Annotated in this window: 50 protein-coding genes and 1 riboswitch (2 of these 51 cut by a window edge); of the genes, 32 read left to right on the top strand and 18 right to left on the bottom strand. The window is 63.4% G+C overall.

Annotated elements, in window-relative coordinates; genetic code table 11:
* On the top strand, window positions 1–1,281 hold the 3' portion of the coding sequence (locus X760_RS42350) for a PLP-dependent aminotransferase family protein (protein ID WP_023716779.1). Its footprint begins 57 nt before the window's first position; the window shows 1,281 of its 1,338 coding nt (coding positions 58–1,338); its start codon lies off the left edge, out of view; the stop codon is at window positions 1,279–1,281.
* Window positions 1,282–1,308: 27 nt separating this feature from the next.
* Here the strand turns inward: X760_RS42350 and X760_RS42345 are convergent, their stop codons facing one another.
* The gene (locus tag X760_RS42345) at window positions 1,309–2,667 is read right to left on the bottom strand and encodes an NAD(P)/FAD-dependent oxidoreductase (RefSeq protein WP_023716778.1); all 1,359 of its coding nucleotides are present in this window, start codon (window positions 2,665–2,667) and stop codon (window positions 1,309–1,311) included.
* A 260-nt stretch (window positions 2,668–2,927) separates the two neighbouring features.
* Here X760_RS42345 and X760_RS42340 point away from each other — a divergent pair, with 260 nt between their 5' ends.
* Both X760_RS42340 and X760_RS42335 read left to right on the top strand, forming a co-directional pair.
* Window positions 2,928–3,644, top strand: coding sequence for an XRE family transcriptional regulator (locus X760_RS42340; protein ID WP_023716777.1), 717 nt, complete (start codon window positions 2,928–2,930; stop codon window positions 3,642–3,644).
* 156 nt (window positions 3,645–3,800) lie between these two features.
* On the top strand, window positions 3,801–4,172 hold the full coding sequence (locus tag X760_RS42335; protein ID WP_023716776.1) for a DUF559 domain-containing protein: 372 nt from the start codon (window positions 3,801–3,803) through the stop codon (window positions 4,170–4,172).
* A gap of 135 nt (window positions 4,173–4,307) precedes the next feature.
* On the opposite strand, the gene X760_RS42330 is transcribed toward X760_RS42335, so the two are convergent.
* The 4 genes from X760_RS42330 to X760_RS42315 are packed head-to-tail and all read right to left on the bottom strand — an operon-like array spanning window position 4,308 to window position 8,064.
* Entirely contained in the window at window positions 4,308–5,348 is a 1,041-nt protein-coding gene (locus tag X760_RS42330) for a DUF3445 domain-containing protein (protein WP_023716775.1), read from the bottom strand.
* Window positions 5,349–5,357: 9 nt separating this feature from the next.
* Window positions 5,358–6,323 (bottom strand): PDR/VanB family oxidoreductase, encoded by a 966-nt coding sequence (locus X760_RS42325; RefSeq protein ID WP_023716774.1) that lies wholly within the window; start codon window positions 6,321–6,323, stop codon window positions 5,358–5,360.
* The gene (locus X760_RS42320) at window positions 6,320–6,916 is read right to left on the bottom strand and encodes a dimethylamine monooxygenase subunit DmmA family protein (RefSeq protein WP_023716773.1); all 597 of its coding nucleotides are present in this window, start codon (window positions 6,914–6,916) and stop codon (window positions 6,320–6,322) included. The genes X760_RS42325 and X760_RS42320 overlap by 4 nt, the downstream gene beginning before the upstream one ends.
* A 14-nt stretch (window positions 6,917–6,930) precedes the next feature.
* Window positions 6,931–8,064 (bottom strand): aminomethyltransferase family protein, encoded by a 1,134-nt coding sequence (locus X760_RS42315; RefSeq protein WP_023716772.1) that lies wholly within the window; start codon window positions 8,062–8,064, stop codon window positions 6,931–6,933.
* Window positions 8,065–8,312: 248 nt separating this feature from the next.
* Here X760_RS42315 and X760_RS42310 point away from each other — a divergent pair, with 248 nt between their 5' ends.
* The 16 genes from X760_RS42310 (at window position 8,313) to X760_RS42235 (ending at window position 26,002) form a co-directional block, all read left to right on the top strand.
* A complete protein-coding gene (locus tag X760_RS42310; RefSeq protein ID WP_023716771.1) occupies window positions 8,313–8,600 on the top strand; it encodes a hypothetical protein in 288 nt (95 codons plus the stop codon).
* 11 nt (window positions 8,601–8,611) lie between these two features.
* Window positions 8,612–8,989, top strand: coding sequence for a hypothetical protein (locus tag X760_RS42305; protein ID WP_023716770.1), 378 nt, complete (start codon window positions 8,612–8,614; stop codon window positions 8,987–8,989).
* A 16-nt stretch (window positions 8,990–9,005) separates the two neighbouring features.
* Complete coding sequence (locus tag X760_RS74210; RefSeq protein WP_023716769.1) at window positions 9,006–9,167, top strand: hypothetical protein; 162 nt, start codon at window positions 9,006–9,008, stop codon at window positions 9,165–9,167.
* 15 nt (window positions 9,168–9,182) lie between these two features.
* Entirely contained in the window at window positions 9,183–10,583 is a 1,401-nt protein-coding gene (locus tag X760_RS42295; protein WP_031193329.1) for an amino acid permease, read from the top strand.
* 51 nt (window positions 10,584–10,634) lie between these two features.
* Complete coding sequence (locus X760_RS42290; RefSeq protein ID WP_023716767.1) at window positions 10,635–11,315, top strand: hypothetical protein; 681 nt, start codon at window positions 10,635–10,637, stop codon at window positions 11,313–11,315.
* Window positions 11,312–11,632: a hypothetical protein gene (locus X760_RS42285; protein WP_031193328.1), complete on the top strand. Its 321-nt coding sequence runs from the start codon at window positions 11,312–11,314 to the stop codon at window positions 11,630–11,632. Before X760_RS42290 ends, X760_RS42285 begins: the two co-directional genes overlap by 4 nt.
* A gap of 95 nt (window positions 11,633–11,727) precedes the next feature.
* Entirely contained in the window at window positions 11,728–12,621 is an 894-nt protein-coding gene (locus X760_RS42280; RefSeq protein WP_023716765.1) for a glutamine amidotransferase family protein, read from the top strand.
* Between the two features lie 4 nt (window positions 12,622–12,625).
* Window positions 12,626–13,360 carry a GXGXG domain-containing protein gene (locus X760_RS42275; protein ID WP_023716764.1) on the top strand — a complete coding sequence of 245 codons (735 nt, stop codon included), beginning with the start codon at window positions 12,626–12,628 and terminating at the stop codon, window positions 13,358–13,360.
* A gap of 6 nt (window positions 13,361–13,366) precedes the next feature.
* The gene (locus X760_RS42270) at window positions 13,367–14,695 is read left to right on the top strand and encodes an FMN-binding glutamate synthase family protein (protein ID WP_023716763.1); all 1,329 of its coding nucleotides are present in this window, start codon (window positions 13,367–13,369) and stop codon (window positions 14,693–14,695) included.
* A 34-nt stretch (window positions 14,696–14,729) separates the two neighbouring features.
* Window positions 14,730–16,037, top strand: a complete 1,308-nt coding sequence (gene glnT / locus X760_RS42265) for a type III glutamate--ammonia ligase (protein ID WP_023716762.1) — start codon at window positions 14,730–14,732, stop codon at window positions 16,035–16,037.
* 36 nt (window positions 16,038–16,073) lie between these two features.
* Window positions 16,074–17,327 carry a sarcosine oxidase subunit beta family protein gene (locus tag X760_RS42260; protein ID WP_023716761.1) on the top strand — a complete coding sequence of 418 codons (1,254 nt, stop codon included), beginning with the start codon at window positions 16,074–16,076 and terminating at the stop codon, window positions 17,325–17,327.
* A 17-nt stretch (window positions 17,328–17,344) separates the two neighbouring features.
* Window positions 17,345–17,620 (top strand): sarcosine oxidase subunit delta, encoded by a 276-nt coding sequence (locus tag X760_RS42255; protein ID WP_023716760.1) that lies wholly within the window; start codon window positions 17,345–17,347, stop codon window positions 17,618–17,620.
* Window positions 17,620–20,604: a sarcosine oxidase subunit alpha gene (locus tag X760_RS42250; protein WP_023716759.1), complete on the top strand. Its 2,985-nt coding sequence runs from the start codon at window positions 17,620–17,622 to the stop codon at window positions 20,602–20,604. Before X760_RS42255 ends, X760_RS42250 begins: the two co-directional genes overlap by 1 nt.
* Window positions 20,597–21,226 carry a sarcosine oxidase subunit gamma family protein gene (locus tag X760_RS42245; protein ID WP_023716758.1) on the top strand — a complete coding sequence of 210 codons (630 nt, stop codon included), beginning with the start codon at window positions 20,597–20,599 and terminating at the stop codon, window positions 21,224–21,226. The genes X760_RS42250 and X760_RS42245 overlap by 8 nt, the downstream gene beginning before the upstream one ends.
* A 301-nt stretch (window positions 21,227–21,527) precedes the next feature.
* Entirely contained in the window at window positions 21,528–23,897 is a 2,370-nt protein-coding gene (locus tag X760_RS42240) for an aminomethyltransferase family protein (RefSeq protein WP_023716757.1), read from the top strand.
* A 395-nt stretch (window positions 23,898–24,292) separates the two neighbouring features.
* Window positions 24,293–26,002 (top strand): APC family permease, encoded by a 1,710-nt coding sequence (locus tag X760_RS42235; protein WP_023716756.1) that lies wholly within the window; start codon window positions 24,293–24,295, stop codon window positions 26,000–26,002.
* A gap of 258 nt (window positions 26,003–26,260) precedes the next feature.
* On the opposite strand, the gene X760_RS42230 is transcribed toward X760_RS42235, so the two are convergent.
* The 5 genes from X760_RS42230 to X760_RS42210 form a co-directional block, all read right to left on the bottom strand.
* Complete coding sequence (locus tag X760_RS42230) at window positions 26,261–27,748, bottom strand: aldehyde dehydrogenase family protein (protein WP_023716755.1); 1,488 nt, start codon at window positions 27,746–27,748, stop codon at window positions 26,261–26,263.
* A gap of 70 nt (window positions 27,749–27,818) precedes the next feature.
* Window positions 27,819–30,953, bottom strand: a complete 3,135-nt coding sequence (locus X760_RS42225; RefSeq protein ID WP_023716754.1) for an efflux RND transporter permease subunit — start codon at window positions 30,951–30,953, stop codon at window positions 27,819–27,821.
* A gap of 208 nt (window positions 30,954–31,161) precedes the next feature.
* Window positions 31,162–32,313 carry an efflux RND transporter periplasmic adaptor subunit gene (locus X760_RS42220; RefSeq protein ID WP_023716753.1) on the bottom strand — a complete coding sequence of 384 codons (1,152 nt, stop codon included), beginning with the start codon at window positions 32,311–32,313 and terminating at the stop codon, window positions 31,162–31,164.
* 62 nt (window positions 32,314–32,375) lie between these two features.
* Window positions 32,376–32,984 carry a TetR family transcriptional regulator gene (locus X760_RS42215; protein ID WP_023716752.1) on the bottom strand — a complete coding sequence of 203 codons (609 nt, stop codon included), beginning with the start codon at window positions 32,982–32,984 and terminating at the stop codon, window positions 32,376–32,378.
* Between the two features lie 250 nt (window positions 32,985–33,234).
* Window positions 33,235–34,875 (bottom strand): acyl-CoA synthetase, encoded by a 1,641-nt coding sequence (locus X760_RS42210; protein WP_023716751.1) that lies wholly within the window; start codon window positions 34,873–34,875, stop codon window positions 33,235–33,237.
* A gap of 191 nt (window positions 34,876–35,066) precedes the next feature.
* On the opposite strand from X760_RS42210, the gene X760_RS42205 reads away from it, so the two are divergent.
* Together X760_RS42205 and X760_RS42200 are read left to right on the top strand one after the other, a co-directional pair.
* Window positions 35,067–36,032, top strand: coding sequence for a sugar-binding transcriptional regulator (locus tag X760_RS42205; protein WP_023716750.1), 966 nt, complete (start codon window positions 35,067–35,069; stop codon window positions 36,030–36,032).
* 85 nt (window positions 36,033–36,117) lie between these two features.
* On the top strand, window positions 36,118–38,172 hold the full coding sequence (locus X760_RS42200) for a bifunctional aldolase/short-chain dehydrogenase (RefSeq protein ID WP_023716749.1): 2,055 nt from the start codon (window positions 36,118–36,120) through the stop codon (window positions 38,170–38,172).
* Window positions 38,173–38,245: 73 nt separating this feature from the next.
* Here X760_RS42200 and X760_RS42195 read toward each other — a convergent pair whose 3' ends face one another.
* From X760_RS42195 to X760_RS42180, 4 genes are all read right to left on the bottom strand, one after another.
* Window positions 38,246–39,091, bottom strand: a complete 846-nt coding sequence (locus tag X760_RS42195; protein WP_023716748.1) for an acyl-CoA thioester hydrolase/BAAT C-terminal domain-containing protein — start codon at window positions 39,089–39,091, stop codon at window positions 38,246–38,248.
* Window positions 39,092–39,247: 156 nt separating this feature from the next.
* Window positions 39,248–40,303, bottom strand: a complete 1,056-nt coding sequence (locus tag X760_RS42190; RefSeq protein ID WP_023716747.1) for a substrate-binding domain-containing protein — start codon at window positions 40,301–40,303, stop codon at window positions 39,248–39,250.
* A gap of 46 nt (window positions 40,304–40,349) precedes the next feature.
* Complete coding sequence (locus X760_RS42185; protein WP_023716746.1) at window positions 40,350–41,345, bottom strand: ABC transporter permease; 996 nt, start codon at window positions 41,343–41,345, stop codon at window positions 40,350–40,352.
* A gap of 83 nt (window positions 41,346–41,428) precedes the next feature.
* Window positions 41,429–42,940 carry a sugar ABC transporter ATP-binding protein gene (locus X760_RS42180; RefSeq protein WP_023716745.1) on the bottom strand — a complete coding sequence of 504 codons (1,512 nt, stop codon included), beginning with the start codon at window positions 42,938–42,940 and terminating at the stop codon, window positions 41,429–41,431.
* Between the two features lie 135 nt (window positions 42,941–43,075).
* On the opposite strand from X760_RS42180, the gene mtnK reads away from it, so the two are divergent.
* The 10 genes from mtnK (at window position 43,076) to dhaL (ending at window position 53,494) form a co-directional block, all read left to right on the top strand.
* Window positions 43,076–44,347, top strand: a complete 1,272-nt coding sequence (gene mtnK / locus X760_RS42175) for an S-methyl-5-thioribose kinase (RefSeq protein WP_023716744.1) — start codon at window positions 43,076–43,078, stop codon at window positions 44,345–44,347.
* Window positions 44,344–45,438, top strand: a complete 1,095-nt coding sequence (gene mtnA / locus X760_RS42170; RefSeq protein ID WP_023716743.1) for an S-methyl-5-thioribose-1-phosphate isomerase — start codon at window positions 44,344–44,346, stop codon at window positions 45,436–45,438. The genes mtnK and mtnA overlap by 4 nt, the downstream gene beginning before the upstream one ends.
* Before the next feature lie 183 nt (window positions 45,439–45,621).
* Window positions 45,622–46,506: an AraC family transcriptional regulator gene (locus X760_RS42165; protein WP_023716742.1), complete on the top strand. Its 885-nt coding sequence runs from the start codon at window positions 45,622–45,624 to the stop codon at window positions 46,504–46,506.
* A 131-nt stretch (window positions 46,507–46,637) separates the two neighbouring features.
* Window positions 46,638–47,297, top strand: a complete 660-nt coding sequence (locus X760_RS42160; protein ID WP_023716741.1) for a 2Fe-2S iron-sulfur cluster-binding protein — start codon at window positions 46,638–46,640, stop codon at window positions 47,295–47,297.
* A 3-nt stretch (window positions 47,298–47,300) separates the two neighbouring features.
* Window positions 47,301–48,287 carry a xanthine dehydrogenase family protein subunit M gene (locus X760_RS42155; RefSeq protein ID WP_023716740.1) on the top strand — a complete coding sequence of 329 codons (987 nt, stop codon included), beginning with the start codon at window positions 47,301–47,303 and terminating at the stop codon, window positions 48,285–48,287.
* Window positions 48,288–48,357: 70 nt separating this feature from the next.
* Window positions 48,358–48,828 (top strand): nuclear transport factor 2 family protein, encoded by a 471-nt coding sequence (locus tag X760_RS42150; protein WP_023716739.1) that lies wholly within the window; start codon window positions 48,358–48,360, stop codon window positions 48,826–48,828.
* Window positions 48,829–48,926: 98 nt separating this feature from the next.
* Entirely contained in the window at window positions 48,927–50,945 is a 2,019-nt protein-coding gene (locus tag X760_RS42145) for a xanthine dehydrogenase family protein molybdopterin-binding subunit (RefSeq protein ID WP_036244135.1), read from the top strand.
* A gap of 128 nt (window positions 50,946–51,073) precedes the next feature.
* Window positions 51,074–51,219: riboswitch (FMN riboswitch) on the top strand.
* A gap of 76 nt (window positions 51,220–51,295) precedes the next feature.
* A complete protein-coding gene (locus X760_RS42140; protein WP_023716737.1) occupies window positions 51,296–51,769 on the top strand; it encodes a 6,7-dimethyl-8-ribityllumazine synthase in 474 nt (157 codons plus the stop codon).
* A 69-nt stretch (window positions 51,770–51,838) separates the two neighbouring features.
* Window positions 51,839–52,846: a dihydroxyacetone kinase subunit DhaK gene (locus X760_RS42135; RefSeq protein WP_023716736.1), complete on the top strand. Its 1,008-nt coding sequence runs from the start codon at window positions 51,839–51,841 to the stop codon at window positions 52,844–52,846.
* A 9-nt stretch (window positions 52,847–52,855) separates the two neighbouring features.
* Window positions 52,856–53,494 (top strand): dihydroxyacetone kinase subunit DhaL, encoded by a 639-nt coding sequence (gene dhaL / locus X760_RS42130; protein WP_023716735.1) that lies wholly within the window; start codon window positions 52,856–52,858, stop codon window positions 53,492–53,494.
* On the opposite strand, the gene X760_RS42125 is transcribed toward dhaL, so the two are convergent.
* From X760_RS42125 to X760_RS0136880, 3 genes are read right to left on the bottom strand one after another with little or no spacing between them, the layout of a single operon-like run.
* The gene (locus X760_RS42125; protein WP_023716734.1) at window positions 53,491–53,934 is read right to left on the bottom strand and encodes an RpiB/LacA/LacB family sugar-phosphate isomerase; all 444 of its coding nucleotides are present in this window, start codon (window positions 53,932–53,934) and stop codon (window positions 53,491–53,493) included. The genes dhaL and X760_RS42125 overlap by 4 nt on opposite strands.
* Before the next feature lie 26 nt (window positions 53,935–53,960).
* Window positions 53,961–54,719, bottom strand: a complete 759-nt coding sequence (locus X760_RS42120; protein ID WP_023716733.1) for a triose-phosphate isomerase — start codon at window positions 54,717–54,719, stop codon at window positions 53,961–53,963.
* An 11-nt stretch (window positions 54,720–54,730) separates the two neighbouring features.
* Complete coding sequence (locus X760_RS0136880) at window positions 54,731–55,495, bottom strand: DeoR/GlpR family DNA-binding transcription regulator (protein ID WP_031193326.1); 765 nt, start codon at window positions 55,493–55,495, stop codon at window positions 54,731–54,733.
* Window positions 55,496–55,757: 262 nt separating this feature from the next.
* On the opposite strand from X760_RS0136880, the gene fba reads away from it, so the two are divergent.
* Window positions 55,758–56,822, top strand: a complete 1,065-nt coding sequence (fba, locus tag X760_RS42115) for a class II fructose-bisphosphate aldolase (protein WP_023716732.1) — start codon at window positions 55,758–55,760, stop codon at window positions 56,820–56,822.
* 46 nt (window positions 56,823–56,868) lie between these two features.
* On the opposite strand, the gene X760_RS42110 is transcribed toward fba, so the two are convergent.
* On the bottom strand, window positions 56,869–57,671 hold the 3' portion of the coding sequence (locus X760_RS42110) for a TIM barrel protein (protein ID WP_023716731.1). 136 nt of this gene lie beyond the right edge of the window; the window shows 803 of its 939 coding nt (coding positions 137–939); the start codon falls outside the window, past its right edge — the gene reads right to left on this strand; it ends in the stop codon at window positions 56,869–56,871.

Genomic DNA, 57,671 nt, shown 5'->3' with positions numbered 1-57,671 from the left:
ATCGCGCGCGAGACCAGCGCGCTGATCAGAAGCGGCGCGCTGCCTGTCGGCGCAAAGCTTCCGCCGGTGCGCGATCTTGCCTATGTGCTCGGCGTCAGCCCGGCGACGGTCTCGCAGGCGTGGAGCGAGCTGCGGCGCTACAAGATCATCGGCGGCCGCGGGCGCAACGGCACCTGGATCATGGGCAACCGCTTTGCCGCCCGGCCCGAGCGCCACATGAGCGGCGGCAATTACGGTGCGGACATTCTGAACCTGGCGATCGCGGAGCCCGATGTGAAGCTCTTGCCGCCGCTCGACATCGCGCTGGCGCATGGCGCGCGCGCCGAAAAGCTCAACAGCTACGACCGGGTGCGCATCCTGCCCGAGCTGGAGGCCGCGGTGCGCCCGTCATGGCCGTACGATCCCGGCGCGTTCCTGGCCACCAATGGCGGTTACAACGCCATCTACACCTTGCTGCATGCGCTGGTCCCGACGGGGGCGCCTGTGGCCATCGAGAATCCGACGGCGCTTCGCCTGCTCGACATCCTCGAAGATCTCGACGTGCCGATCATCCCGGTCGACTGCGACAGTGACGGCCCCTTGCCCGACGCGCTCGCCAACGCTCTGCGGCAGCGGCCGGTCGCGTTCCTATTCCAGCCGCGCGTCCATTCGGTGACCGGCGCCTGCATGTCGTCGGCGCGGCTGGAAGTCATCGGCGACCTGCTCGCCGGCACCGACGTGCTGATTGTCGAAGATGACGGCGTTGGCGATATTGCCGATGCGCCGGGCATTTCGCTTGGCCGGCGTTTTCCCGATCGCGTCGTCCACATCCTGTCCTATTCCAAGACCCATGGCCCGGACCTGCGGCTCGCCGTGCTGTCCGGATCGGCGACGATCGTCGAACAGATCCAGTCCTATCGCAGCTTCAGCTCGGGATGGACCAGCCGTATCCTGCAGGCGGCCACCGCCTGGCTGCTGCAAGACCCGGCCACGGCTGTCTTGGTCGAGCAGGCGAAGGAAGTGTACCGCCGCCGTCGCGAACGGCTCGCCGGCGAACTGGCGAAACGCAATGTCGGGATCGACGCCGGACACGGTCTCAGCGTCCTCATTCCGGTTGCTTCGGAACCTTACGCAATGGTCACGCTGGCTGCCCACGGCATCGCGGTCCATGCCGGGGCCAAGTTTTCGACCGGGAAGACCAGTGCCGTGCGCGTCGCGACCAGCATCTTGAGCGAGGAGCACCTCGAGCACGTCGCAAATTCCCTGGCGCTGGCGGCCGACCCGGCGCGGGACGTTGTCTGAGGCAAGGCAATCGTCGTTCGGACTTGCCTACTCCGCCGCCACGCCCTTCACCTCGAGATAGCTCTCCATCGAATCGTCCATCGCCTGCAGCCAGGGCGTGTGATGCAGCGGCGCCATCGTGCCGGTCATCAGCGAGCGATAGGAATGGTCGCGGAAGCCCATGATGTCTTCCGCCTTGTGGTGCTCCCACTCCATGAAGGTCTGATTGACAGCCTCGACATCGAAGCCGGGATAGTCGGTCTGCTCCATCAACTCCCTGGTGTAGTCGCCCTGGAACCAGATCATCTGCTCGGCGTCTTCCAGCGTTTCCTCGCGTGCCCGCCACTTTTTGCCGTGCTCGGCCATCGCATCGGCCGAGGGCAGTTTGATGCGGCCCATGATGACGTCGCGGGCGAACCAGGCCTGCGCGTCGAACATGTTGAAGGTGTAGAACTGGTCCTGCATGCCGATATAGGACAGCTTCAGGTTTTTCTCCCAGACGACGCCCTCGTAGAGCCCGTCCGGCCACATGCGGTTGGCGGTCTTCAGCTTCAGATCTTCGGTCAGGAACGGGAAGGAGTGGAGATAGCCGGTGCACAGGATGATGGCGTCAACGTCTTTGGTGCTGCCGTCCTTGAAATGCGCGGTCTTGCCGACGACCTTCTGCAGCAGCGGCACTTCCTTCCAGTTCTCCGGCCATCTGAAGCCCATCGGCTTCGAGCGGTAGCTGGAGGTGATCGATCTGGCGCCGTATTTGTAGCATTGCGAGCCGATGTCCTCGGCCGAATAGGAGCGGCCGATGATCAAAATGTCCTTGCCCTTGAATTCCATCGCGTCGCGGAAGTCATGGCTGTGCAGGATACGGCCGTTGAAGGTCGAAAAGCCCTCGAAATAAGGAACGTTGGGCACGGAGAAATGCCCCGAAGCGACGACGACATTGTCGAACTCTTCCGAGTAGGTGACGTCGTTGGTGCGGTCATGCGCGGTGACGGTGAACTTCTTCGTCGCATCGGAAAAGGTGACCATGCGCACCGGGCTGTTGAAGCGCACCCATTGGCGCACGCCGGATTTTTCGACACGGCCCTTGATGTAGTCCCACAGCACGGCGCGAGGCGGATAGGAGCCGATCGGCCGGCCGAAATGCTCCTCGAACGTATAGTCGGCGAATTCGAGGCATTCCTTCGGGCCGTTCGACCAGAGATAGCGGTACATCGAGCCGTGCACCGGGTCGCCGTGCTCGTCGAGGCCGGTGCGCCAGGTGTAGTTCCACAGGCCGCCCCAGTCGGACTGCTTTTCGAAGCAGACGATCTCGGGAATGTCGGCGCCGTTGTCGGCGGCCGACTTGAAGGCCCTGAGCTGGGCCATGCCGGACGGCCCGGCTCCGATGACGGCAACACGATCTTTCATTTCGGGCCTCCCGATCTCATTTCTCTAACGAAACAAATTTCACTGACAGGACAGTAATTACCCCTTCGATGCTGTCAACAGGCCTTGTCGCGAAACCCTCGTTTCACCACGCTGGATTTCCAAGCGACGCGGTAGCTCGGGCGAAATCCGGACATTGCGCAATTCGACACGGGTGGCTTGCCGTAAGAGTTGCGCTTCTGTATCGGCACCGAATATGTTCACCGTGAGTGAAATGAATCGGCAAGGTCCGGGGTGGCGAAATGGCGAAAAAAGCGACCAGTCTAAAGCCTGCGGCAGCCGCCGCGGGCAAAGCCAAGCCGTCGGTTGCTGTAATCGATCCGCGCAAGATGCGCGCGCCGCTCACCCAGAACCCGCACGCCATTCGCGACACTCGCGAAAAAGTGCTGGAGGTCGCGATCGGCCGCGAGGTGCGGGCATTCCGCAAGAAGCTCGGCATCACCGTCGCCGATCTGGCGGCCGCCACCGACATTTCGCTTGGCATGCTGTCGAAGATCGAGAACGGCATCACCTCGCCGTCGCTGACCACGTTGCAGGCGCTGTCGCGGGCACTCGGCGTTCCCGTCACCGCATTCTTCCGCCGCTTCGAGGAAGAGCGCAGCGCCGTCTTTGTCAAGGCCGGGGAAGGCCTTGACGTCGAGCGCCGCGGCACGCGCGCCGGCCACCAGTACAATCTGCTCGGCCATATCGGCTCCAACACCAGCGGCGTCGTCGTCGAACCCTATCTGATCACGCTGACCGAAGATTCCGACGTGTTTCCGACCTTCCAGCACGAAGGCATGGAGTTCCTGTATATGCTCGAAGGCGAAGTGGTTTACCGGCACGGCAGCAATCTCTACCCGATGAAGCCCGGCGACAGCCTATTCTTCGACGCCGACGCACCGCACGGACCGGAAGTGCTGACCGTTCTGCCGATGCGCTATTTGTCGATCATTTGCTACCCGCAGAGCGCGGGGTGAGCGGAGCTCGATCTCCCCTTGGTCGCCTCGTGAGGGAGATCGGCGGCTTCGCGACGGCTACTCTTTGCAGCATTGGGGATTGGCGAAGCCGAAGTGACATTCGATCTCCCCCCTTGAGGGGGAGATGTCCGGCAGGACAGAGGGGGGCGAACCGCGATGACGCATAATCTAGTATCCGCCAACAACCGCCGCAATGCGCGCAAGATGCGCAAGGTGATGACCGATGCCGAACTCAAGCTTTGGAATGAGATCAGGGCACACAGGTTGATGGGACTGGGATTTCGACGCCAGATGCCTATCGCCGGCCATGTCGTCGATTTTGCATGCCCGGACAAAAAGCTGATCGTCGAGCTTGATGGTTCCCAGCATGGCCAGGCCGAAACGTCGGAATCGGACGCTGCAAGAACCGCGAAGTTCGAAGCGCTGGGCTGGACGGTCCTGCGCTTCTGGAACGACGATGTCATTCGCGATATCGACAATGTCTGTCAGCATGTCGTGATCGTGGCTGGGCTGGGCGGCGCGTCGTGAGCTTCGCGGAGGCGCTGGGGTGGAGATTGGGCAAGGCCGGCGCTCCACGGCGCCCCCCTCTGCCCTGCCGGGCATCTCCCCCTCTAGGGGGGAGATTGGCTGCTTTAGGGCAGCGCCAACAGGGGCAAGAAAAACTCAATCCGGCCCAAACCCCGGCGACGTCGCACTGCCGTCATCCAACTTCGACAGCCATTCGACGAGCGTCGCGCGGTAGCGCGTCAGGCCCTTGTAGGTGGCGAGTTCCTCGGGCAGGTCGCGGATGACGCGGTGCAGGCGCCGTGCCCATTTCGGCTGCATCACCAGCTCGTCCATCTTGATCAGGTAACAGCGGATCGGGAACACGATCGCATTCGAGCGCGGCAGCCGCCAGAAGCTCTGCAGCTCGACGCGCAGATGAACCTTGTCGCCGACATTTTCCGGCGTCACCGTGGCGCGGTCCGGACCCCATTTGTGGTAATTTTCCGGGCTGGTATCGAGGCGCGGATTGATGGTCATCGTCCAGTTCAGCCGGCGCGCCGGCTTACCCTGCTGGATATTGGTGAGGAACTTCAGCGCCCGGACGAATATGCCCTTCTCATGCGCCAGCGGCACCGGCGCGTGCCATTCGAAGAAGTTCATGCCGATGTCGAAATCGAGCGACCAGTCGGCCTGGGTGGTGACCATGCCGGCATCCATCCACAGATTGCCGTCGCGCTGGTCGAGGATGCAGAAATCGCCCTGGCTCTGGCGGGTGATGTATTCCATCGGCCCATAGGGCAGCGTCGAGACGTCACCGAAGGTGAAGCTGTCGTCGATGCCGAGCGGCCGGTTGATCCAGCGCCAGCGGTCGCCGTCGCGGGCCAGGGTGAAATGCTCGGGATAGGCCAGCGCCTGCTGCTCCATCAAAAGCTCAAGCAGATCCCAGCCGGCCAGCGTCATGTGCGGCAGCGATTGGCAGCGCAGCGGATCCTCGGCCAGCACCAAAGCGCGGTCCTGCATCTCGGCGACATAGTGCTCGTCGACGTCGATCAAATTCTGCAGCACGCTGCCCTTCGGCCCGACGACATGCGGCTCGATGTTGACCGCATACATGTAGCTGTCTTCGTGGAACGGGAACGGGAACCGCCTGATGTGCTCGGGGCTGTTCCTGAAGGTGAAGTCGTCGCGAAAGGTTTCCTTGCGAAAGGTGATGCCCAAGCTCGCCTCCTATCTTTCCAGCACCAGCGACCGGCCCTCGAAGCGCGAGACGCAGGGCATGATCTTGCAGCCCGAACGGTGGTCTTCCTCGCTCAGCCAGTGGTCGTTGTGGATGAATTTACCGTCATGCGAAATGACGTTGGTCTCGCACTGGCCGCAGACGCCGCCGCGGCAGAGATAGGGCGGATCGACGCCGGCCGCCTCGATCGCCTCGAGCAGGCTCTGCTGCTCGTCGACACTGATGGTCTTGTCGCTGAGCGCCAGCGTCACGTCGAAGGGCGCGCCGGGCTGCGGGGCCGCGAAATGCTCGAAATGCACGGTCTCGGGAGGCCAGCCGAGGGCGGCGGCACGCTCGCGCACCCAGCCGATCATGCCGGACGGGCCGCAGACATAGAGGTGCGTGCCGAGTGGCTGCGACGACAACAGCCGGTCGAGATCGACGCGCTCGTCGCGGTCGTCGTGATAGAGCCTGACCCGGCGATCGTAGCGCTCCTTGAGCAGGTCGGCATAGGTGCCGAGCGAGGCGGTGCGGCAGGTGTAATGCAACTCGAAATTGCCGCCTTCCGCCGCCAGCTGCGCGGTCTGCGCCATGAACGGGGTGATGCCGATGCCGCCGGCCAGCATCAGATGCTTCCTGGCGCGCAGATCGAGCGAGAACAGGTTGACGGGATAGCTGACCACCATCTCGGTGCCGGGCCTGACCTGCCTGTGCATGAACAGCGAGCCGCCGCGGCCGGCGTCGTCGCGGCGAACCGAGATGGTGTATTCGCGGGTATCGAGCGGCGAGCCCATCAGCGAATAGGGATTGAGCCTGGTGCGTTCGCCATCGCGCATCTCGACGACGACATGGGCGCCGCCGGAAAAGGTCGGCAAGAGCTCGCCGTCGCGCCTGCGGAAGTGAAAGCGCGTCACCAACTCGTTGACCGGAACGACATCGCTGACGATGACGTCGAGCTTGGTGGTGCCGGTGCTCATCGAAAGACCTCCTCCGTCGGAGGAATTTCACTGCGGTCCTCGGCGTTGATGCAGACGCCCTGAAAGGCGGCGAGCCGCCGCGAATAGTGATCGCGCACCAGAAGCAGCAGGCCGCAATGCGAACAGGTCGCCGGCTGCGTCGTGACATTCTCGGTGATGCCCTTGCAGTGGACGCACTGCATGCGGCGCGCCAGCGAGCCGCGATGCTCGGTCTGGATCGAGGTGTGGTCGATGCCGGCTTCGAGCGCCGCCTGCATGGCCTGGCCGATCAGCCCTTCGGTGCCGGCAAGGTAGAGCCTGAGTCCCATATGCGCGTTTGCCAGCGTCTGCTTCAGCCGCGGCAAAGCGCTGGCAAAGGAATGGCCGAGGTAGAACTGCGCCGGCTTCAGCGCTTCGAGCACATCGGCATATTTGCTGTCGCGGCCGGGAATGAAAATGATGTGGGCGCCGCCGAAGAAATCCGCCGGTGCCTTGGCGGCCAGATCGGCAATGGCCAGCGCTCCCTCTGCATCCGCTATGAAAAGATGATGCTTGCCGGGCTGCGGAGACAGGGTCCCATAGACCGGCCGGCTGATGATGCTTTTCGCTGCCATACCCGCAGTATGCCTCAGCCTTTCGCCGTGCGCTTGGTCTTCTTCGGATCGTCGAACGGAAGCGGCTCGGCGGTTGCGCTGATGGCGCCGCTCTTGTTGCGGATCTCGAGCCTGGTGCCTTGTACCGCGCAGTCGACGTCGAGCCGGGCGATGCCCATCGATTTTTTGACCAGCGGCGAATACATGGCGCAGGTCACCACGCCGACTTTTTTGCCGTCGCGATAGACTGGCGCGCCCTCGTCGGCCGGCTCCTTGCCTTCGAGCAGCACGCCGAAGATCTTGAAGCGCTCCTTGCCCTTGAGGCGATAATGCTCCTCGGCGCCGCGAAAGCCTGTCTTGCCGGGGCTGACGGTGAAATCGAGGCCGAGCTCCCACAGCGTGTCGCCGGGGCCTTCGTTCTCGAACGGGTATTTCTGCGAATTGTCGTAGGGGTAAAACAGCAGGTAGCTCTCGACGCGCAGCATGTCGAGCGTGGTGAAGCGGCACGGGATGATGCCGGCGCTCTTGCCCTCGTCGAGGATCCTGTCCCAGATCGTGCCGGCGTCCTGGCCACGGCAGAAGATCTCGTAGCCGCGCTCGCCGGTGTAGCCAGTGCGCGAGATCATCACCGGCAAGCCGAACAGCTGCGTCTGCATGTGATGGAAATAGTTGAGGTCGCGAATGCCCGGCACATGCTTTGCCAGATAGTCGACGGCGGTCGGGCCTTGCAGCGAAAGGTCGTGCAGATTGTCATCGAAGCGCAGCGACACGTCACGACCGACCGAAGCGCGCTGCAGCTCTTCATGGCCGGTGCCCGAGCCATGCACCACCATCCAGGAATTCGGGCCGGTGCGGTAGAGGATGCAGTCGTCGGTGAACTTGCCGGCCTCGTTCAGCATGCAGGCATAGGCCGACTTGCCGGGATAGATCTTTTCGACGTCGCGCGTCGTCGCCAGGTCGATCAGGTGCGAGGCGTGCGGCCCGGTGATGTGGACCTTCTTCAAGCCGGACACGTCCATCAGGCCAGCCTTGGTGCGGATGGCGATATACTCTTCGTCGGCGTCCTTGTCGTAGGTCCACGCGGTGCCCATGCCGCTCCAGTCTTCGAGCTTCGAGCCGAGCGCGCGATGGCGGTCCGCAAGGGCCGAAAATCTCCAGGATGCCGTCATCCGCTGGTCCTCCGTTCGAAAAAACTTCTTGCTTTCCCCTGCTCCCTGGCGGGAGCGTTGCCCGAATATTGATCGCAAACGCCGAGAGCCTGCAATACCCGCAAGCAAATAATTTCATTGTCAGGCAAAATCCGGCTGGTCAAACAAACAGTTAACGTTGCGTAAAATCGTCTTGACAATTGCGGAGTTCGGCTTGAAGTTATGAAAAAAATTTCACTCTCTTGAAAGAGAGCGATGGAGGGGAACCGATGTCCGACATGCAGCAGCGCATTGAAGCCCTGTACCGTTCCGACCTTCGTGGATCGGTGCTCCTAATCGTCTGTCTGTGGGCGACGATCCTCTTCGTCCTCTTCATGACATGGCCGTACATCCCCGACGCAGGCATCAAGCTAGTCGTCGCGGTCGCTGCCGCCGCGGTGCTGATCTTCAACACGGCCGCCATCCTGGCGATGGTCAACCACTACAAGGAAGACAAGGACTTCATCTACGGCCTCGACATCAAGAATGCCGACGCTTACCGCAACCGCAAGTCCTGAGGGGGAGACGCATGGCCCGCTACACACCGCCCGAACAGAGCAAGGCCGGACAGGTTTTCGATATCGCCGTCGTCGTGGTCGCGATTTTTGTCGCGCTGTGGCTGCCGCTGAAACTGGGGCTGGCAGGGGCGGCAAAATCCATCGACGCGCTCGACGCCAAGACGTGGGAAGCGCTCGGCCAGAACCCGACCATGGCCTCGATCTGGGAAAAGCTCGGCTACACGCCGGAAACCGCGCACGACATCATCCAGAACCGGTTCCACTACATCATCGACTGGCCGACGCTGATCATCATGGCCGCAGTGCTGATCGGCTATTTCATCTTTCTGTTCCGCGCATCGGACCGCGAATACCGCGACGTCATCAACGAAAAATTCGACGACAAATAAACCGGGAAGCATCGTCATGTGGGTGGCACTATCTTACGCATGCTGGGGCATCTCGATCGTGCTCGCGCTGTGGATGCTCTACGACTGGTTCAAGATCGACACGACATTTTCCGAAGACGTGCTGACCTCGTCCAGGGAAGGCGAACTTGAAGCCGTGTCCGAAAAACACCGGATCTGAGTAGGGGATTGAACGATGACGGTCACGCTTGAACCGGCAGTGCAAGTGCAAGGCGACAGGGTTTCGCTGCTCAGGGTGCTCGGCCCCGCCCATGTCTGGGCACTCGGCGTCGGCATTGTTCTGGTCGGAGAATTCACCGGCTGGAATTTCGCGGCGGACAAGGGCGGCGCGCTGGCGGCGCTGATCGTCTGCTGGATCGTCGGCCTGCTCTACACCTCGGTCGCCATGATCGATTCCGAAGTCACCTCAACGGTTGCCGCCGCCGGCGGCCAATATGCGCAGGCAAAGCACATTGTCGGGCCGCTGATGGCCTTCAACGTCGCGCTGTTCCTGGTCTTTGCCTACACCATGCTCGAAGTGTCGGACGCTATCCTGCTCGGCGACACGATCGTCGCCAAGGCCGGCGTCGAAGGCCTCAACCACAATTCCTTCATCGCCGCGACCATCGTCGTGCTGGCATGGCTGAACTATCGCGGCGTGCTGATGACGCTCAACGTAAACTTCGTCATCACCGCCATCGCCTATGTCTCGATCGTCATCCTGTTCTTCTCGGTCAGCCCGTGGACGCAAGGCGCCGTGCTCAAGCTGAACGAGCTGGTCACCCCCGGCAACGCCCTGCCCTATGGCTGGATCGGCGTCATCGCCGCCTTCCAGTTCGGCATCTGGTACTATCTCGGCATCGAGGGCACCACGCAGGCCGCCGAGGAAGTTCGCTCGCCGGCGCGCTCGCTGCCTTACGGCACGATGGCCGGCATGATTACGCTTTTGATCGCCGCCGCCATGACCTGGTATGTCTGCGCCTCGCTGATGCCCTGGGAATATCTCGGCATCACCTATTATCCGCTCTGGGACGCAGGCAAGCTGACCGGCAGCCCGCTGCTGGAGAACCTGTTGTTCATCGCGACGCTGCTTGCTGCACTTGCTTCGGCCAATGGCTGCATCAACGACGCCGCGCGCGCCTGGTTCTCGCTTGGCCGCGACCGCTATCTGCCGACCTGGTTCTCGGCGGTGCATCCGAAATACCGCACGCCCTATCGCTCGATCCTGTTCCTGCTGCCGATCGCGCTGGCCTTTGCCTTCATCGCCGACCTCAACCAGGCGATCACCTTCTCGATCCTGTCGGGCGTGCTGCAATACACCTTCATGAGCATCAACATCATCATGTTCAGGAAGAAGTGGCCGCTCGGCTCGATCCGCCGCGGCTACACCCATCCCTTCCATCCGCTGCCGGCGATCGTGCTGTTCTGCCTTTGCGTGGTCACCTTCTTTGCGATCTTCCTCGGCTTCGGCTCGCAGCTGATCGCCATGGTCGCCTTCTACTTCCTGATCTCGCTATGGTTCCATTTCTACCGCTACAGATTCGTGCGCCGCGGTGCCCAGTTCACCATGCCGTGGCCGAAACCACAGGGGTACTGACAGGAGGGCGCGCCCTGTCTGGGCGGGCATTTGCGTGACGAGGTGCGTTAGGTGATCTCAGCATTGCTCGCCGGGGCGGTTGCCCTGGCTCTCGTCCTCCACATGACCTGGTTTGCGCGCGCCAACCGCAACAAGGCTTCGACCGCACTTGCCGCCGACGAAGCGGGACTTCGCGAAATCATTCCCGACGTGGCCAACGTCTCGGACGGCACCGCCGGCGTCGTCACCTTCGCCGGCTCGTGGAACGGCCGGCGGGTGCAGGTACGGACCATCGTTGACACGCTGGCGATCAGGAAGCTGCCAGCGCGCTGGCTGAGCGTTTCGATCAACGAAAAAGTCGCGGTGCCAGGCACTTTCGACATGATGATGCGGCCAGGATCGCCGACGACTTTTTCCAATTTCGATCATCTCGACCATACACTGCCGAAGGCGGCGGAATTTCCAGCCGAAGCGGTGCTGCGGAGCGACCGCAAGGGCGTGCGCTTCCCTGACGCCATTATCACCGACCACCTCGATGTCTTTGTCGAGGGGCGCGCCAAGGAATTGCTGATCACGCCGAACGGCGTGCGCATCGTCTGGCTGCTGGCCGAGGCCGAGCGGGCGCGCTATGGCGTGTTCCGGCAAGCCGAATTCGGCACGGTCAGGCTCGATCCGGCGCTGGTCGAGAGGCTGCTGTCGTCGGCGTCGGCACTGCGCGATGCCATCAATCAAAGCGAACGGCAAGCGGCATGAGCAGGCAGAGCACCACCTCCCCCGCGCCACCGAACCCGTATCTGGTTCTCGGCGCCGCGATCGTCTTGCCGGCGAGCGGGCATGTCGTGCTAGGTGTGCCGGTGCGCGGCCTGCAGTTCCTGTTTTTCATGGTGATCCTGGCCTGGGTCACCGCCAAGATCGCGCCGCCGGATGCCAGCTTCATCGGCCGGCATGCCGGCGGCTTCCTGATCTATGCCCTGTCGATCCTGGATGCCTACAAGATCGCCCGCGTCCGCCATGCCAAATGGGTTCACAATGGCGGCAAGCGCAGCGATAGTGCGGCCGGCAGCGCCTGAGCCGATATATAACGACAGGAAAATTTTTTTCATACTAATTGAATTCCCGGGACTCATTCGATACATCTCCAAGGGAACAAATCTCGGAGCCTGACATGTGCGGAATCGTCGGACTGTTTTTGAAGGACAAGTCGCTTGAGCCCCAGCTTGGCGCGATGCTGTCGGAGATGCTGATCTCGCTCAGCGATCGCGGTCCCGACAGCGCCGGCATCGCCATCTATGGCGCGTCTTCCAATGAAGCCAAGATCACCATCCAGTCGGCCAAGCCGGAGCGCGATTTCCGCGGCCTCGACGCCGACCTCGCCAAGGCGATCGGCGCGCCGGTGAGCTTGGCTGCGAAGTCGACGCATGCGGTGGTCAGGACGACGCCTGCCAAGATCGACGAAGCGCGCGAGGCGATCCAGGCGCTGCGCCCCGACATCCGCATCATGGGCGCCGGCGACGTCGTCGAGATCTACAAGGAAGTCGGCTTGCCGGAAGCGGTCGTCGATCGGTTCGGCGTCCGCGAGATGACCGGCACGCACGGCATCGGCCATACCCGCATGGCGACCGAATCGGCGGTGACGACGATGGGCGCGCATCCGTTCTCGACCGGCGCCGACCAGTGCCTGGTGCATAATGGCTCGCTGTCCAACCACAACAATGTCCGCCGCGAGCTGATCCGCGAAGGCATGACATTCGAGACCGAGAACGACACCGAAGTCGCGGCCGCCTATCTCTCCTCGCAGATGGCGCATGGCAAGAACCTCGGCGAGGCGCTGGAAGGCACGCTGAGCGACCTCGACGGCTTCTTCACCTTCGTCGTCGGCACCAAGAATGGCTTCGGCGTGGTGCGCGATCCGATCGCCTGCAAGCCCGCCGTGATGGCCGAAACCGACCAGTATGTCGCCTTCGGCTCGGAATATCGTGCGCTGACCAAACTGCCCGGCATAGACAATGCGAAGGTCTGGGAACCCGAGCCCGCAACCGTCTATTTCTGGGAGCATTGATCTTATGCCGGCAATTAACCTCTCCAAGGCCGCGCGCGAGCCGGGCCAGGCATCGAGGGTCTTCGACCTGGCCGAAATGTCGCTGCGCGAGCTCAACCAGGCGCTGCACGATCTGGCTCCCGGTTCGAACGAGACCGCCTGGGAGGTACTGCATCCGCGCGGCAGCCATTCGGTCGCCGTCGGCGTCGACCAGCCGGTCGCCATCGATGTCCGCGGCAGCGTCGGCTATTATTGCGGCGGCATGAACGACGGCGGCACCATCACCGTGCATGGTTCGGCCGGGCCCGGCGTTGGCGAAAACATGATGTCCGGCCAGATCGTCGTCAAAGGCGATGCCAGCCAGTATGCCGGCGCCACCGGCCGGGGCGGGCTGCTGGTCATCGAAGGCAATGCGTCGTCGCGCTGCGGAATCTCGATGAAAGGCATCGACATCGTCGTCCACGGCAATATCGGCCACATGTCGGCCTTCATGGCGCAATCCGGCAACCTCGTGGTGCTGGGCGATGCCGGCGATGCGCTCGGCGATTCCATCTACGAGGCGCGGCTCTTCGTGCGCGGCAAGGTCGAAAGCCTCGGCGCCGACTGCATCGCCAAGGAGATGCGGCCCGAACACCTGGAATTGCTGCAAAACCTGCTCGACCGTGCCGGCGTGACCGGCGTCAAGGCGGCGGAGTTCAAGCGCTACGGTTCGGCGCGCACGCTTTACAATTTCAATATCGACAACGCCGATGCGTATTGAGGCAGCATGACCTATCGCAACCCGCCGACGACGCCGCGCAAATCCGCGACCTTCGACGACTATACGCTTTCCGAGATCCGCCGCGCCGCGGCGACCGGCATCTATGATATCAGGGGCGCCGGCGCCAAGCGCAAGCTTCCGCATTTCGACGACCTTCTGTTCCTCGGCGCTTCGATCTCGCGCTATCCGCTCGAAGGCTATCGCGAGCGCTGCGACACCAGCGTCGTGCTCGGTTCGCGCTATGCGAAGAAACCGATCGAGCTGAAGATCCCGATCACCATTGCTGGCATGAGCTTCGGCTCGCTGTCCGGTCCGGCCAAGGAAGCGCTCGGCCGCGGGGCGACGCTGTCCGGCACCTCGACCACCACCGGCGACGGCGGCATGACCGAGGAAGAGCGCGGCCATTCGAAGACGCTGGTTTACCAGTACCTGCCGTCGCGCTACGGCATGAACCCCCGCGATCTGCGCCGCGCCGATGCGATCGAGGTGGTCGTCGGCCAGGGCGCCAAGCCCGGGGGCGGCGGCATGCTGCTCGGCCAGAAGATTTCCGACCGCGTTGCCGAAATGCGCACGCTGCCGAAAGGCATCGACCAGCGCTCGGCCTCGCGCCACCCCGACTGGACCGGGCCGGACGACCTCGAGATCAAGATCCTCGAACTGCGCGAAATCACCGATTGGGAAAAGCCGATCTACGTCAAGGTCGGCGGCGCGCGGCCCTATTATGATACCGCGCTTGCCGTGAAATCGGGCGCCGATGTCGTCGTCGTCGACGGCATGCAGGGCGGCACGGCGGCAACCCAGGAAGTGTTCATCGAAAATGTCGGCCAGCCGACGCTTGCCTGCATCAGGCCGGCTGTGCAGGCGCTGCAGGATCTCGGCATGCACCGCAAGGTGCAGCTGATCGTCTCCGGCGGCATACGCAACGGCGCCGACGTCGCCAAGGCGCTGGCGCTCGGCGTCGACGCGGTGTCGATCGGCACGGCAGCGCTTGTCGCGCTCGGCGACAATGACCCGCGCTGGGAAGCGGAATACAACGAGCTCGGCACCACCGCCGGCGCCTATGACGACTGGCATGAGGGACGCGACCCGGCCGGCATCACCACGCAGGATCCCGAGCTAATGAAACGGGTCGATCCGATTGCGGCCGGACGACGGCTGGCGAACTATCTTAAGGTAATGACACTTGAGGCTCAGACAATCGCCCGCGCTTGCGGCAAGAACAGCCTGCACAATCTCGAGCCCGAGGATCTTGTCGCCTTGACGATCGAAGCCGCCGCCATGGCCGGCGTGCCGCTGACCGGCACCAACTGGATACCGGGCAAGAACGGCTTCTAAGACAAACCAAAATGCCAGTAAGCGAGGAATTATAATGGGGAACGATCTCGCCGCCTTCGCCAAGGAGAAGGGCGTCAAATATTTCATGATATCCTACACCGACCTGTTCGGCGGGCAGCGTGCCAAGCTGGTGCCGTCGCAGGCGATCGCCGACATGCAGCGGGACGGCGCCGGCTTTGCCGGCTTTGCTACCTGGCTCGACCTGACGCCGGCGCATCCCGACATGCTGGCCGTGCCGGATCCGGATTCGGTGATCCAGTTGCCGTGGAAGCCCGAAGTCGCCTGGGTCGCCGCCAACTGCATGATGGACGACAAATCGGTCGAGCAGGCGCCGCGCAACACGCTGAAGCGGCTGATCGCCGAGGCCGCCGGCGACGGCATGCACATCAAGACCGGCGTCGAGGCCGAGTTCTTCCTGATCTCGCCGGACGGCAAGACGATTTCCGACGAATACGACACGGCGTCGAAGCCCTGCTACGACCAGCAGGCGGTGATGCGCCGCTACGACGTCATCGCCGAGATCTGCGACCATATGCTGGCGCTCGGCTGGGGCGCCTACCAGAACGACCATGAGGACGCCAACGGCCAGTTCGAGATGAACTGGGCCTTCGACGATGCTCTGGCGACCGCCGACAAGCATTCCTTCTTCAAATTCATGGTGAAATCCGTTGCCGAAAAGCACGGGCTGCGCGCGACCTTCATGCCGAAGCCGTTCCAGGGCCTGACCGGCAATGGCTGCCATGCCCACATCTCGGTTTGGGACAGGGACGGCAAGACCAATGTCTTTGCCGATAATGCGATGGAACTCGGCCTGTCGGCCAAGGGCAGGAATTTCCTCGGCGGCATCATGAAACATGCTTCCGCGCTTGCCGCCATCACCAACCCGACGGTCAATTCCTACAAGCGCATCAACGCACCGCGCACCATCTCCGGCGCCACCTGGGCGCCGAACACCGTGACCTGGACCGGCAACAACCGCACCCACATGGTGCGCGTGCCCGGCCCCGGCCGCTTCGAGCTGCGCCTGCCCGACGGCGCGGCAAACCCCTATCTGCTGCAGGCCGTGATCATCGCCGCCGGGCTCGACGGTGTCCGCTCGAAGGCCGATCCCGGCCGGCGCTACGACATCGACATGTACCAGTTCGGCCATACGGTCGAAGGGGCGCCGAAGCTGCCGCTCAACCTGCTCGACGCATTGCGCGAGTTCGACAACGACAAATCGCTCAAGGCGGCGCTGGGTGAGGAATTCTCGTCGGCCTATCTAAAGCTCAAGCAACAGGAATGGAATTCCTATGCTTCCCACTTCACCCAGTGGGAGCGCGACCACACGCTCGACATCTGATCCGGAATTGTTGCACGCCCGGCGCGAAACAGGTTCATGAAATACTCGATCTTCTCCCTCGCCCGGGCGGCATTTTCCGGCCATAAGAACTGGCAGCGTACCTGGCGCGACGCCAGCCCGAAGAGCCACTACGACGTGGTGATTATCGGCGGCGGCGGCCATGGACTGGCGACGGCATGGTTCCTCGCCAGCGAGTACGGCATCAGGAATGTCGCGGTGCTGGAAAAAGGCTGGATCGGCTCCGGCAATGCCGGCCGCAACACCACCATCATCCGCTCCAATTACGGGCTGCCCGGCAATACCGGCTTCTACGAGCTGTCGATGAAGCTGTGGGAACGGATGGAGCAGGACCTCAACTACAACACCATGGTCAGCCAGCGCGGCGTCATCAATCTCTACCATTCCGACGCGCAGCGCGACGCCTACGCACGGCGCGGCAACACCATGCGCATCAACGGCATCGATGCCGAACTGCTCGATCTGACGGCGGTCAGGAAGATGATGCCCTTCCTGAACTTCGACAACGCACGTTTCCCGGTGCAGGGCGGCCTCTTGCAGCGACGCGGCGGCACGGCACGACACGATGCCGTGGTCTGGGGCTACGCGCATGCGGCGAGCGCGCTCGGCGTCGACATCATCCAGAATTGCGAAGTGACCGGCTTTATCCGCGACGGCAGCGGCAAGGTGACCGGCGTCGAGACGAGCCGCGGCAGGATCGGCGCGGCCAAGGTCGGCATGGCGGTCGCCGGCTCCTCGTCGCGCGTCGCGGCGATGGCCGGCATGCGGCTGCCGATCGAAAGCCATGTGCTGCAGGCCTTCGTCTCCGAGGCGATCAAGCCGCTGATCCCCAATGTCATGACGTTCGGCGCCGGGCATTTCTACGTCAGCCAGTCCGACAAGGGCGGCCTGGTCTTCGGCGGCGATATAGACGGCTACAATTCCTACGCCCAGCGCGGCAATCTGCCTGTCATGGAAGACGTCTGCGAAGGCGGCATGGCGCTGATGCCGATGATCGGCCGGATACGGCTTCTGCGTCAGTGGGGCGGCATCATGGACATGTCGATGGACGGCTCGCCGATCATCGACAAAACACCGGTCGACGGGCTCTATCTCAACGCCGGCTGGTGCTATGGCGGCTTCAAGGCGACGCCCGGCTCCGGCCTGGTCTTTGCCCATCTGCTGGCGCGCGACGAGCCGCACAAGGAGGCTACTCGCTTTCGTCTCGACCGCTTCCGGCGAGGTGCGATGATCGACGAAAAGGGCCAGGGCGCCCAACCGAACCTGCATTGAAGGCTGGCTGAAGAAGCATGCGCATTGTCTGTCCCTTCTGCGGCGAACGCGAACTCGGCGAGTTCACCTATCTGGGCGACGCCAGGCCGGTGCGTCCGGCGGCCGGCTCCTCCGAAGACGAGGTCTTCGACTATGTCTATCTGCGCGACAATGTCGCCGGGCCGATGAGCGAATACTGGTATCATGGCGGCGGCTGCCGGGCCTGGCTGAAGGTCGCCCGCAACACGCTGACGCACGAGATTTCGTCGGTCGAGCCGGCTGCGGGCGTTGGCGCCGCCAAGGTGGGCGCCTGATGGTTGGCCCTGCGCAGACACACCGGCTGGAGAGCGGCGGTCTCATCGATCGCGCCGCGCCGCTGAGCTTCCGCTTCGACGGCAAGAGCTTTGCCGGCTTCCAAGGCGACACGCTGGCCTCGGCGCTGATTGCCAATGGCGTCAAGTTGATCGGCCGATCGTTCAAATACCATCGCCCGCGCGGCATCCTGACCGCCGGGTCGGAGGAGCCCAACGCGCTGGTCGAACTGCGCAGCGGAGCGCGGCGCGAGCCGAACACCAAGGCGACCACGGCCGAACTTTACGACGGGCTCGAGGCCGCCAGCCAGAACCGCTGGCCGTCGCTGCGCCACGATCTGATGGCGGTCAACCAGCTGTTTGCGCCGATCTTCGTCGCCGGCTTCTACTACAAGACCTTCATGTGGCCGGCGAAATTCTGGGAAGCGGTCTACGAACCGGCGATCCGCCGAGCCGCCGGTCTCGGCCGCGCCGCCGGCGTCGCCGATCCCGACCATTACGACAAGGCGTGGGCGCATTGCGACGTGCTGATCGCCGGCTCTGGCCCGGCCGGGCTCGCGGCGGCATTGGCGGCCGGGCGCAGCGGCGCCCGTGTCATCCTGTGCGAGGAAGATTTTGCGTTCGGCGGCCGTCTGCTTGCCGACGGCGGCACCATCGACAGCCTGCCGGCGGCCGAATGGATTTCGCGCACGCTGGCCGAACTCGCAGCACTCCCCGATATCCGCATCATGAACCGCACGACATTGTTCGGCGTCTATGATGGCGGCACCTATGGCGCGATCGAGCGGGTCAATGACCACCTGCCCTCCCCGCCAGAGCACCAAGTGCGCCAAAGGCTATGGCGGATCGTGGCTAGGCGCTGCGTCGTTGCCGCCGGCGCCATCGAGCGGCCGATCGTGTTTGCCGGCAACGACACGCCCGGCGTGATGATGGCTTCGGCGATGCGGACCTATGTCGCGCGCTACGCGGCGGCGCCGGCAAAGAGGATCGCGCTGTCCACCAACAATGCGGATGGCTGGCGCACGGTCGAGACCGCGCTCGCCGCCGGATTGCAGATCGCGGCGGTCGTCGATGCGCGCCCGGACGTCTCCGCCGCACATCGCGCGCTCGCCGCCAAGGCCGGCTTTCCGGTGCTCAGCGGCTCGGTCAACGGGGTCGAAGGCGGCAAGGCCGGCGTCCGGAAAATCGCGATCTCGCTGACCGGCGGCGCACGGGCGGAAGTCGAAGCCGACGGGCTTGCCGTCTCCGGCGGCTGGAATCCGGCGGTCGGGCTGACCTCCTACCATCGCGGCCGGCCGAAATGGCAGGACGACATCGCAGCCTTCGTCCCGGACGGTGCGCCTCCGGGCATGATGGCCGCAGGCGCCGCCAACGGCGCCTTCGGGCTGGGCGACTGCCTGCGCCAGGGCTTTGCCGCAGGAGCGGCGGCAGCACAGAGTGCCGGGCGCAGCGGCAATGCCGGCACGCCGCCGGTCGCCGACGATGAGGCGTTTTCGCTGACGTCGCTCTGGCATGTCGCCGGCAAGGGCAAAGCCTTTGTCGACTACCAGCACGATGTCACGGCGTCCGACATCGAACTGGCGCAGCGCGAGGGTTTCGAATCGGTCGAGCATCTGAAGCGCTATACGACGCTCGGCATGGCCACCGACCAGGGCAAGACCTCGAACGTCGCCGGCCTCGCCATCATGGCTACGTTGTCAGGCAAATCCATTCCCGAGACCGGCACGACGATCTACCGCCCGCCCTATGTGCCGGTCGCTATCGGCGCCTTCGCCGGCCATCATCGCGACGAGAACTTCCATGCGACGAGGCTGACGCCGTCGCATCACTGGGCAGCCGAACAGGGCGCGGTGTTCGTCGACACCGGCCTGTGGAAGCGCGCGCAATGGTATCCGCGCGCCGGCGAAAAGGACTGGCTGGAATCGGTGACGCGCGAGGTCAAGGCGGTGCGCTCCGGCGTCGGCTTCTGCGACGTCTCGACGCTCGGCAAGATCGACGTGCACGGCCCGGACGCCGGCGCTTTCCTCGACCGCGTCTACATCAACACCTTCTCCAGTCTTGCCGTGGGAAAAGCCCGCTACGGGCTGATGCTGCGCGAGGACGGCATCGTCTATGACGACGGCACCACCTCGCGGCTGGCCGAGGACCATTATTTCCTGACCACCACCACCGCCAAGGCCGGGCTGGTGATGCAGCATCTCGAATTCTGCCGGCAGGTGCTATTTCCTGAGCTCGACGTCCAGCTCACCTCCGTCTCTGACCAGTGGGCGCAATTCTCGATCGCTGGACCTAGGACCCGGGACCTGCTCCGGGAAATCGTCGATCCGGCCGAGGATCTGTCGAATGAAGGTTTTCCGTTCATGGGGGCGCGCGAGGTATCGCTTCGCGGCGGCACCAGGGCACGGCTGTTCCGCATCTCGTTCTCCGGTGAGATGGCGTTCGAGATTTCGGTTCCCGCCCGTTACGGCGACGCGCTGGTGCGCAATTTGATGCTGGCCGGGAAGCCATTCGGCGTTACGCCCTACGGCACCGAGGCGCTCGGCGTCATGCGCATCGAAAAGGGCCATGTCGCCGGGCCGGAGCTGAACGGCACGACGACGGCCGCCGACCTAGGCCTCGGCAAGATGATGTCGACCAAGAAGGATTTTATCGGCCGCGTCATGGCCGGGCGCGAGGCGCTGGTCGCCCCGGACCGGCAGGTCGTGGTCGGCATCAAGCCGACGGATAAGGCAAGCCGCCTGCGTTCCGGCGCGCATATCATTCCGAAGGACAAGACACCCGGTCCCGACAACGACCAGGGCTACGTCACCTCGGTCTGCTTCTCGCCGACGCTCGACCAGTGGATCGGGCTTGGCCTGGTCGAATGCGGCCGCGAGCGCATCGGCGAGATCGTCCATACGCATGACCCGCTGCGCGGCGAAGACTACGATGTCGAGCTGTGCAGCCCGGTCTTCTACGATCCGGATGGAGGGCGCCAGCGTGGCTGAGTTTTCCTGGATTGCCCGCAGTCCGCTGGAGCACGCGCTCGTCGTCGGCGCCCATGGCGCGCGCGGCACCGAGGCCGGCGTTTGGCTGACGGAAATCCGCAATTTCGACCTGATCCAGGTGATGGCGCGGCGCGGCAAAACGGCGGAGCTGGCAAAAGCTGCCCAGGCCCGTTTCGGCGTTGCCGCACCGGAAACGCCCAAGGCGGTCCGAGTTCCCGACGCTACGCTGATCTGGTCGGGACCGGATCAGTTCCTCGTCCTGTCCAATGCCGGCAAGCACGCGATCGAACCGCTGAGCCAGGCGTTCTCGCAATCCGCCTCGCTATCGGACCAGTCGCATGCGCGCGTCCTGATCAGCGTTTCGGGAGAAAAAGCGCGCTCGATGCTGGCCAAATTGTCTTCACTAGACCTGCACCCGGCGGCATTTCCGGTCGGCACCGCCGCCGCAACATCGGTCGATCACACCAGCATCAATCTCTGGCGCGGCAATGACTGGCCGGATGGACAGGCGGTGTTCAATCTCCTGGTGTTCGCGACGTTTGCCGGGAGCCTGTGGCACACGATGCTCGATGCCGCCGCGGAGTATGGCGTCGATATCCGGCATTCCGAGGAATTGGCATAGCCTTGGCGCGTCTTCCCTTCTCCCCTTGTGGGGTCCGAAGGACGGGACGAGACCCGTGGCTCGCCCAGGGCGGTGGATCGGCGCGCAGCGCCGAGACGGATGAGGGGTGTTCCAGCGGAGTGAGAGGCTGGCGTTCCCTGGAACACCCCTCATCCGTCGCCTTCGGCGACACCTTCTCTCCAAGGGGAGAAGGGGGAGCTTGTGCCACCTTCACCTTGCCAACTCCGGCTCTTCTGCCCTATTCTTCCCGCTAAAATAATTTCACGCACAGGCAAACTTGTTTCTCGAAACCAGGGTTGAGATGAGCCAGTCGCCCTACCCCGTAATCGCCGCCGGACCGCCCCGGCCGAGTCTGATCCTGCGGCCAGGCCAGATCGCGCTGCCGGCCGGGATGGAGCGCTATTCGGTTCAGGGCAATGGCGCGGTGCTGATCGAGGTCGAGGCCGGCGACAGCATCACTGTGCGCAATATCGAGGGCGGGCAGGCCTGCGAGCTGCTGGTATGGGACAGCACCGGCGTAACCGATCCCGGTATTCTCGGCGAAAAATCGAACAGCAATGCCGCCGGCATTAAGGCGCTGCTGGCCGATAGCGACGATAGCCTCGCTTCCTTGCGCCGAGGCCTCGAACGTCGCCAGGTACAGCTAGATCAGGCAAAGGCGGTCCGCGTCTTCGGCGGCTCCACCCCTGCCGGCACCGAACAGAGCTTTGCGATCGCCCGCGACGGCTCGATGCTCGTCGCTGCACCCGGCGGTCCGATGCTGGTCGACGGCCACGATACCGCAACGCCGCTCAGCGTCATCCTGCGCCGCGCCACGATCCGTCCAGCTGCGAAGTCGCGGCTTGCCGACCCGCTGGCCGATCCGGTGCTCGATCTGCGCGTCCATTCGGCGACGGCGGAAGCCTATTTCGTCAAAGCCGGCGACTATCTGCAGATCATCGATGTCGACGGGCGCCAATGCACCGACTTCCAGTGCTTTTCGGCGCGCAAGCTGGACAAGGGCCGCGATCATCCGCTCGACGTGACGACGACGCGCACGCTGATGGGTTCGAGCTATCCGATGCCCGGGCTGCACTCGAAATATTATGACCAGGACATGGAGCCGCTGGTCGAGGTTATCCAGGACACTTGCGGCCGCCACGATGCATTCGCGCTCGCCTGCGCTGCCAAATATTACGACGACATCGGCTATCCCGGCCATCCCAACTGCTCGGAGAATTTCAACCGCGCGCTGGCCGACAAGGGCGTGACGCCCCGCGCCGGCTGGATGGCGATCAACTTCTTCTTCAACACGGCCATCGACGCGTATGGCGTCGTGGTTTCCGACGAGCCGTGGTCGCGGCCGGGCGACTATGTGCTGCTGCGGGCGCTGACCGACATCGTCTGCGTCTCGTCCGCCTGCCCCGACGATACGACGCCGGCCAATGGCTGGAACCCGACCGACATCCATGTGCGGACCTATTCCGGCCAGCACAAATTCTCGCGAGCGATCGCCAGACGCATGACGCCCGATTCGGAACCGAAAATGACCCGCGAGACCGCCTTTCATTCGAGCTTTGCCAAGCACACCCGCAACTTCGTCGAGTACAAGGGTTATTGGCTGGCCAATTCCTTCGCCAAGCAAGGCCCGATCGGCGAATACTGGGCCTGCCGGCAGGATGCAGTGATCATGGACCTGTCGCCGCTGCGCAAGTTCGAGATCACCGGCCCGGATTCGGAAGCGCTGCTGCAATACACGCTGACCCGCGACATCAGGAAGCTCGGCGTCGGCCAGGTCGTCTATTCCGCCATGTGCTACGAGCATGGCGGCATGATCGACGACGGCACGCTGCTTCGGCTCGGCAAGGATAATTTCCGCTGGGTTGGCGGCGACGATCTATTCGGCGAATGGCTGCGCGAAACGGCGACGAAACTCGGCCTTACCGTGCTGGTGCGTTCATCGACCGACCAGATGCACAATGTCGCCGTGCAGGGACCGAAAAGCCGCGACATTCTCAGGCAGATCATCTGGACCTCGCCGCTGCAGCCGTCGATCGACGAGCTCGAGTGGTTCCGCTTTGCCGTCGCCCGCATCGGCGGCGGCAACGGCATTCCCGTCGTTGTCTCGCGCACCGGCTACACCGGCGAGCTCGGCTACGAGATCTGGTGCCATCCGCGCGACGCGGAAAAGGTGTTCGACGCCATCTGGGAGGCTGGCCAGCCGCACGGCCTGAAGCCGATGGGACTGCAGGCGCTCGACATGGTGCGCATCGAGGCCGGGCTGATCTTTGCCGGCTACGAGTTCTCCGACCAGACCGATCCGTTCGAGGCCGGCATCGGCTTCACCGTGCCGCTGAAGACCAAGAGCGACGATTTCATCGGCCGCGAGGCGCTGATCCGACGCAAGGAAAATCCGCAGAAGAAGCTGGTCGGCCTCGACATCGACGCCAATGTCGCGGTCGGCCACGGCGATTGCGTGCATGTCGGTCGCGCCCAGATCGGCGTCGTCACCTCCGGCATGCGCTCGCCAGTGCTGAACAAGACCATCGCGCTGGCCAGGCTCGACGTCACCCATTCGGCGATCGGCACCGAGGTCGAGATCGGCAAGCTCGACGGCCACAGCAAGCGGCTGCCGGCGCGCGTCGTCGCCATTGCCCACTACGATCCGCAGAAGACCAGGCCGCGCTCCTGATCGACGCTGCCCGGTTCTTCCCTTCTCCCCTTGTGGGAGAAGGTGGATCGGCGCGCAGCGCCGAGACGGTTGAGGCGCGCTGGACGAAGTGCGGTTTTGCCAAGCTGGAACACCCCTCATCCGACCGAGCTACGCTCGGCCACCTTCTCCCACAAGGGGAGAAGGAAAGACCGCACCCGTTGGCAGCGCCAACGAAGCTCGACTGTTTCACACGCGCAATGTGCACAGCGTCACAAACCGCTTGACGTGAAAGCGCGTTGGGTCAATCTTCACTGCTAAGAATAAAATACTACTGAGCGGAAAACGCCTGGGCAGTTCAACGTGAGCGTCGATGACGCCTCGCGAGATTGCGGCTGTTGCCGATGGGGAACATCAAAAATGGGGAATCCACGTAAATGAGCACGATAGTCACCACCTTGGTGCCGCCTGCCGAAGGGCAGCTGCACCGGAACATCGATTGGCGCGGCGCCTTTTGGGTGGCAAGCGGCGTTCCGGCCCTTGTCCTGTTTTCGATCGGCGGCATTGCCGGCACCACCGGAACGCTGGCCTTCATGATCTGGACCGCATCCATGATCATGGGCTTCCTGCAATCCTTCACCTATGCGGAAATCGCCGGCCTGTTCCCGAACAAGTCCGGCGGCGCCTCGATCTATGGCGCCACCGCGTGGCTGCGCTATTCGAAATTCATCGCGCCGCTTTCGGTGTGGTGCAACTGGTTCGCCTGGTCGCCGGTGCTGTCGCTCGGCTGCTCGATCGCCGCCGCCTATATCCTCAACGCGCTGGCGCCGGTGCCGCTGTTCACCGACACTTCGCCGGAGGTCGCCGCCTATATCGCGGCCCATGCCGGAACCAGCGCCGCCGACGCCATCACCGCGGTCACCGCGGCGGCGACGCCGGCGATCCGCAACTGGACGCTCTACGGTCACACGCTTGGTCCGGTTTCCTTCACCTTCAACGCCACCTTCTTCATCGGCGCGGTGCTGATGCTGATCATCTTCTCGATCCAGCATCGCGGCATCTTGGGCACGGCCAATGTGCAGAAATATATCGGCCTGCTGGTTATCATCCCGATGCTCATCGTCGGCGTGGTGCCGATCGTCACCGGCCAGATCAACTGGGCGAATTTCTCCCCGCTGGTGCCGCTCGCGGCAGCCTATGCGCCGGAGCCCGGTGCGTGGAACATCGCCGGCTGGACGCTGGTGCTCGGCGGCATGTTCATCGCGGCCTGGTCAACTTACGGTTTCGAGACCGCCGTCTGTTACACCTCCGAGTTCAAGAACCCCGGCACAGATACCTTCAAGGCGATCTTTTATTCCGGCCTGTTGTGCATGCTGCTGTTCATCCTGGTGCCATTCACCTTTCAGGGCGTGCTCGGCTTGAACGGCATGCTGGCGACGCCGATCGTCGACGGCTCCGGCGTTGCCGACGCGCTGGCCGGCATGGTCGGCGGCGGACAGTTGATCCACAGCCTGCTGGTGATGCTGATGATCCTGGCGCTGGTGCTCTGCATCATGACGGCGATGGCCGGCTCCTCGCGCACGCTCTACCAGGGTTCGGTCGATGGCTGGCTGCCGCGCTACCTCAGCCATGTCAACGAGCACGGCGCGCCGACGCGGGCGATGTGGACGGACCTGATCTTCAACCTGATCGTGCTGGCCATCGCCTCGGCCGACGCGACGAGCTTCTTCTTCATCCTGGCGGTGTCGAATTGCGGCTACATCATCTTCAATTTCCTCAACCTCAACGCCGGCTGGATCCACCGCATCGACAATGGCCACATCGCGCGGCCTTGGAAGGCGCCGAGCTGGCTGCTCGGCCTCGGCGCGATCTTTGCCTATGTCAACGCGGTCTTCATGGGCGCCGGAGCCAAGGTCTGGAACCCGATGGCATTGTGGGCCGGGCTGATCACGGCCGCCTTGATCATCCCGGTGTTCTGCTTCCGGCACTACATCCAGGACAAAGGCAAGTTCCCCGACCACATGCTGGCCGATCTCGGCATGAACTCGTCCGACCTCGCAGTGCGAAAGGCGGGCATGCTGCCCTACCTGACGCTGATCGCCGGCGTCGCGGTGATGCTGCTCGCCAACTGGCTGTTCGTCATCTGAGGCTTGCCTTGAGAGCAATTCCAGGAAAAGGTGTGAACGGTTTTCCGGCCGGAATTGCCTCAAAACAAAAAATAGAGCGGTTCGGCGTTTCCGTGAAACGATGAACCGTTCTACGGATTGGGCGCGCGATGCGCGCTCGATCGCTTGCATTTTGTTCTTGCTTTGTGCCGGCAGCTATGCTACTAATCCCGCCATGGTGCTGATTCGCCCCGAGACCCGCCGCTGAGGCGGGTTTTTCGTTTCTGGGCCTATTCTGGCTCAATCGATCTTGATGAACACGCCCTTGGTGTTGAGATATTCGTCAAGGTGTTCGGCGCCGCCCTCGCGGCCGTAGCCGCTCATCTTGTAGCCGCCGAAGGGCACGGCCGGATCGATGGCGTGATAGGTGTTGACCCAGACCGAGCCGGCGCGGATCTTTTGCGACAGCCGGTGGGCGGTGGCGAGATTTTGGGTGAAGACCCCTGCAGCCAGGCCGTAAGGCGTGTTGTTGGCCCGCTCGACCGCCTCGTCCAGCGTATCGAACGGCAAGGCTGAAATCACCGGCCCGAAGATCTCCTCGCGGGCGATCTTCATATCGTCCGAGACGCCGGCAAAGACAGTCGGCGCGACGAAATTGCCGGCGGCAAGCGCGCCTTCCACAAGCCGGGTGCCTCCGGTGACGAGTTTCGCCCCTTCTGCAGTACCGGCCTCGAGGTAACCGGTGACCCGTTGCAACTGCTTTTCGGAGACGAGCGGGCCGATCTCGGTCGCCGGGTCGATGCCGTCGCCGACCCTGAGACCCTTGGCGTATGCCGCGAGACGCTCGATGAACTCGTCATGGACCGCGCGTTCGACGAAAAGGCGCGAACCGGCGATGCAGATCTGGCCGGAATTGGCGAACACCGACATCGCGGCCACCGGCACCGCTTTGTCGAGATCGGCATCGGCGCAGACGATGACCGGCGACTTGCCGCCAAGCTCCAGCGAGACGCGCTTGAGGTTGCCGGCCGAGGCGCGCACGATCGACTGGCCGGTCGCCGTCGAGCCGGTGAAGACGATTTTGTCGACGCCCATGTGCTCGGCGAGTGCGGCGCCCGCCTCGGTGCCGGTGCCGGTGACGATGTTGACGACGCCTTCCGGGACGCCGGCCTCGTTCATGATGTCGGCGATCAGCAGTGGCGTCAGCGGCGCCTCTTCCGATGGTTTCAGCACGATGGTACAGCCGGTCGCCAGCGCCGGGCCAATTTTCCAGATCGACGCGGCGGTCGGCGCGTTCCAGGGAATGATGGCGCCGACGACGCCGACCGCCTCCTTGCGGGTGAAGGAGACGATTTCGCCGGGCAGCGAGTTCTCGATCGTCTCGCCGTGCAGCGCCGTCGCCATGCCGGCATAATAGCGCAGCATGCCGATGACGCGGTTGCGATTGGCGCGGGTGCGCACGATCGGCATACCCATGTCGGTGGTGTCGGAGAGGCTGATCTCTTCCCAGTTCTTTTCGAAGAGATCGGCGATCCTCAGCAGCAGTACCTGCCGCTCGTAAGGTTTGAGCCGGCTCCACGGTCCCTCGAACGCCTTGCGGGCGGCAGTCACCGCCAAGTCGATGTCGAGGCGGTCGCCGCGCGGCACCGTGGCGATGACCGCGCCGGTGGCAGGATTGCGGGTCTCCATGGTCCGGCCGGAGCGGGCATCGACCCAGCCACCGCCGATGAACATCTGGCGATGGCGTCCGTCGATCGGCAGCCGCAGCGGTGCCTGAGCTATGGTCATGACGGTCCTCCTCCGGCACCTACGCCTGGTGGGCGGATTAAACCGCCGGAGGTCACATTTGCCAACAGCTCTATTCGGCCGCCAGGGCCAGTTGCGGCCTTTCGTTCTTTTCTTCCGTCTCGGCCGGCTGCTCCACCACCTTCTTGGGCTCCCGGCCGAAGAACAGCGCGTAGGCTGCCGGCAGGACAAGGATGGTCAGCACCGTGGCGACCAGGATGCCGCCCATCATGGCATAGGCGAGCGGCCCCCAGAAGACGCCGCGCGAGATCGGGATCAGCGCCAGCACCGCCGTCAGCGCCGTCAGCACGATCGGCCGGAACCGGCGAACGGCCGAGCCGATGATGGCCTCGGAGCGCTCCACGCCGGCGGCGATGTCCTGGTCGATCTGATCGACCAGGATGATCGAGTTTCGCATGATGATGCCGAGCAGGGCGATAACACCGAGGATGGCGACGAAGCCGAACGGCGCACCGCTGATCAAAAGTGCCGCCGCCGCACCGATGATGCCGAGCGGACCGGTCGCCAGCACCAGCATCGCCTTCCCGAAATGCTGCAGCTGGATCATCAGCAGCACGACGATGACCGCCAGCATGACTGGAGCTTTCGCCGCAATCGAGGCCTGGCTTTCGGCCGCATCCTCGGCGCCGCCCTGGATCTCGATCTTGTAGCCGGGTGCGAGGCCGGCGCGCAGGCCCGACATCTCGCCATACATTTTCATGGCGACATCGTTCGGCTGCACGCCATCCGGCAGCGTGGCGCGTACGCTGATGGTCGGCAAGCGGTCGCGCCGCCATTCGACGCCTTGCTCCAGCACCGGGACAATCTTGGCGACCTGCGACAGCGGCACGGAGCCACCGAAATCCGTCGGGATATAGACGGAATCGACCGCCGACAGCAGGTGACGGCTTGCCTCCGGTTCGCGGGCGACGATCGAAACCGTCTCCTCGCCGTCGCGGAAGTCATCGAGCGGCGCTCCCGACATGGTCGCCTGCAGCATCTGGCGGATGCGCTGCGAGGTGACGCCGAGCGCACGGGCGCGATCCTGGTCGATCACCAGCTTCATCGCCGGCACCGGCTCCAGCCAGTCGTCGTGGATGGCACCGAGCAGCGGATTTGCCTGGAACTTCGCCTTCACCTCGTCGGCGATGCGGCGCACCTCCTGGCGATCCGGACCCATGACGCGCATCTGCACCGGCCAGCCGGTCGGCGGACCAAGGAACAGGCGGTCGACCTTGGCGCGGATCGACGGGAAATCCTCGGCCAGGATGGTGCGCAGCTTGACAATCAGCCGCTCGCGGGCCGGTTCGTCATTGGCCATCACCAGAAGCTGGGCGAAATTCGGATTGCGAAGCTGCTGGTCGAGCGGCAGGAAGAAACGCGGCGCGCCTTCGCCGATATAGGTGGCGATGAAGCGCTTGTCCTTGTCGTCCATCATCCTGGCTTCGAGCGCCTTGGCCTGTGTCTCGACTTCCTTGATGCTGGTGCCTTCCGGCAGCCAGAGGTCGACAAGGATTTCCGGGCGCGACGATTGCGGGAAGAAATTCTGCGGGATGAACTGGAACGCCCACAGGCTGGTGGCAAAGGTCATCATCGTCATCACCAGCACGATGATGCGATGGCGCACGGCCCAGGTCACGGTCGAGCGAAGGCGACGGTAGAAGCCCGTGTCGAAGACATCGTGATGGCTGCCGGCGTGCTTGCGCTGCTTCAGGATCATGTGGCCGAGCCATGGCGTGAAATAGACCGCCGCGAACCAGGACACGACCAGCGCGATACCGACGACGTAGAACAGGGTGCGCACATATTCGCCAGCCGTCGAGGCGGCGAAACCGACGGGGATGAAGCCGGCCGTGGTGATCAGCGTGCCGGTCAGCATCGGGAAGGCGGTCGAGGAATAGGCGAAGCTCGCCGCCTCGACCTTGACCAAGCCTTCCTCGAGCTTTCGCTCCATCATTTCGACGACGATCATCGCGTCGTCGACCAAGAGGCCAAGGGCGATGATCAGCGCGCCGAGCGAGATGCGCTGCAGGTCGATGCCGAGCTCGTACATGATGGCGAAGGTGGCGGCCAGGACCAGCGGAATGACGATCGCGATCACCAGACCCGAACGCCAGCCGATCGACAGGAACGAGACGACAAGCACGATCAGCAGCGCTTCACCGAGCGCTTCCATGAACTCGGCCACCGCATCCTTGACGACTTCCGGCTGGTCGGAGACCTGGTCCACCGACACGCCGTAGGGCAGCGCCTCCTCGAAGCGCTTGTAGGTCGCTTCGACGTCCTTGCCGACGTCGGTGACGTTGAAGCCCTTGGCCATGACGACGCCGAGCTGGACGCTGTCATGGCCGTTGAAGCGGTATTTGCGCTGATAAGGGTCCTCGAGGCCGGAGGTCACGGTGGCGATGTCGCCGAGGCGCGTCACCTGGTTGCCGGCCCGCAGCCGAAGCTCGCGAATGTCGGCCGCCCTGGCCACGTCGCCTTCGACCGAGATGCGCACCGAACGCTGGCCGGTGTCGACCGAACCTGCCGGGTCGACATTGTTCTGGCCCCTGATCGCATTCTGCAGGTCGGTCAGCGTCAGGCCGCGTTCGGCAAGCACCTTGGATGAAACGTCGATGTAGAGCTTTTCCGGCTGGTCGCCGATGATCACGGCTTTCTCGACGCCGGGCGTCGTCAGCAGCATGTCGCGTGCCTGGATGGCGAATTTCTTCAGCTCGGGATAGCTGTAGCCATCGCCGCTGATCGAATGCAGGGTGATGAATGTGTCGCCGAATTCGTCGTTGAAGTAGGGCCCGAGCAAGCCCTGCGGCAGTTCATTCGAGATATCGCCGACCTTCTTGCGCACCTGATAGAACGCATCCGCGACCTGCGCGGGACTGGTGTCGCCCTTGACCTGCAAGGTGATGATGGCGCTGCCGGCGCGGGTGTAGGAGCGGACGAAATCGAGATGCGGCGTTTCCTGCAGCTTGCGCTCGATCTTGTTGACGACTTGGTCCTCCATCTCCTTGATCGAGGAGCCCGGCCAGATCGCCTGGACGACCATGACGCGGAAGGTGAAATCGGGATCTTCCTTCTGGCCCATGCGCATCAGGCCGAGCGCACCGGCGACGATGATAAGCCCGAACAGGAAGCGGGCAATGCTCGGATGGCCGATTGCCCAGCGCGAAAGATTGAAAGACCGCTTTTCAGTGGTGTCGGTGGTCATCGGCGTCAGTCCGTTTCAATTTGATCAACAGAGCACGCGCTTTCGCATGCCCAAGGAACTTCCGATGTGGGCTTCCGAGCGGCGAGGCTTTCCGAGTTGAGAGATCTACATCGCGGTGGGACACGAGGATCGATGTGGGGGTTACATCGACCTGAGATCTCGAAAATCGGGGGCGCCTGCCGCCCGGAAACCGTGAATTGCCTGGCCGTCAGCGCAAGCGCCTTGCGGCGTCATCATCGGCCGAGGCCGACTGTTGTGCTGCATCACCGGTAAGCTTGACTTTCAGATTCTCGGTCATGAACTGCGTGCCGGCAGCGACGACCACATCGCCCGGCTTCAGCCCGTCGGCGACACTGACGCCGTCAGGCGTGAAGGCGGCGACCTTGACCGGATGCGCATGAACGGTACCGCCACTGCGGTCGACGGTCCAGACGATCGATTGGCTGTCCTTTTGTGCCAATGCGCTCAGCGGGATCGACACCAGCTGCTGCCGGTTGCCCGCCGCGGCTTCGATGGAGGCCGTCATGCCAAGCAGCACGTTCGGATCGTTGGGCAGGCTGACGCGAACGGCAAAGGTGCGCGACTGCGGATCGGCGCTGCCGGCGACTTCGCGGACCTTGCCTTCGAGCGTCAGCGCCTCATCGGACCAGAAACCCGCCTTGACGGTCTTGCCCGGCTTGAACTCGGCGATATCGGTTTCGGGAACAGCGATCAGGACTTCCTTCTCGCCGTCGATGGCAACGGTCACCACCGGCGTGCCTGAGCCGACCACCTGGCCGACATCGGCGGCAACGGCGGTGACGATGCCATTCTTGTCCGCCTTGAGATCGGTATAGCGGACCTGGTTCTGTGCCTGGGCAAGCTGCGAGCGGGCGGAGTCGCGCGTGGCGACCGCCTGATTGTAACTGAGCGTCGCCTGCTCGAGCTGCGACTTCGGTGCGAAATTCTTGGCGTAGAGCTGTTCGGCGCGCTTGCGCGTAAGCTCGACTGTCTCGACCTGACGGTCGGCGGCATCGAGGCTGGCCTGAGCGCTTCTCACCGAAAGCTCGTAGTCGGTGGGATCGATGCGGGCGAGAACGTCGCCGGGCTTGACGCGGTCACCGATGTCGACAAGGCGCTCGGTGATCTTGCCGTTGATGCGAAAGCCGAGATTCATCTCGGTGCGGGCGCGCACCGATCCGGAATAGGAGAGCTGACGGGTATCGCTCGCCTTGGCGATCTCGACCACCTTGACCGGGCGGATGATCTCCTTGACCTCGGCTTTCTCCTGCGAGCAGCCGGCGAGGCCGAGAGCGGCAACGACAATCAGTGCCAGGCCGGCGGCCGGTAGCCTGTAGGTGATGGACTTGGACAAAGACACTTTTCGTACTCCCGAACTGTGGGGATGAATTGCCGACATCACCGCCCGACGGGCGGCAACGGTCATTTCTTCAAGGCTCTGATGGCAAACTCGGTAAGCTCGTCCGGCGTCGCCCGGTTCTTCTTGGCGAGGCATTGGGCCATCATCTGCGGATGACAGAGGCTGATAATAGCAGCGCCGAAACACCTGGACGCGATCACCGGATCCTGATCGACGAACTCGCCGGTGGCGATGCCCTCGCGGATCACTTCCGCGACCAATTCGTGGATGCTGTCGATGTGCTTTTCGATGACATGCCAATCGCGTTCGATGGCGACGATGACCATCTCGTGCACTTTCTCCTGGTCGATCATGGTCTCGAGCGTCCACTGATAGTGCGTATGCACATAGCGGCGGAGCTTCTCGCTGGCGGTGCCGGGACCATGGCAGGCTTCGTAGGTCAACCGGTAGCAGGTGGCGAGCATACGGCCGCAAACCGCCTGGTGAATTTCCACCTTGGAGGCGAAGAAGCGATAGATGTTGGCGGTCGACATGCCGAGTTCGCGCGCTATGTCGGCGACGTTGGTCTTGCCGTAGCCGTAGTGGCGGAACAATCGCTCCGCGCAATCCAGGATGCGCGTGACATTTTCCTGGCGGGCGGAATCGGCGGTGGTGTCTAAGGTTTCAAGCATCTCGTTGGCCAAAATTTACGACTGACGAATTTAGAATTTCGTCACTCGTAAATTGAAAACCATCACCTGTCAAGACATGATTTCGGCCAGCTGATGCCACTGATGACAGATGGTGACATCTCTGGACGGAGTTGGCCCATGAAGCGCATGTGGTTCCCGCCGGGCACGCCTGCAACACCGCGCGTCTTTTTGAACGCACAGGATTTTGAAATGATGCCTCCCGAAATCGGTTCCGTTTTCGGGTCAGGCGCTAAGGCTGCTTCGCCATCTCCCGCAGCCGGAACTTCTGGATCTTGCCCGTCGAAGTCTTGGGGATTTCTGCAAAGATCACCGCTTTCGGCACCTTGAAGCGGGCGAGCAGCGCGCGGCAGTGCTCGATGATTTCGGCCTCGGTTGCCGCCTTGCCCGGCTTCAGCTCGACATAGGCGACCGGCACCTCGCCCCATTTGTCGTCGGATCGGGCGACAACGCCACAGGAAGCAACGGCGGGGTGCTTGTAGAGCGCCTCCTCGACCTCGATCGAGGAAATATTCTCGCCGCCGGAGATGATGATGTCCTTGGAACGGTCCTTGAGTTGGATGTAGCCGTCCGGATGCATGACGCCGAGGTCGCCCGAATGGAACCAGCCGCCGGCAAAGGCCTCGTCGCTCGCCTTGCGGTTCTTGAGATAGCCTTTCATGACGATGTTGCCGCGGAACATCACCTCGCCGATCGTCTCACCGTCGGCCGGCATCTCTTGCATCGTCTGCGGGTCCATCACGGTCAGACCTTCGAGCGCGGCATAGCGCACGCCTTGCCTGGCCTTCTTCGCCGCCCTCGCCCCCTTCGCAAGCCGGTCCCACTCGCCATGCCATTCGTTGACGACGGCCGGGCCGTAGGTTTCGGTCAGGCCGTAGAGATGGGTGACGGCAAAACCCGCATCGGCCATGCCCGACAGCACCGCCTCAGGCGGCGGCGCCGCGGCGGTGTTGAAGGTGACGGTCTGCGGAAACTGCCGCTTGTCCTCGTCCCTGGCGTTGATCAGCACCGACATGACGATCGGCGCACCGCAGAGATGGGTGACGCCGTGATCGGCGATGGCGTCATAGATCGGCTTCGGCCGCACCCAGCGCAGGCAGACATGGGTGCCGGCCTGTACGGCAAGCGTCCAGGGAAAGCACCAGCCGTTGCAGTGGAACATCGGCAACGTCCACAGATAGACCGGGTGTTTGCCCATCCCGGCATGGATGGTGTTGGCATAGGCCATCAGTGCCGCGCCCCGATGGTGGCAGACGACGCCCTTCGGATTGCCTGTGGTGCCGGAGGTGTAGTTGAGCGATATGGCGTCCCATTCGTCGTCCGGCATCGACCAGGCGAAATCCTCGTCGCCGCCGGCGACAAACGCCTCGTAGTCGAGCGTGCCGATCCGCAGGCCCTTGGCATAGGGCGCGTCGGCGGCGTAATCGGGATCGTCGTAGTCGATCACCAGCGGCTTGACCTTGGCCAGCGTCAGCGCTTGTCTAACCACGCCGGCGAATTCGCGGTCGACGATCAGCACCTTGGTTTCGGCATGGTCGAGCTGGAAGGCAATGACTGCGGCGTCGAGGCGGGTGTTGAGCGAATGCAGCACCGCCTTGGTCATCGGCACGCCGAAATGCGCTTCCAGCATCGGCGGCGTGTTGGACAGCATGACGGTAACGGTGTCGCCCCTGCCGATGCCGCGCTTCGCCAGCGCCGAGGCAAGCCTCAGCGAGCGCTTCCAGAAATCGCGATAGGTCGTGCGCTGGCGGCCATGGATGATGGCGGTCTGGTCGGGAAACGTTTTTGCCGCCCGCTCAAAATAGGTCAGCGGGCTCAGCGGCTGGTGGTTGGCCGGGTTCCTGTCGAGATCCTGTTCGTAGGGATTGCCCATCCCGTCCTCCGCAATGTGTTCGTCGAGAACTTTAGCTACCGGCTTCCGGCCCGTCACCACCAACGATGCCACGACAGACCGCATTTGGAACAACAATGACGATCTCGATTCGACGGGCGCAAGAGCATTACCTGCCCGCGCCCAATTTGACTTTTGTCGAGAGCCGTGAATAATGTCAGCAAGGAGATGGCATGGCGATCCGACCGGCAGAACAGCTCATCCATAAGGCCGCCTGGCTTTACTATGCACACGGCCTGCGCCAGGACCAGGTGGCCAGCCAGCTCAAGATTTCCCGTGCCTCGGTGGCGATGTATCTGCGCAAGGCGCGCGAGACCGGCATCGTCAACATCTCGACCTCGACCCAGCTTTTCACCGACGACGTGCTGGCACGCAAGCTGGAAGACGCGCTTAAGCTCGACGCGGTCTGGATCGCGCCGGAAAACAGCTATGTCGCCGATCCGTCGACCGACATCGCGGTGCTGGCGGCAAGCGTCTTTCTTGAGTTGGTCAGGAAGGGCGACCGTATCGGCGTCGCCTGGGGGCGGACCATCTACACGATCGCCGACATCATGTCCTATGCCGACCTGCAGGACGTGACGGTGGTGCAGCTCTGCGGCAATCTGGGAGCACCCTATTCGTACCGGCCGGACCAATGCACCATGGAAATCGCGCGCCGGCTCAATGCCAAGGGGCTGAATTTTTACGCGCCGCTGGTGCTGACGACGGAAGAACTGGCACGCGGCCTGCGCGCCGAACCGGTGATCCGCGAGCAGTTGTCGGGTATCGGTGACTGCGACCTGGCGCTATACTCGGTTGGCTCGGTGGATACCGACAGCCATCTGGTCAAATGCGGCGCGCTGACGCCAAGCGAAATGGCTGCATTGCGCAAGGCGGGTGCAGCCGGCGTCATTGCCGGGCAGATCATCGATACCGAAGGCCGGGCGCTCGACTGCAGCTACAACCGCCGGCTGATTTCGGCAGAGCTGTCATCGCTGCGCCAGATCGAAAAGCGCCTTGTGGTGGTGCAGGAAGAGAGCAAGTTCGAACCGCTCGTCGCGGCGATCGCCGGCGGGCTCTGCACCCATCTCGTCGTCGGCGCGCGCATGGCGCGACGGCTGCTCGACCATGCCGGAGCAGTAGCAGAAAAGGTCGCCTGATACCTAGTTTCAGTCGCCGACGCATTGTCATCAGGGCGTCGCGGCATTCCTGTTCACAACAAAAGAGAAATCGGACGAAGCTGACATGAAGAACCTGTGGAATGACGGCGACGCGGAGGAGCTGGTCGCCGACTATGCAAAGAAGGGTGTGGCCCGCGACCTGGCGCTGCGCGTCTATACGACCAGGCTGCTGGGCGGCGAGCCGCGGCTCGTCCTGCATGGCGGCGGCAACACCTCGTGCAAGACCAAGGCCACCGATCTTGTCGGCGACGAATGGGACGTGCTCTGCGTCAAGGGCAGCGGCTGGGACATGGGCGTCATCGAGCCGCAGGGCCTGCCGGCGGTCAAGCTCGGCGCGCTGTTGAAGGCGCGGTCGCTCAAGAAGCTCTCCGACGAGGACATGGTCGCGCTGCAGCGGGCGAACCTGATCGATCCGTCCTCGCCCAACCCTTCGGTCGAGACGCTGCTGCACGCCTTCCTGCCGCACAAATTCGTTGACCACACGCATTCGACCGCAATCCTGGCCATCGTCGACCAGGAGGACAGCGAGGCGCTGAGCAGAAAAGTGTTCGGCGAGAAAATGGGGTTCGTGCCTTACATCATGCCGGGCTTCGATCTGGCGAAGGCTGCCGCCGATGTTTTCGACGCCGACCCGACGGTCGAAGGCCTGATCCTCGACAAGCACGGCATTTTCACCTTCGGCGACGATGCCAGGCAGGCCTATGACCGGATGATCCATTATGTGAACGTCGCCGAGGATTTCATCGCCAGCCACGGCAAGCCGCGCACCGAAAAAGCGGCCTTGCCGGCCAGATTGGCCAAGCCCGCGGACATTGCGCCGATGCTGCGCGGCGCGGTGGCGGTGGCACGCGGCGAAGGCCGCTTCGACCGCATGGTCAGCGATTTCCGCACCTCGGATGCGATCGTCGATTTCATCAATTCGGCTAGAATTGCCGACTATGCCGGACGCGGCGTGTCGACGCCCGACCTGTCGATCCGCATCAAGACCGGACCGATGGCACTGCCGGCGCCCGACGCGGACAATGTCGGCGACTACAAATCCGTCATCCGCCAGCATGTCGAAAAATTCGCCAAGGACTATCGCGCCTATTTCGAAACCAACGATGCGCTCGACGACGTGAAGCGCACCATGCTCGACACGATGCCACGGCTGACGCTGGTGCCCGGCCTCGGCATGTTCGGCCACGGCCGCACGCTCAAGGACGCGAAGATCGCCTCCGACGTCGGCGAAATGTGGATCGAGGCGGTACGCGGCGCCGAAGCCGTCGGCGATTTCCGCCCGCTCTCCAAAGCCGATCTGTTCCCGCTCGAATACTGGTCGCTGGAACAGGCCAAACTCGCCGCCAACAAGCCGAAGCCGCTGACCGGCCAGGTGGTACTGGTCACCGGCGGCGCCGGCGCGATCGGTGCTGCCACGGCAAAGCTATTCGCCGACAACGGTGCCCATGCGGTGGTCGTCGATGTCGACGGGTCAAGAGCTGCCGAGGCCGCCAAAAAAGCCGGTAACGGTTCGATCGGCATTGGCGCCGACATCACCGATCCGGAGCAGATGCGCGCTGCGTTCGACAAAGCCGTCGCCGTCTTCGGCGGCCTCGACATTCTCGTCTCCAATGCGGGCGCAGCCTGGGAGGGCCGGATCGGCGAGCTCGACGACGCCACTTTGCGCAAAAGTTTCGAACTCAATTTCTTCGCCCACCAGTCGGCGGCGCAGAATGCCGTGCGCATCATGCTCGAACAGGGCACCGGCGGCGTGCTGTTGTTCAATACCTCCAAGCAGGCGATCAATCCGGGACCGAAGTTCGGCGCTTACGGCATCCCGAAGGCGGCAACGCTGTTCATGTCCAGGCAATATGCGCTCGACTACGGCGCGCAAGGCATCCGCTCCAATGCCGTCAACGCCGACCGCATCCGTTCGGGGCTGTTGACCGACGCCATGATCGCCAGCCGCTCGGGCGCGCGCGGCGTATCGGAGAAGGAGTACATGTCCGGCAACCTGCTCGGGCAGGAAGTGATGGCCGAAGACGTCGCCCAGGCCTTTCTGCATCAAGCGCTGGCCGATCGGACCACAGCCGATGTGACGACGGTCGACGGCGGCAACATCGCGGCGGCGCTGCGGTAGGCGGAACCGGCCGAGACAGGCACGCAACTCGGAATTTTGCGACACGGCCATGGAAGGCATTCTCGAACTGCTACTACAGCAGGCCTCGGATGCCTTCCCAAGCCTTTCTGCCCAGCTTTGAATCGGCCTCGTCATTGCCTCCATGTGCGTGCAATGTCGAGCGTGGTGTGCTCTCGCCTGGCAACAGAATGCGGTGTCCCGCATCCGGCGACGAAATGAGATGAGTGACCTTACCTGCTTCGCCGCGCCGCCTAATAATATCTCGGGCGAACGATAGGGAAGGCCACAGCGCATCGTTGCCACCGGCGACAAGCAGAAGCTCGGCCGATATGGTCTCAACGGGGATGGTCGCCGCATTCGCTTCGCTCTTGAAGGTTTTCAAACAGCATTTGAAAAGCCCCCTGTAAGATACCAGGCCATCCACATACTCTCGTGTCCAATCTGGATCTGCCGGCACAAACGGCAGCGCGATACCGTTGAGCGACCATGAGGATCGTTCAGGCCAACTGGCACCATCCCGGCCCGCACCGATATTCCCCCAAACTACCGATGACGGGCTGATCGCGACCACCGCGTTGATTCGCTGGTCATGGACCGCGGCAAGCAATGAGGCCTCGGCACCTTTGGATGTGCCGACATAAACGATGCGACGGCACCCTGTTTCAATGAGATAGTCTGTTGCTGCAAAGAACGTTTCCAGGGGAATTTCACATATTCCCGGAATCTGGCCCTCGCCGCCAAACCACTGCAACGCCAAGGCCGACGTACCGGCATCTGTAAAAAGCCGCGCGCGCCCGACATCAACACGACCACTCGATCCACCCAACACCACAACGCCCGTGGTGGCCTGCGAGCGTCGGAAAAATGTTCCGGCGACGACACCGGTCGGACTTTCCTCTCTTACCGCATGCGCCTCCATGTACCCGTCGAATCCTGGGTTCAACCGTCCAATCGGCCTGCAAATCGGAGACTGCGACAATTGAAATTCGGCAGTCCGGCGCGCCAGACATCTTCGACAAAAAAGCCGCCTGCAGCAAGCTGCTGCAGGCGGCTATTGTTTTGCTCGTGCCGAAAGTTACTTCGCGTTCGGGTTCGGCATCCAGGCCGGCATGGCGACATCGGCATGGGCGAACTGCGGCAGCTTGGCCGAGAGGTCTTCCATGTTCTTGATGTCCTTGTCGAGCAGGTCCTTCTGGGTGATCAGCGTCGGTGGCACGATGACGTTGTGGCCGGGATCTTCGCCGGCCAAGAGCTGCGCCAGCGCACGCACCGAGACCTGGCCGACGACGGCCGGGTTGGTGGCGGCGGTTGCCGCCCAGGCGCTGTCGGGCTCGCGCATCGCGGCGATGTCGGAGGTCGAGATGTCGGCCGAATAGATCTTGATATCCTTGTTCAGCCCGGCCTCGTCGACGGCGATCTTTACGCCCTTGGCGAATTCGTCATAGGGCGCGAACATCACCTTGATGTCGGGATGAGCCGACAACACCGAGCGAGCCTGGTTGGCAACCGAATTGGCGATCGGATTGTCGAGCGTGCCGAACATGGCGGCTTCGTTGATGCCCGAATATTTCTTCTTGAATTCGACCCAGGTCTCGTTGCGGCGATCGAGCGGGGCGATGCCGGCGACATAGACATAGCCGGCCTTCCAGCTCTCGCCATTGTCTTTGACCGCCTGTTCGAGCGCCAGGCGCGCGAGGTCGCGGTCGGACTGTTCGATCTGCGGGATCTTGGGGTTTTCGACATTGACGTCGAAGGCGACGACCTTGATGCCGGCATCGACGGCACGCTGGGCGGCGTCCTTCATCGATTCCGTCAATCCGTGCTGGATGATGATGCCCTGGACGCCGAGCGCGATGGCCTGGTCGACCATGTCCGCCTGAAGCGCCGCGTCCTGACGGCTGTCGAGCACGCGCAGGTCGACGCCGAGCGCCTTGGCCTGCGCCTCAACGCCGGAGAGATAGGCCTGGAAGAAGTCGCCGGTCGAGAGATAGCGGACCAGCGCGATCTTGACGGCACCCGGCTTGTCGAACGGCGCCGGCCTGTCCTGCGCAATTGCCGGCAACTGCATCAGCAATGTTGCGCCGGCAAGCCCGAGCGCTGCTTTCCCCAAAAGTCTTCTTGTGATGTTCACGTCGTTTCCTCCACTTGTTGAACCCAAAATGTGACCCGGTCGAACCCTATCTCCTGCCCCTGCCGGACAGGGCGAAGGTGAAGACAAGGGCGACCACGAGAACCACGCCCTTGACGAAATCCTGCGTGTAGTAAGGCGCGTTCATCATCGTCAGGCCCTGCAGCAGCACGCCGACAAACACCGCGCCGACGGCCGTGCCGAAGGCGTTCGGTTTGGCGGCGCCGAGAACCGCGTAACCGATGAGTGCCGCAGCCACCGCGTCGAGCAACAGATTATTACCCGAGGCGATGTCGCCGCGTCCAAGCCGGGCGGCGAGCAAAATGCCGCCGATCGAGGCAAAAACCCCAGAAATAACGTAGGCCCAGATTTTGTATGCCTTGACAGGCGCGCCGGCGAGTTCGGCAGCGCGCTCGTTGCTGCCGACGGCGTACATCATGCGGCCGAAACGGGTGTATTCGAGAAAGAACCAGATCAGCACCGCCAGCACGAGCAGGACGACGACCGACACCGGAATGAGGTTCGGGATGAAGAAATCGAAGCGATGGCGGCCAAGCGCCAGGAACGCGGCGCCGAAGCTGCCGTTGGCGACCGAGCCGTCGGGCATGGTCATGCCGGTGGCGATCGAACGGCCCTCGGTAGGGATGCGCTGCAGGCCGACGAGCAGGAACATCATGCCGAGCGTCGCTAAAAGGTCCGGCACCCGCATATAGACGATCAGCCAGCCATTGATGAGGCCGACAACGGCGCCGATCACAAGACAGGCGACGACCGCCACGACGGCATTCTGCTCCAGCACCACCATGACGTAGGCAGCCGCCATCATGGCGCTGGTGGCGACCGAGCCGATCGACAAGTCGAAGCCGCCGACGACCAGCGTGGCGGTGACGCCGAGCGCCAGAACGCCGGTGATGGCGACCGACTGGAAGATGAAGACGGCGCTTTGCGGCGACACGAAGCCATCGGCGGCAATGGCGAAATAGGCGATCAGACCGAACAACAGGACGATGAAGCCATACCGGATGGCACGGTCGCGCAGGATCATTCAGCGCTCCCGCACGCTGGCACTGTCTTTACCCAACCTGAACTCATGCCCTCTCCATTCCAATTCTCATCGTCTTCCTGCCGTCAGGCTGCGCTGTGCAACGGCCCGCCCGCCACTTCGGCCAGCAGCCGCTCGAGATCGACATCGGTGTTGCGGTGCTCGCCGACGATCGTCTGCTCCGACATCACCAGAATGCGATCGGCCGTCTCCAGGGCTTCGTCCAGTTCGGTGACGAACAGCAGCGTCGCGCGGCCGCTGGCGCTGGCCCGCAGCTTGGCGGCGATATCGCGCCTGGCCGAAATGTCGACGCCCTGAAATGGCTCGTCGAGGATGAAAAGCCTTGCGGTCTGCGATATCCAGCGGGCGACCATCACCTTCTGCTGATTGCCGCCGGAAAGCGACGACATCTCGTCCTTCTCCGAGCGGCAGACGATGCCCAACTCCTGGATCTGCTGGCGGGCAATGGCGCGTTCGATGCGGCGCTTGAGGACGCCGAGACGCGACATTCGCCTGTGGAACGGCAGGCTGATATTTTCCTGGATGTTGAAGTCGCCGACGATGCCGTTTTCGCCCCGGTCCTTGGCGACGAGAAACACGCCGGCGGCAATCGCTTCGCCCGTCGACGCCGGAGCATAGGGTTTCCCGTTCAGCACCATGGTCCCGGACAGCGGCTGGCGCAAGCCGAACAGCGTCTCGGCGAGCGCGGTCTTGCCGACGCCGACGAGGCCGGTGATGGCGACGACCTCGCCGTCGCCGAGCGTCAGCGAAATCGGCCTGGCGCCTTCGGCAATCCGCAAGCCGTCGGCAATAAAAATTGATTTGGCCGAATTCCTGGCGACGATCCGCTCGAGTTGGATCTTGCGGCCGAGCATGGCGTTGACCGCACCTTCATAGTCCAGCGGCTTCCTGTCGAAGATACCTGAGATGACCCCGTCGCGCATCGAAATGATGCGGTCGGCAAGCCGTCTGATGTCAGACATACGGTGCGAAATATAGAGAATGGCCACGCCTTGCTGGCGAAGCCGGTCGAGCAATGCGAACAGCCGGTCGGCTTCGGCACTGGACAGCGAGGAGGTCGGCTCGTCGAGGATCAGCACTTTCGGCCGGTGCGCCATGGCGCGGGCGATCGCCACCATCTGACGATCGGCCAGCGAGAGGTCACTGATGCGGGCCTTGAGGTCGATGGCCAGCCCCATGCGGTCGGCAACCGCCTTGGCCTCACGGCGCACCCGGCCTGGATTGAACAGCGTCGGCACGCCGCTGCCGCTCAGCCTGTCGAGCGTGAGGTTGGTTGCGACGTCGAGGTCGGCGACGACGCCGTCATTGATGTTCTGGTGGACGGTGACGACGCCGGCGCAGATCGCCTCGGCCGGCGTTTTCGGCGCAAAGTCCTGACCGACAAGCGACATCGAGCCGCCGCCATGGTCGTAGACGCCGCTGATGATCTTGACGAGGGTGGATTTGCCGGCGCCGTTGGCACCCATCAGCACGGTGACTTCGCCGGCATGCAATTCGAGCGAGACGCCGCCAAGCACCTCGATATGGCCAAAGGATTTCCTCAGGCCGTCGACGCGGAACACGGCATCATTGCCCATTCGTTCCTCCCTGACCGTGACGCTATGGGCTATATCGGCAATTGTCAACACGATTGACAATTGCTAGCGGGCTTCCTAGCTTGGCCCGACCGCCATGGCTCCGCTATCATCGGAGCACATAAGCGGGAGGTGAGGATGACTGGGAAATCGCCGTTCGAAGCACTGTCGGTCGAGACACTGGCGGGCCGTCTCCGTGCCAACGGGGCCCTGTGTTCGCAGATCGGCAAGGATACGAGCCGCTGGAAGGTCCGTGAAGTCGGCGACGGCAATCTGAACCTGGTGTTCATTGTCGAGGGTGCTGAGGGTGCGGCCGTGGTCAAGCAGGCCCTGCCCTACGTCCGGCTGGTCGGCGACAGCTGGCCGCTGCCGTTGAAACGCTCCTTATTCGAATATCATGCGCTGACGCGGCAACAGGCGCGGGCGCCGGGTTCCGTGCCTGATATCTATCACTTCGACGAAGGCCAGGCGCTGATCATCATGGAATATCTGTCGCCGCACATTATCCTGCGGCGGGCGCTGATCGAGGGCCGGCAACTGCCTAACATCGCGAAAGACATCGGCCTGTTCATGGCCCGCACGCTGTTTCGCGGCTCCGACCTCAGCATGGCGACCAAGGACCGCAAGGCCGATCTGGCGCTGTTCGCCGACAATGTCGAACTCTGTGACATCACCGAGAACCTGGTTTTCTCGGACCCGTATTTCGATGCTAAGATGAACCGGCACACCAGCCCGCAGCTCGATGGCATTGTCGCCGAACTGCGCGCCGACCGCGACCTCAAGGTCGAGGCGCAGCGGATGAAGCACCTCTTCGCCGCCAATGCCGAGACGCTGCTGCATGGCGACCTGCATTCCGGCTCGATCATGGTCACCGACACCGAAACACGGATGATCGACCCCGAATTCGCCTTCTACGGCCCGATCGCCTTCGATGTTGGCATGCTGCTCGCCAATTTCTGGATGGCGTTCTTCTCGCAGCGCGGCCATGAGCAGAATGGCAAGCGCGACGCCATGCGCGCCTATCTGCTCGACGTCACGGTCGATACATGGTCGGCATTCCGCGCCGAGTTCTCGCATCTGTGGCGAACCGAGCGTGACGGCATGCTCTACCAGAAGAGCCTGTTCGAGGATCAGGGCGACAGGCTTGGCGCCGAGCAGGCGCTCGACCACATGCTGCATTCGATCTGGACCGATCTGCTCGGCTTTGCCGGCGTCGAGGTTCACCGGCGAATTCTCGGACTTGCCCACAATGCCGATTTCGAGACCATTGCCGATCAGGATCTGCGCGCCAGATGTGAGGCAAAGGCGCTGAAATTCGGCCGTCACCTCGCCGTCAACCGGCGCCAGATCCACAGCATCGACGAGGTCAACCAATTGGCCGCGCTGATCGAACGGGAGAGCAGGATTTGAACGTCGGTGACCGCCACTACCGCACGATCTGGCCGAGTGACGACGGGCGTTCGGTGGAGATCATTGACCAGCGCTGGCTGCCGCATGATTTCCGCATCGAAAAGATCGATACCGTCGCCGGCATCGCCACGGCAATCCGCGACATGTGGGTGCGCGGGGCGCCGCTGATCGGCGTCACTGCCGCCTATGGCGTCGCCATGCAGATGGCCGACGATCCGTCGGATGCGGCGCTCGACGCCGTCTGGGCAACCCTGCACGAAACGCGCCCGACGGCGATCAATTTGCGGTGGGCGCTGAATGAAATGCAGCGCTTCCTGCTGGCGCTTCCCCTGGCAGAACGTGCCGCAGCCGCCTATCGGCGTGCCGGCGAGATCGCCGACGAGGATGTCGGCCTCAACCGCGCCATCGGCGCCCATGGGCTCGAAATCATCAAGACGATCGCGGCGCGCAAGCAGCCGGGCGAACCGGTCAATATCCTGACCCACTGCAACGCCGGCTGGCTGGCCACCGTCGACTACGGCACCGCCACCGCGCCGATCTATCTGGCGACGGAAGCCGGCATTCCAGTCCACGTCTATGTCGACGAAACGCGACCGCGCAACCAGGGCGCCCAATTGACCGCCTGGGAGATGGCCGGCCACGGCGTGCCGCACACGCTGATCGTCGACAATGCCGGCGGCCATCTGATGCAGCGCGGCCAGGTCGACATGGTCGTCGTCGGCACCGACAGGACCACCGCCGACGGCGATGTCTGCAACAAGATCGGTACCTATCTCAAGGCACTGGCCGCCGCGGACAACGACGTGCCGTTCTATGTCGCGCTGCCGTCGCCGACGATCGACTGGACGGTGGGGGACGGGTTGGCCGAAATCCCGATCGAGCAGCGTTCGCCCGACGAGGTCTCGCTGGTCTGGGGCAAGACCGCTTCCGGCGAGATTGCCCAGGTCCGCGTGTCGCCGGAAGCCACGCCGGCGGCCAACCCTGCCTTCGACGTGACGCCGGCGCGGCTGGTCACCGGCTTGATCACCGAACGCGGCGTCGCCACGGCCTCGCGCGAAGGCCTGAAGGCGATGTTTCCCGAGCGCGGATGATCCGCTTTGGAGTGCCAGGAGGAGCCCTGGATTTTGCCTGATCTCACGATTTCTTGAACACGGCGCGGTTAAAAACGTCCGTTGCCTGTCCCAGATGGACGGTCGTATGCGTAGCGGCGGGGCGGCGCAACGCTCAAGCCGGGGCTGACCACGGCTCGGCGAGTGAACCAGCGGGATGCCGCGATGTCATTCAGACCGCTGCTTGGTGACGGACGGGTTCGGAGCCAGGAGGAAAAGTCGGAGCCCCTGCAAACCGCGTCATGGGTCAGCTCCTCGATCGTTTTCGACAACCGGCGGTGGGCGTGCCGGGAGGCGGAGCTCCGCTGGACAGCCCCTCATCATCTGATCGTGCTGACCGAAGAAGGCGGCACGTCCCATACGTCTATCCGGCACGAGGCAAGATCCCTCTACGACGGAATGGATCATCCCGGAGCCCTCACCTTCGTCCCGGCAGGCGCGGAGCGACAGGGCTTCTATCGCGATGTAAACCTCTCCTATTCAGCCCTGTGGATCGATTCCGATATCGGGCTTCCCGGATGCGAACGCCTGAGGAACCTGCCGATACTGGTAAACAAGAAGGACGCGGTCGTCGCCACGCTGCTGAGTTCGCTTCGCGACGAGATGGCCCTCGGTCACAAGCCGGACACTGCCTATGTCGAGCATCTGGTGGCCCTCGTCAGCCTCCGCGTGGCCAACCTGAGCCGCGAGCAACAGCCGCTCGTACGTCACGGCTGTCTCAGCCGCCGAGCACTTGGTCGAGTTCGGGATTATATCGATGCACGTATGAATTCCGACATTTCGCTAAGCGAGCTTGCAGCTGTCGCCGACTTGGCCGTCGACAGTTTTGCGCGGCGCTTCAAGGCGACGACCGGTCTTGCCCCCTATGCCTATGTAATCGAGGAACGGGTGCGGCGAGCGGAGGCACTGTTGCGCGAAACGGGTTTGTCGATCAGTACCATTGCCTTTCGGCTCGGCTTTTCAAGCCAGAGCCACTTCACCACGACGTTCCGGCGTCTCAGGGGCATGACGCCTCGTGCCTATCGGGTGAATTCTTCTCCAGAATCCTGATAGTGCCGCCGGTTTCTTGAAAGAAAGCCGCTGCGTGCGCCCCCACCTCCAGTGTCGATGACCGAACCCGAGGGTCCGCTGTCGGGGTCAAATTGCCGTCTGCGTCCTTCATTGCGACTGGGAGATCTTGCATGGCCAAAACAGACAACAGGAGGGGGCCAACGCGTCGAACCGTGTTGGAGGGCGGGGTGGCGACCGGGGTGCTCCTGGCTACCGGGATACCGGTCGGCGCCGAGCCGGCCGACACCGTCACGGCGACGGCATCTGGCACGCCGGTACCGACGATGCCGATATCGTTGCGGATCAACGCGAAGGACCTTGCCGTCGAACTCGACCCGCGGACGACGCTGCTCGATGCCCTGCGCAACCATCTCGGCCTCACCGGCTCGAAGAAGGGCTGCGATCACGGCCAGTGTGGCGCATGCACGGTGCTTGTCGATGGACGCCGGATCAATTCCTGCCTGACGCTTGCCGCAATGCATGATGGCGACGAGATCACCACGGTCGAGGGCCTTGCCGAGGGTGACCGGCTGCATCCGGTGCAGGCCGCCTTCGTCGCCCGCGACGGTTTCCAGTGCGGCTACTGTACGCCAGGCCAGATCTGCTCGGCGGTCGGTATGCTGGGCGAAGCCAAGGCCGGCTGGCCGAGCCATGCGAGCGCCGACGTGGCAGCGGCTTCCGTCGCTCTCAGCGATGCCGAGATCCGCGAGCGGATGAGCGGCAACATCTGCCGTTGTGCCGCTTATCCGAACATCGTCGCTGCAATCCGCGACGCGGCAGAGGAGGCATGAGCAATGCAGTCCTTCACTTATGAACGTGCAACGAGTGCCCAGCAGGCGGCCGCCGCGGTCGCGGCCCGGCCGGACGCCAAGTTCATCAGCGGCGGCACCAACCTGCTCGACCTGATGAAGCTCGATATCGAGCGCCCAGCGCATCTCGTCGACATCAGCCGGCTGCCGCTTGATCGGATCGAGGAGACGGCAGAAGGCGGGCTTCGGGTCGGCGCCCAGGTCCGCAACAGCGATCTTGCCGCCGACCCGCGGGTGAGGTCCCGCTATCCGATGCTCACACAAGCGCTGCTGGCGGGAGCGTCCGGCCAGATACGCAACAAGGCCTCGACCAGCGGCAATCTCCTGCAACGCACGCGCTGCCCCTACTTCTACGACCGCAACATGCCCTGCGACAAGCGCCAGCCGGGTTCGGGCTGCGCGGCGCTTCAAGGCTTCAACCGCATGCACGCTGTACTGGGCGCGAGCGAAGCCTGCATCGCGGTCCATCCTTCGGACATGGCGGTCGCCATGTCCGGGCTCGACGCCAGGATCGAGACCGTTTCGCCCGGCGGCGAGACCCGCACGATCCCGATCGGCAATTTCCATCGATTGCCCGAGACGATGCCCCATGTGGAGACCGTGCTCGGCCACGGCGAAATGGTCGTCGCGGTTACCCTGCCGCCGCCACCACCCGGCCGGCAGCTTTACCGCAAAGTGCGCGACCGAGCTTCCTACGCCTTCGCGCTGGTGTCGGTGGCAGCAATCGTCGAAAAAAGCGGCGATCGTATCCGAAGCGCTCGGATCGCCATGGGCGGCGTGGCAGCGAAACCCTGGCGCGCGACGGAGGCGGAGCGCGGGCTGGCAGGCGCAGCGGCGTCCGACGATACCTTTACCGACGCTGCCGAAGCCGCGCTCGCCGGAGCCGTTGGGCATGGCGCCAATGACTTCAAGATCCCGCTGGCGAAACGAACGGTGCGGCACACACTCGCTGCTGCCGTCGAGAGTGCGTGAGGCGACACGATGACAGAGACGACGACCCGAACAGCGGTTCCCAGATGCAGGCGACGAGCAGGAGATCGATATGAAACTCACGCGACGCGCCGTTGCCGCCGCGGGTGGCGGCCTTTTTGTTTCTGCCGCCGCAGCTTGGGGCGCCACATCCGACCCGGGAGCTCGTCACGTGCTCGAGGCCGCCGTCGACGCCTTCTTTGCCGGCTGGGCCTCCGGCGACTGGACGGCATTCCTTGATTGTTGCGATGAGACGATGACCTTCCAATTCCCTGTCGGCGAGCAACGAGGCCGACACGGACCGCCAGACGGCAAGCCGGCACTCGCAGCCTGGACCGCCGCGCATCAAGCGCAAGGAAACAGGATCACGAAATCGACCGTCGATCTCAAGCTCTTCGCCGCCGACTGGGTCATCGTCTGCGATCGCGGGAGCGGGACAATCAGCGGCGCGCCCTACACTGGCCTGCATGCGATCTTCATGCGCGCCGGCCCGACAGGGAAGCTGGTCGAGTTTCGCGAGTATTTCGGCGAGATCGCCGCGTGAGCTCCGGCCGCTGCGCGACGAACATGAAGGTGCGAGGAAAGAGGCGTCGTCGCGGCCTCGATGCTTCCGAACTCCAAATGAAAATCTTTAGGTGACTTATGAACGAGACCATACCCGGACTGCCCGGCTCCGCCACCCATTCAAGAGTGAAACCGCGTCCCGGTGCTGGCATCATCGGGAGGCCGATCGACCGCATCGACGGTCCGCTCAAAGTGACGGGCGGCGCCACATACGCTTACGAGAATGAGCTGGATGGTACAGCCTATGGCTACATTCTCGGCGCCGCCGTCGCCAAGGGCCGCATCGCCGAGATCGACACGACCGAAGCCGAACGGGCGCCGGCAGTGCTGCTCGTCATGACGCACCGCAATGCGCCGGCCCAGCCGGATTTCGGCCCGGCGGTCACGCCGACGGTGCCGGAGGTCTTCACCCGCGCCCGGCCCGCGCTCAACAGCGATCGGGTGCGGTATTGCGACGAGCCGGTCGCGCTGGTCGTTGCGGAGACATTCGAGGCGGCACGCGCTGCTGCGGGCCTCATCAGAGTGCGCTACGACGAGGAGCCGGGCCTCTACGATCTACCGGGACATATCGCCGACTCCTACGCGCCAAAGCGGACCAATGCCGGCTTCGAGACCGACAGCGTGGTCGGCGACTTCGAGCGCGCCTTTGCGACGGCGCCGATCAAGATCGATGCCGCTTACCGGACCCCCTTCGAACATCACAATCCGATGGAGCCGCATGCGACGCTCGCCGCCTGGTCAGGCAACGAGCTGACGATCCGTACATCGGCGCAGACCCTCGCGAACTTCCGGGCCGGCGTCGCCAGCACGCTTCGCATCCCGCGCTCGCTCTATGCGGCGCCGAACCGTCTCACCCGCCATCGCCTGGTTCCGCTGGACATCAACCGCGGCGAATGGATGCGCTCGCCGGGCGAAGCGCCCGGCATGCTGGCTTTCGAATGCGCAGTGGATGAGCTCGCCGAGCGGGTCGGCCTGGACCCGATCGAACTCAGGATCCGCAACGAACCGGCTCAGGATCCCGAGCGCGAAGTGCCGTTCTCCACCCGCAATCTCGTCGCCTGCATGGAGGAAGGCGCCCGCCGTTTCGGTTGGGAGCGGAGAAACCCGACACCGGGCCGCACCCGGGAGGGCCGGAAGCTCATCGGCTACGGCATGGCGGCGGCGATCCGTCCGAACTACATCGGCGCGGCGACGGCGCGGGTTGCGATCGACCGGGACGGTCGGGTGACGGCGCGGCTCGACATGACCGACATTGGGACCGGCACCTATACGATCCTGACCCAGATTGCTGCCGAGAGCCTCGGCGTGCCGATCTCGTCCGTCAAGGTGGAGCTCGGCGACAGCCGCTTCCCGCGTACCGCCGGCTCCGGCGGGTCCTGGGGCGCGGCGAGCGCGGGTTCGGCCCTGTATAATGCGTGCAACGCCCTCAAAGGACGGATCCTGGACGCGGCGCAGTCGAGCGAAGCGTCACCGTTGCGCGGCGCGAACGCCACCGAGGCAAACTTTGCCGACAGCGAGGTCAGGATCGGCCAGCGATCGGCGAGCCTGGCCGATCTCATCGGGAGGATCGCTCCCGACGGGTTCGAGGCCGAAGGCTCCGTAGCCGCAGGCGCCACCACCGAGTCGTACAAGACTTATTCGCAGCATTCGTACGGAGCGCATTTCGCCAAGGTCGCTGTCGATTGCGACACCGGTGAAATCCGCATGCGCCGGATGCTGACTGTGGTCGGCGCGGGCCGTATCCTCAACCCCAAGACTGCACGCTCGCAAATCATCGGCGGCATGACCTGGGGGATCGGTGCGGCGCTGATGGAGCAGACGGTGCTCGATCCGCGCTATGGCCACTTCGTCAATCACGATCTTGCCGAATATCACGTCCCGGTCAATGGCGACGTCCCCGAGATGGAAGTCGTCTTCCTCGAGGAAGATGACGACAAGGCCAATCCACTTGGCGCGAAGGGTCTCGGCGAGCTCGGCGTCTGCGGTGCGGGGGCTGCCGTCGCCAACGCCATTTACAACGCGACCGGAGTGCGTGTGCGTGAATTTCCCATCACCTTGGACAAGGTGCTGCCTGCCTTGCCCGTGATCGCCATTTGACGCTGCGACGTATCAGCGCCTCCCTCGCCCTCAAGGGTGACCAAGTCGGAACGGATGGCCATTTCTGCGCCATCCGCGACGACGTCGGTGGTTGACAGCGTTATCCGGCCCTTCCATACAAACGCCGTCAATGTTCTCAGGGCGGGGTGAAAGTCCCCACCGGCGGTAAGGGTCTCGGCCAAGCCCGCGAGCGCTTTCCGGACTACCGGAAAGGTCAGCAGATTCGGTGTGATTCCGGAGCCGACGGTTACAGTCCGGATGAAAGAGAACGAATGGAAGACGGTCCGCCTTCGCGGTTCGGACTCCGTATCGTGCGTCCTGATTCTGGTTCGAAACGGAAGGATGGACCCATGAATCAGCATTCCCAGAACGACTATGAAACGATCCGCGTTGCCGTCATTCGGGCGCGCTGGCACGCCGATATCGTCGACCAATGCGTTGAAGCATTCGAGGCGGAACTGGCGGTTGTCGGGGAGAAACGCTTTGCCGTCGATGTCTTCGATGTGCCGGGCGCCTTTGAGATTCCCCTGCATGCAAAAACGCTTGCCGAGACCGGCCGCTATGCCGCTATCCTCGGCGCCGCGTTCGTCGTCAATGGCGGCATCTACCGGCATGAGTTCGTGGCGAGCGCGGTCATCGACGGCATGATGAACGTGCAATTGTCGACTGGCGTGCCGGTGCTGTCGGCGGTGCTGACGCCGCACAACTACCATGACAGCGCTGACCATCACCGCTTCTTCTTCGAGCATTTCAGGGTCAAGGGCAAAGAGGCGGCCAGCGCCTGCGTGCAACTGCTGGCGACACGCGAACGCATCGCGGCGTGAAATCTCCGCCGCCGGGTGGAAATCCCGGTAAGGCGCTGTAGTATCTCACGAAAACCAGGGAGGATGCCGGTGCAGACCAAGAAGATCATCAATGACGGCAACCGCTCCGTCGACGAGATGCTGGAGGGCATTCTGGCCGCGCATCCGCGCCATCTCAGACGTGCGGACGGCAGCCCCCGCTCCATCGTCGCCCGCGACGGGCCACGCCCCGGCAAGGTCGGCCTCGTCATCGGTGGTGGCTCGGGCCACGAGCCGACCTTCCTCGGCTTCGTCGGCAAGGGGCTTGCCGACGCGGCCGCGATCGGCAACGTTTTTGCCTCGCCGCCGCCGGACCCGATTCTTGAATGCGCCAAGGCGGCCAGCGGCGGTGCTGGCGTGCTATTCATGTACGGCAACTATGCCGGCGACGTGATGAATTTCGACATGGCCGCCGAAATAGCGGCAATGGACAACATCGAAGTGCGCACCGTTCTGACCACCGACGATGTCGCCTCGGCGCCGCGCGACCAGAGACAGAAGCGGCGCGGCGTCGCCGGCAATTTCTTCATCTTCAAGGCTGTCGGTGCCGCATGCGACCGGATGCTGACATTCGATGAATGCGAGCGTATCGCCAGGAAGGCCAACGATCAGACCTTCACTATGGGCGTGGCGCTTTCGCCCTGTTCGCTGCCGCAGACCCGCCGGCCGAATTTCGAAATCGGACCGGACGAGATGGAGATCGGCATGGGCATCCATGGCGAGCCGGGCATCGCACGCGGAAAACTAAAGACGGCCGACGAGATCACCGACGAGATGCTGGACAAGATCCTCGACGAAATGGCGCCGACGCGCAGCGACAAGGTCGCCGTGCTGGTCAATTCGCTCGGTTCGACGCCGCTGATGGAGCTCTACATCATGAACCGGCGGGTCAAGCAGAGGCTCGACGACATCGGCGTTTCCGTCCACGCGACCTGGGTCGGCAATTATTGCACCTCGCTCGAAATGGCCGGCGCCTCAGTGACGCTGATGCATCTCGACGGCGAATTGCAGGAGATGCTCGACCATCCCTGCGACTGCGCCATGTTCCGCGCCGGCTGAGAAAGCATCATGACCTCGATCGACTCAGCCGGCTTGAAAAGAATGTTCGATGAGATCGCGGCGGCGATCGACGCCGACAAGGACAGGCTCTGCCAACTCGACGGCGTCATCGGCGACGCCGACCACGGCATCGCCATGGCGCTCGGCTTCGGCGCGGTACGCGAGGCGCTGGCGCAACTCGACCTCGCGGCGACCGGACCGACGGCGCTGCTCAATACCGCGGCAAAGTCGTTCCTCAACGCCGTCGGCGCGTCGTCAGGCCCACTCTATGCGACCGCCTTCATGCGCGCTGCCGCCGCCGTCAAAGGCAAGGCAATTCTGGAGGATGCTGACATCATCGCCATGCTCCGGGCGATGGCGCAAGGCATCCAGGATCGCGGCAAGGCCGAGCTCGGCGAAAAGACCATGGTCGACGCCTGGCTGCCGGCAGCACAGGCAGCGGGCGCCGCGCAGGAAGCCGGCAAGACCCTGTTGGAGAGCTTGGAAACTGCACTCGCCGCAGCCGAACGGGGCGCCGAGGCAACCAAGAACATGATCGCCTTCAAGGGCCGCTCCTCGCGGCTCGGCGAACGATCGCTCGGGCATATGGATCCCGGCGCTGCCTCGGCCGTCACGATCATCAAAGCGATACGGGACAGTCTGGCTTAACGGACCTTCGCCGCGTCGAGCCTATCGATGGCCTGGACATTGCCGGCCGACGGTCCCTTCTCATCGAATTCCGAGGCAAGCCATGCATCGACGATCGACTTGGCCAATTCCGGGCCGATGACGCGCGCGCCCATGGTGATGATCTGGGCGTTGTTGGATTTTGCAGCGCGCTCGGCCGAATAGGTGTCGTGGGTGAGTGCGGCGCGAATGCCGGGAACCTTGTTGGCGGAAATGGATACGCCGATGCCGGTGCCGCAAAACAGGATGCCGCGATCGTTCTCGCCGTCCAGGATGGTCTGGGCGAGCTTCTGCGACAGGTCGGCGTAGTAGCCCGTCTGGCTGAGATCGCTGACCGTGAGGCCGGGCTTGGTGGCCAGGTGAGCGGCGATGACATCGAGCAGCGGTTTGCCGGCGCTGTCGGCTCCAATGGCTATTTTCATGTTCGGTTTCCTTCCTGTTCGATGGTTCAGATCGCCGCTGAGGCGCGTTTGAGGATGTCTATATAGCCGTCCGCCTGCCAGGCGGAACGGCCGATGAACAAGCCGTCTATATGAGACTGTCCGATCAGTTCGGCGGCATTTTGCGGATTGACGCTGCCGCCATAAAGCACCGGCGGCACGGCCGGCAGCAGGTCGCGCGCGATTTTCTTGATCAGCGCCTGCTGTCTGCCGGCATAGTCCGAGCTTGCCGGCACGCCCTTGTCGCCGATCGCCCAGACCGGCTCATAGGCAAACAGGATCGTCGCCGCCCTGGCCGCGCCTTCGAGAAACTGCAGCGCGCCGTGCACCTGCAAGGCCAGCACCGTATCCGCCTGCCCGCTGTCGCGTTGAGCCAAAGTCTCGCCGACGCAGATCAGTGGCACGAGACCGTGCTTCACCGCCGCTGCGGTCTTCAGCCCGACAGCCTTGTCGGTCTCGCCGAAATGCTCGCGCCGTTCGCTGTGGCCCAACTCTACCATATCAAGTTCGCAGTCTTTCAGCATTACCGGCGAGATCTCGCCGGTCCAAGCGCCGGCGTCAGCCCAATGCATGTTCTGCGCGCCGACCTTGATGCGCGTCGGCGACAGCGCTTTCTTGACCTCGCGGACCGCCGTGAAGGGTGGGATGACGAAGGGCTGGATGCGCTCGTCGAAACCGGGGACGAACTCGGCCAATGCCCTCGTGAAAGCCATCGCCTCGGCGAGCGTCTTGTTCATTTTCCAGCTGGTGCCGACCCAGTAAACCATGCGTGCTCCTCCTACTCTGCGACCACTGTCAGCGACACGCCGGCACCATCCAGCGCCGCACGCATCTGCGGCTGCGGCTCGCGGCCGGTGAAGACGGTATCGAAAGCCTTGAGATCGGTCAGGAAATGCAAGGCTGTGCGGCCGAACTTGCCGTGATCGACCAGCAGATATTTGCGCGCCGCAGCGGCCATCATCAGCCGTTTGGTCTGGACCACTTCCTGATCCTGGTGAAAGGCGGAAGCGCCGTGGATAGCCGATGACGACAGGAAGGCGACATCGGCGCGCAATGATTTCAGCGTGTCCTCGGCGAGCAGGCCGAAGAAGCCGTGAAACTTCTTGCTGTACTGGCCGCCGAGCGCAATCAGGTTGATGCCGGCAACGCCCGCCAAATCCTGGATGACAGCCAGATTGTTCGAGATCACCGTCAGCGGACGCAGATCGGCGAGATGCCGAGCAACGCCGCCCGCGGTCGAGCCGTCGTCGATGATCACCGTCTGACCCGGTTCGATCATCGTCACGGCAGCGGCGGCGATGCGCTTTTTCTCGTCGCCGGCCAGTCTCTGGCGGTAGCGGAAATCGCTCTCGAAAAGGCTGCTCGGCTGAATCGAGGCGCCGCCGCGTACCTTGCGCAGGAAGCCGCCCTCCTCGAGCTCGTCGAGGTCGCGGTGGACGGTCATCTTGGAGACGCCGAAGCGCGAGGCAAGATCGTCGACACTGGCGGTGCCGGTGTCCATCAGAAAATCCATGATGCCTTGCCGACGGCCGTCGCTCTTCATTTCCGCGGCTTCCTCGTGCAATCCGAACCACGTTCCGAGATATAACAGGAAACATCGCATAGCCACCAGTATTTTTGTGATAATGTTATACCTGCCTGGGATATCATGACGCTTCTGACGGCGTGCCGTAACAAGAATTGCTGTCGGCCGGGCGTCCAGCGGTTGCGGTGCAGCGGAAATCCGGCCAGAAGCTTTAGCGGGCTCGACAATAGCCGAACAGCCCGCAAACACTGGCTCGAAACCGGATACGGGAGACTACTGAGTGGCTCGCATCACACTGAGACAATTGCTCGATCATGCCGCCGAATACGGTTATGGCGTGCCTGCCTTCAACATGAACAATATGGAACAGGGCCTCGCCATCATGGAGGCAGCCGAGGAGACCAAATCGCCGGTCATCCTGCAGGCGAGCCGCGGCGCGCGGGCCTACGCCAACGATGTCGTGCTGGCCAAGCTGATCGACGCGCTGGTCGAAATCCATCCTGATATCCCGGTCTGCATGCATCTCGACCATGGCAACAACGAAGCGACCTGCGTTACCGCAATCCAGTACGGCTTCACCTCGGTGATGATGGACGGATCGCTGAAGGAAGACGGCAAGACGCCGGCCGACTACGCCTATAATTCCGATATCACCCGCCGCGTCGTCGATATGGCGCATTGGGGCGGCGTGTCGGTGGAGGGCGAGATCGGCGTTCTCGGATCGCTGGAGATGGGCGGCGGCGAACAGGAGGACGGCCATGGCGTCGAGGGCGTCATCAGCCACGATCAGCTGCTGACCGACCCGGTTCAGGCCGAACAGTTCGTGCGCGACACCCGTGTCGATGCGCTGGCCGTCGCCATGGGCACCAGCCACGGCGCCTACAAGTTCAGCCGCAAGCCGGACGGCGCGGTGCTTGCCATGAACGTCATCGAGGAAATCCACCGCCGCTTGCCGAACATGCACCTCGTCATGCACGGCTCGTCCTCGGTGCCGGAGGAGCTGCAGGAGATCATCAACAAATATGGCGGCCAGATGAAGCCGACATGGGGGGTGCCGGTCGAGGAAATCCAGCGCGGCATCAAGCATGGCGTGCGCAAGATCAATATCGATACCGACAACCGCATGGCGCTGACCGGCGCGATCCGCAAGGTGCTGACCGAGAACCCGAGCGAATTCGATCCGCGCAAATATCTGACGCCGGCGATGGCCGCCATGCGGAAGCTGTGCAAGGAGCGTTTCGAGCAGTTCGGCACTGCCGGCAACGCACCGAGGATCAAGCCGCTGCCGGTCTCGGAAATGGCCAAGCGCTACAAGTCGGGCAGTCTCGATCCGAAATTCGGCTGACATATTCCGGTTCTGAGCAGGAGCCGCGTCGGCACCTGCTCATCCATCATGCTTTCGGCAAAAGACCGGCCCTGCCGGCCTCGATGAAGGGCGCCCAATAGTCGACCGATTCGCGGATCATGGCGACGACCTGGTGGTCGACGGGCTCGCGTTCGCGGAACGACAATTCGAGGCAGATCTCATTGTCGACGCCGCCGCCACGGCGAACAGTGTCCAGCAGCTTTTCCGGCGTGATGCGGCCGTCCTTGTTGTAGGCGGCAATGAACGGCCAATGGCCACCCTTGTTCATTGAGGATTGCTTGACGTGGATGATCGGCGATTCCTTTGGAAAGGCTTCGGCCCAGGCATAGGGGTCGATGTCGTCCGGATTGCTCGACGTCACGTCGCCATGGTCGATATCGACCATCATCTTGAGCGGGATCGCCATGCCGGCCGCATCGATCTCGCTCTGCAGCGTCCGGCAGCTTTCGATCGTATGGCCGAACTCGCGGCCGACCGACATCGGCTCCCAGAACAGGTAGGTCAAGCCGGCCGCTTTGGCGTGCTCGGCGACCGCGCGCCAGCATTCCAGCGCGATCTCGAAAAGCCGCGCGCGACGCTCGGGATCGTCATAGTCACGATGAGTGAAGATCGCGAATTGCGTGCCCATGCCGCGGGCGCCGAGCTCGGCCGAAATTTCGGCAAAGGTCTTGAACCAGTCGACATAATAGCGCCGCACGTCGGCATCGGGATGGCCGAAATGATTGAGCCGGCCGTAGGGGCCGGTCATCGCGGAGGTCACACGCACGCCGGTGCGGTTGAGAGCGGAGCGGAACAGGCGGATGAATTTGGCGATCGTCGCCGCCGGCC

It is taken from the genome of Mesorhizobium sp. LSHC420B00 (genome assembly GCF_000503055.1).
GTDB lineage: Bacteria > Pseudomonadota > Alphaproteobacteria > Rhizobiales > Rhizobiaceae > Mesorhizobium.
Note: the sequence above shows the minus strand (reverse complement) of the source record. Positions and strands in the feature narration are given on the sequence as shown.

Excerpts from the sequence above, each read along its gene's own strand:
- X760_RS42185 (WP_023716746.1), bottom strand. The coding sequence starts at position 41,345 with ATGATCCTGCGCGACCGTGCCATCCGGTATGGCTTCATCGTCCTGTTG.
- X760_RS42230 (WP_023716755.1), bottom strand. The coding sequence starts at position 27,748 with ATGACCATAGCTCAGGCACCGCTGCGGCTGCCGATCGACGGACGCCAT.
- X760_RS0136880 (WP_031193326.1), bottom strand. The coding sequence starts at position 55,495 with ATGAAGAGCGACGGCCGTCGGCAAGGCATCATGGATTTTCTGATGGAC.
- X760_RS42215 (WP_023716752.1), bottom strand. The coding sequence starts at position 32,984 with ATGCTTGAAACCTTAGACACCACCGCCGATTCCGCCCGCCAGGAAAAT.
- X760_RS42235 (WP_023716756.1), top strand. The coding sequence starts at position 24,293 with ATGAGCACGATAGTCACCACCTTGGTGCCGCCTGCCGAAGGGCAGCTG.
- X760_RS42240 (WP_023716757.1), top strand. The coding sequence starts at position 21,528 with ATGAGCCAGTCGCCCTACCCCGTAATCGCCGCCGGACCGCCCCGGCCG.
- X760_RS42210 (WP_023716751.1), bottom strand. The coding sequence starts at position 34,875 with ATGGGCAATCCCTACGAACAGGATCTCGACAGGAACCCGGCCAACCAC.
- X760_RS42305 (WP_023716770.1), top strand. The coding sequence starts at position 8,612 with ATGGCCCGCTACACACCGCCCGAACAGAGCAAGGCCGGACAGGTTTTC.
- X760_RS42140 (WP_023716737.1), top strand. The coding sequence starts at position 51,296 with ATGAATCAGCATTCCCAGAACGACTATGAAACGATCCGCGTTGCCGTC.
- X760_RS42180 (WP_023716745.1), bottom strand. The coding sequence starts at position 42,940 with ATGGGCAATGATGCCGTGTTCCGCGTCGACGGCCTGAGGAAATCCTTT.
- X760_RS42150 (WP_023716739.1), top strand. The coding sequence starts at position 48,358 with ATGAAACTCACGCGACGCGCCGTTGCCGCCGCGGGTGGCGGCCTTTTT.
- X760_RS42195 (WP_023716748.1), bottom strand. The coding sequence starts at position 39,091 with ATGGAGGCGCATGCGGTAAGAGAGGAAAGTCCGACCGGTGTCGTCGCC.
- mtnK (WP_023716744.1), top strand. The coding sequence starts at position 43,076 with ATGACTGGGAAATCGCCGTTCGAAGCACTGTCGGTCGAGACACTGGCG.
- X760_RS42310 (WP_023716771.1), top strand. The coding sequence starts at position 8,313 with ATGTCCGACATGCAGCAGCGCATTGAAGCCCTGTACCGTTCCGACCTT.
- X760_RS42315 (WP_023716772.1), bottom strand. The coding sequence starts at position 8,064 with ATGACGGCATCCTGGAGATTTTCGGCCCTTGCGGACCGCCATCGCGCG.
- X760_RS42320 (WP_023716773.1), bottom strand. The coding sequence starts at position 6,916 with ATGGCAGCGAAAAGCATCATCAGCCGGCCGGTCTATGGGACCCTGTCT.
- X760_RS42335 (WP_023716776.1), top strand. The coding sequence starts at position 3,801 with ATGACGCATAATCTAGTATCCGCCAACAACCGCCGCAATGCGCGCAAG.
- X760_RS42275 (WP_023716764.1), top strand. The coding sequence starts at position 12,626 with ATGCCGGCAATTAACCTCTCCAAGGCCGCGCGCGAGCCGGGCCAGGCA.
- X760_RS42160 (WP_023716741.1), top strand. The coding sequence starts at position 46,638 with ATGGCCAAAACAGACAACAGGAGGGGGCCAACGCGTCGAACCGTGTTG.
- X760_RS42225 (WP_023716754.1), bottom strand. The coding sequence starts at position 30,953 with ATGACCACCGACACCACTGAAAAGCGGTCTTTCAATCTTTCGCGCTGG.
- X760_RS42325 (WP_023716774.1), bottom strand. The coding sequence starts at position 6,323 with ATGAGCACCGGCACCACCAAGCTCGACGTCATCGTCAGCGATGTCGTT.
- X760_RS42345 (WP_023716778.1), bottom strand. The coding sequence starts at position 2,667 with ATGAAAGATCGTGTTGCCGTCATCGGAGCCGGGCCGTCCGGCATGGCC.
- glnT (WP_023716762.1), top strand. The coding sequence starts at position 14,730 with ATGGGGAACGATCTCGCCGCCTTCGCCAAGGAGAAGGGCGTCAAATAT.
- X760_RS42285 (WP_031193328.1), top strand. The coding sequence starts at position 11,312 with ATGAGCAGGCAGAGCACCACCTCCCCCGCGCCACCGAACCCGTATCTG.
- X760_RS42280 (WP_023716765.1), top strand. The coding sequence starts at position 11,728 with ATGTGCGGAATCGTCGGACTGTTTTTGAAGGACAAGTCGCTTGAGCCC.
- X760_RS42250 (WP_023716759.1), top strand. The coding sequence starts at position 17,620 with ATGGTTGGCCCTGCGCAGACACACCGGCTGGAGAGCGGCGGTCTCATC.
- X760_RS42340 (WP_023716777.1), top strand. The coding sequence starts at position 2,928 with ATGGCGAAAAAAGCGACCAGTCTAAAGCCTGCGGCAGCCGCCGCGGGC.
- X760_RS42255 (WP_023716760.1), top strand. The coding sequence starts at position 17,345 with ATGCGCATTGTCTGTCCCTTCTGCGGCGAACGCGAACTCGGCGAGTTC.
- X760_RS42145 (WP_036244135.1), top strand. The coding sequence starts at position 48,927 with ATGAACGAGACCATACCCGGACTGCCCGGCTCCGCCACCCATTCAAGA.
- X760_RS42205 (WP_023716750.1), top strand. The coding sequence starts at position 35,067 with ATGGCGATCCGACCGGCAGAACAGCTCATCCATAAGGCCGCCTGGCTT.
- X760_RS42165 (WP_023716742.1), top strand. The coding sequence starts at position 45,622 with ATGTCATTCAGACCGCTGCTTGGTGACGGACGGGTTCGGAGCCAGGAG.
- dhaL (WP_023716735.1), top strand. The coding sequence starts at position 52,856 with ATGACCTCGATCGACTCAGCCGGCTTGAAAAGAATGTTCGATGAGATC.
- X760_RS42295 (WP_031193329.1), top strand. The coding sequence starts at position 9,183 with ATGACGGTCACGCTTGAACCGGCAGTGCAAGTGCAAGGCGACAGGGTT.
- X760_RS42200 (WP_023716749.1), top strand. The coding sequence starts at position 36,118 with ATGAAGAACCTGTGGAATGACGGCGACGCGGAGGAGCTGGTCGCCGAC.
- X760_RS42260 (WP_023716761.1), top strand. The coding sequence starts at position 16,074 with ATGAAATACTCGATCTTCTCCCTCGCCCGGGCGGCATTTTCCGGCCAT.
- X760_RS74210 (WP_023716769.1), top strand. The coding sequence starts at position 9,006 with ATGTGGGTGGCACTATCTTACGCATGCTGGGGCATCTCGATCGTGCTC.
- X760_RS42155 (WP_023716740.1), top strand. The coding sequence starts at position 47,301 with ATGCAGTCCTTCACTTATGAACGTGCAACGAGTGCCCAGCAGGCGGCC.
- X760_RS42120 (WP_023716733.1), bottom strand. The coding sequence starts at position 54,719 with ATGGTTTACTGGGTCGGCACCAGCTGGAAAATGAACAAGACGCTCGCC.
- X760_RS42270 (WP_023716763.1), top strand. The coding sequence starts at position 13,367 with ATGACCTATCGCAACCCGCCGACGACGCCGCGCAAATCCGCGACCTTC.
- X760_RS42125 (WP_023716734.1), bottom strand. The coding sequence starts at position 53,934 with ATGAAAATAGCCATTGGAGCCGACAGCGCCGGCAAACCGCTGCTCGAT.